The organism is Streptomyces sp. MP131-18 (assembly GCF_001984575.1).
Taxonomy (GTDB): Bacteria; Actinomycetota; Actinomycetes; order Streptomycetales; family Streptomycetaceae; genus Streptomyces; species Streptomyces johnsoniae.
Window position 1 is genome coordinate 5,903,198 of record NZ_LZNS01000001.1, and the last position, 57,671, is coordinate 5,960,868.

The 57,671-nt window shown below is 70.9% G+C and carries 51 protein-coding genes, 2 tRNA genes and 1 pseudogene (2 of these 54 running past the window's edge); 26 read left to right on the forward strand and 28 right to left on the reverse strand.

What is annotated here, in order from left to right; translation table 11 throughout:
• The 6 genes from STBA_RS26635 to STBA_RS26660 form a co-directional block, all read right to left on the reverse strand.
• On the reverse strand, positions 1-393 hold the 5' portion of the coding sequence (locus STBA_RS26635) for a bifunctional serine/threonine-protein kinase/ABC transporter substrate-binding protein (protein WP_077061634.1). Its footprint begins 1,815 nt before the window's first position; the window shows 393 of its 2,208 coding nt (coding positions 1-393); it begins with the start codon at positions 391-393; the stop codon falls past the left edge of the window.
• Positions 390-1,169 carry a hypothetical protein gene (locus STBA_RS26640; protein WP_079252189.1) on the reverse strand — a complete coding sequence of 260 codons (780 nt, stop codon included), beginning with the start codon at positions 1,167-1,169 and terminating at the stop codon, positions 390-392. The genes STBA_RS26635 and STBA_RS26640 overlap by 4 nt, the downstream gene beginning before the upstream one ends.
• A 109-nt stretch (positions 1,170-1,278) precedes the next feature.
• The gene (locus STBA_RS26645) at positions 1,279-1,869 is read right to left on the reverse strand and encodes a hypothetical protein (protein ID WP_077061635.1); all 591 of its coding nucleotides are present in this window, start codon (positions 1,867-1,869) and stop codon (positions 1,279-1,281) included.
• Between the two features lie 25 nt (positions 1,870-1,894).
• Positions 1,895-3,784, reverse strand: a complete 1,890-nt coding sequence (locus STBA_RS26650; protein ID WP_079252190.1) for a right-handed parallel beta-helix repeat-containing protein — start codon at positions 3,782-3,784, stop codon at positions 1,895-1,897.
• Positions 3,785-3,974: 190 nt separating this feature from the next.
• Positions 3,975-4,643: a response regulator transcription factor gene (locus STBA_RS26655; RefSeq protein WP_077061636.1), complete on the reverse strand. Its 669-nt coding sequence runs from the start codon at positions 4,641-4,643 to the stop codon at positions 3,975-3,977.
• Positions 4,640-5,785 (reverse strand): histidine kinase, encoded by a 1,146-nt coding sequence (locus STBA_RS26660; RefSeq protein ID WP_216355978.1) that lies wholly within the window; start codon positions 5,783-5,785, stop codon positions 4,640-4,642. Before STBA_RS26660 ends, STBA_RS26655 begins: the two co-directional genes overlap by 4 nt.
• 177 nt (positions 5,786-5,962) lie before the next feature.
• Between STBA_RS26660 and STBA_RS26665 the strand changes: the two genes are divergently transcribed.
• The 6 genes from STBA_RS26665 (at position 5,963) to STBA_RS26690 (ending at position 11,698) form a co-directional block, all read left to right on the forward strand.
• Positions 5,963-7,057, forward strand: a complete 1,095-nt coding sequence (locus STBA_RS26665; RefSeq protein WP_253195018.1) for an abortive phage infection protein — start codon at positions 5,963-5,965, stop codon at positions 7,055-7,057.
• Between the two features lie 149 nt (positions 7,058-7,206).
• Positions 7,207-7,476, forward strand: coding sequence for a hypothetical protein (locus tag STBA_RS26670; RefSeq protein WP_077061638.1), 270 nt, complete (start codon positions 7,207-7,209; stop codon positions 7,474-7,476).
• The gene (locus tag STBA_RS26675) at positions 7,469-8,107 is read left to right on the forward strand and encodes a DUF6879 family protein (protein ID WP_077061639.1); all 639 of its coding nucleotides are present in this window, start codon (positions 7,469-7,471) and stop codon (positions 8,105-8,107) included. Before STBA_RS26670 ends, STBA_RS26675 begins: the two co-directional genes overlap by 8 nt.
• 177 nt (positions 8,108-8,284) lie before the next feature.
• Complete coding sequence (locus tag STBA_RS26680) at positions 8,285-10,489, forward strand: tetratricopeptide repeat protein (protein ID WP_366510890.1); 2,205 nt, start codon at positions 8,285-8,287, stop codon at positions 10,487-10,489.
• A gap of 185 nt (positions 10,490-10,674) precedes the next feature.
• Positions 10,675-11,523, forward strand: coding sequence for a helix-turn-helix transcriptional regulator (locus STBA_RS26685; protein WP_077061640.1), 849 nt, complete (start codon positions 10,675-10,677; stop codon positions 11,521-11,523).
• Entirely contained in the window at positions 11,498-11,698 is a 201-nt protein-coding gene (locus tag STBA_RS26690) for a DUF397 domain-containing protein (RefSeq protein WP_077061641.1), read from the forward strand. The genes STBA_RS26685 and STBA_RS26690 overlap by 26 nt, the downstream gene beginning before the upstream one ends.
• A gap of 21 nt (positions 11,699-11,719) precedes the next feature.
• Here the strand turns inward: STBA_RS26690 and STBA_RS39030 are convergent.
• The 4 genes and pseudogenes from STBA_RS39030 to STBA_RS26715 form a co-directional block, all read right to left on the reverse strand.
• Positions 11,720-12,775: pseudogene (locus tag STBA_RS39030) on the reverse strand (hypothetical protein).
• 143 nt (positions 12,776-12,918) lie between these two features.
• A complete protein-coding gene (locus STBA_RS26705) occupies positions 12,919-13,596 on the reverse strand; it encodes a response regulator transcription factor (RefSeq protein WP_077061644.1) in 678 nt (225 codons plus the stop codon).
• Positions 13,593-14,756, reverse strand: coding sequence for a histidine kinase (locus STBA_RS26710; RefSeq protein WP_366510891.1), 1,164 nt, complete (start codon positions 14,754-14,756; stop codon positions 13,593-13,595). The genes STBA_RS26705 and STBA_RS26710 overlap by 4 nt, the downstream gene beginning before the upstream one ends.
• A 64-nt stretch (positions 14,757-14,820) precedes the next feature.
• Complete coding sequence (locus STBA_RS26715) at positions 14,821-17,064, reverse strand: MMPL family transporter (RefSeq protein ID WP_077061646.1); 2,244 nt, start codon at positions 17,062-17,064, stop codon at positions 14,821-14,823.
• 367 nt (positions 17,065-17,431) lie between these two features.
• On the opposite strand from STBA_RS26715, the gene STBA_RS26720 reads away from it, so the two are divergent.
• The gene (locus STBA_RS26720) at positions 17,432-18,211 is read left to right on the forward strand and encodes a GNAT family N-acetyltransferase (protein WP_253195020.1); all 780 of its coding nucleotides are present in this window, start codon (positions 17,432-17,434) and stop codon (positions 18,209-18,211) included.
• Between the two features lie 53 nt (positions 18,212-18,264).
• The gene (locus tag STBA_RS26725) at positions 18,265-18,930 is read left to right on the forward strand and encodes an ATP-dependent endonuclease (protein ID WP_077063631.1); all 666 of its coding nucleotides are present in this window, start codon (positions 18,265-18,267) and stop codon (positions 18,928-18,930) included.
• Between the two features lie 9 nt (positions 18,931-18,939).
• Here the strand turns inward: STBA_RS26725 and STBA_RS26730 are convergent, their stop codons facing one another.
• From STBA_RS26730 to STBA_RS26750, 5 genes are all read right to left on the reverse strand, one after another.
• Positions 18,940-19,836, reverse strand: a complete 897-nt coding sequence (locus tag STBA_RS26730) for an anchored repeat-type ABC transporter permease subunit (protein WP_216355979.1) — start codon at positions 19,834-19,836, stop codon at positions 18,940-18,942.
• A complete protein-coding gene (locus STBA_RS26735; protein WP_077061648.1) occupies positions 19,836-20,579 on the reverse strand; it encodes an anchored repeat-type ABC transporter ATP-binding subunit in 744 nt (247 codons plus the stop codon). Before STBA_RS26735 ends, STBA_RS26730 begins: the two co-directional genes overlap by 1 nt.
• Positions 20,576-21,649, reverse strand: a complete 1,074-nt coding sequence (locus STBA_RS26740) for a choice-of-anchor M domain-containing protein (protein WP_077061649.1) — start codon at positions 21,647-21,649, stop codon at positions 20,576-20,578. The genes STBA_RS26735 and STBA_RS26740 overlap by 4 nt, the downstream gene beginning before the upstream one ends.
• A gap of 97 nt (positions 21,650-21,746) precedes the next feature.
• Positions 21,747-23,372, reverse strand: coding sequence for an anchored repeat ABC transporter, substrate-binding protein (locus STBA_RS26745; protein WP_077061650.1), 1,626 nt, complete (start codon positions 23,370-23,372; stop codon positions 21,747-21,749).
• Between the two features lie 99 nt (positions 23,373-23,471).
• Complete coding sequence (locus tag STBA_RS26750; RefSeq protein WP_077061651.1) at positions 23,472-25,694, reverse strand: choice-of-anchor M domain-containing protein; 2,223 nt, start codon at positions 25,692-25,694, stop codon at positions 23,472-23,474.
• A 131-nt stretch (positions 25,695-25,825) separates the two neighbouring features.
• Here STBA_RS26750 and rpmG point away from each other — a divergent pair, with 131 nt between their 5' ends.
• Both rpmG and STBA_RS26760 read left to right on the forward strand, forming a co-directional pair.
• Positions 25,826-25,990 carry a 50S ribosomal protein L33 gene (gene rpmG, locus STBA_RS26755; RefSeq protein ID WP_077061652.1) on the forward strand — a complete coding sequence of 55 codons (165 nt, stop codon included), beginning with the start codon at positions 25,826-25,828 and terminating at the stop codon, positions 25,988-25,990.
• On the forward strand, positions 25,987-26,814 hold the full coding sequence (locus tag STBA_RS26760) for a class I SAM-dependent methyltransferase (protein ID WP_077061653.1): 828 nt from the start codon (positions 25,987-25,989) through the stop codon (positions 26,812-26,814). Before rpmG ends, STBA_RS26760 begins: the two co-directional genes overlap by 4 nt.
• A gap of 31 nt (positions 26,815-26,845) precedes the next feature.
• Here the strand turns inward: STBA_RS26760 and STBA_RS26765 are convergent, their stop codons facing one another.
• Entirely contained in the window at positions 26,846-27,826 is a 981-nt protein-coding gene (locus tag STBA_RS26765) for a membrane dipeptidase (RefSeq protein WP_253195021.1), read from the reverse strand.
• Positions 27,827-27,925: 99 nt separating this feature from the next.
• Positions 27,926-29,044 carry a serine hydrolase domain-containing protein gene (locus tag STBA_RS26770; RefSeq protein WP_077061655.1) on the reverse strand — a complete coding sequence of 373 codons (1,119 nt, stop codon included), beginning with the start codon at positions 29,042-29,044 and terminating at the stop codon, positions 27,926-27,928.
• A 123-nt stretch (positions 29,045-29,167) separates the two neighbouring features.
• Here STBA_RS26770 and STBA_RS26775 point away from each other — a divergent pair, with 123 nt between their 5' ends.
• Positions 29,168-29,818: a TetR/AcrR family transcriptional regulator gene (locus STBA_RS26775; protein ID WP_077061656.1), complete on the forward strand. Its 651-nt coding sequence runs from the start codon at positions 29,168-29,170 to the stop codon at positions 29,816-29,818.
• A gap of 204 nt (positions 29,819-30,022) precedes the next feature.
• Here the strand turns inward: STBA_RS26775 and STBA_RS26780 are convergent, their stop codons facing one another.
• A complete protein-coding gene (locus tag STBA_RS26780; protein ID WP_077061657.1) occupies positions 30,023-31,090 on the reverse strand; it encodes an SDR family oxidoreductase in 1,068 nt (355 codons plus the stop codon).
• A gap of 549 nt (positions 31,091-31,639) precedes the next feature.
• Here STBA_RS26780 and STBA_RS26785 point away from each other — a divergent pair.
• Complete coding sequence (locus STBA_RS26785) at positions 31,640-32,962, forward strand: helix-turn-helix domain-containing protein (RefSeq protein ID WP_077061658.1); 1,323 nt, start codon at positions 31,640-31,642, stop codon at positions 32,960-32,962.
• A 102-nt stretch (positions 32,963-33,064) separates the two neighbouring features.
• Here the strand turns inward: STBA_RS26785 and STBA_RS26790 are convergent, their stop codons facing one another.
• The 6 genes from STBA_RS26790 to STBA_RS26815 all read right to left on the reverse strand — a co-directional run bounded on the left by STBA_RS26790 (position 33,065) and on the right by STBA_RS26815 (position 38,836).
• Positions 33,065-33,526 carry a hypothetical protein gene (locus tag STBA_RS26790; RefSeq protein WP_253195023.1) on the reverse strand — a complete coding sequence of 154 codons (462 nt, stop codon included), beginning with the start codon at positions 33,524-33,526 and terminating at the stop codon, positions 33,065-33,067.
• Between the two features lie 172 nt (positions 33,527-33,698).
• Entirely contained in the window at positions 33,699-34,694 is a 996-nt protein-coding gene (locus tag STBA_RS26795) for a hypothetical protein (RefSeq protein ID WP_077063633.1), read from the reverse strand.
• A gap of 678 nt (positions 34,695-35,372) precedes the next feature.
• Positions 35,373-35,816, reverse strand: coding sequence for an SRPBCC family protein (locus tag STBA_RS26800; protein WP_077061660.1), 444 nt, complete (start codon positions 35,814-35,816; stop codon positions 35,373-35,375).
• Between the two features lie 54 nt (positions 35,817-35,870).
• The gene (locus STBA_RS26805; protein WP_253195025.1) at positions 35,871-36,995 is read right to left on the reverse strand and encodes an acyl-CoA dehydrogenase family protein; all 1,125 of its coding nucleotides are present in this window, start codon (positions 36,993-36,995) and stop codon (positions 35,871-35,873) included.
• A gap of 70 nt (positions 36,996-37,065) precedes the next feature.
• Positions 37,066-37,863, reverse strand: a complete 798-nt coding sequence (locus tag STBA_RS26810; protein ID WP_077061662.1) for an ABC transporter permease — start codon at positions 37,861-37,863, stop codon at positions 37,066-37,068.
• Positions 37,856-38,836, reverse strand: a complete 981-nt coding sequence (locus STBA_RS26815) for an ABC transporter ATP-binding protein (RefSeq protein ID WP_253195027.1) — start codon at positions 38,834-38,836, stop codon at positions 37,856-37,858. Before STBA_RS26815 ends, STBA_RS26810 begins: the two co-directional genes overlap by 8 nt.
• A gap of 136 nt (positions 38,837-38,972) precedes the next feature.
• Between STBA_RS26815 and STBA_RS26820 the strand changes: the two genes are divergently transcribed.
• The gene (locus tag STBA_RS26820; protein ID WP_077061664.1) at positions 38,973-40,253 is read left to right on the forward strand and encodes an aspartate aminotransferase family protein; all 1,281 of its coding nucleotides are present in this window, start codon (positions 38,973-38,975) and stop codon (positions 40,251-40,253) included.
• A 74-nt stretch (positions 40,254-40,327) separates the two neighbouring features.
• On the opposite strand, the gene STBA_RS26825 is transcribed toward STBA_RS26820, so the two are convergent.
• The 4 genes from STBA_RS26825 to STBA_RS26840 all read right to left on the reverse strand — a co-directional run bounded on the left by STBA_RS26825 (position 40,328) and on the right by STBA_RS26840 (position 43,606).
• Positions 40,328-41,206 carry a class I SAM-dependent methyltransferase gene (locus tag STBA_RS26825; RefSeq protein ID WP_077061665.1) on the reverse strand — a complete coding sequence of 293 codons (879 nt, stop codon included), beginning with the start codon at positions 41,204-41,206 and terminating at the stop codon, positions 40,328-40,330.
• Positions 41,203-41,967: a helix-turn-helix domain-containing protein gene (locus STBA_RS26830; protein ID WP_171987795.1), complete on the reverse strand. Its 765-nt coding sequence runs from the start codon at positions 41,965-41,967 to the stop codon at positions 41,203-41,205. The genes STBA_RS26825 and STBA_RS26830 overlap by 4 nt, the downstream gene beginning before the upstream one ends.
• A 1,293-nt stretch (positions 41,968-43,260) precedes the next feature.
• Positions 43,261-43,334 (reverse strand) — tRNA-Ile (locus tag STBA_RS26835).
• Positions 43,335-43,533: 199 nt separating this feature from the next.
• A tRNA-Asn gene (locus STBA_RS26840) sits at positions 43,534-43,606 on the reverse strand.
• Between the two features lie 169 nt (positions 43,607-43,775).
• Here STBA_RS26840 and STBA_RS26845 point away from each other — a divergent pair.
• The 13 genes from STBA_RS26845 to STBA_RS26910 form a co-directional block, all read left to right on the forward strand.
• The gene (locus STBA_RS26845; protein WP_077061667.1) at positions 43,776-44,051 is read left to right on the forward strand and encodes a hypothetical protein; all 276 of its coding nucleotides are present in this window, start codon (positions 43,776-43,778) and stop codon (positions 44,049-44,051) included.
• Positions 44,052-44,170: 119 nt separating this feature from the next.
• Positions 44,171-44,941, forward strand: coding sequence for an IclR family transcriptional regulator (locus STBA_RS26850; RefSeq protein ID WP_077061668.1), 771 nt, complete (start codon positions 44,171-44,173; stop codon positions 44,939-44,941).
• Positions 44,942-44,977: 36 nt separating this feature from the next.
• The gene (locus STBA_RS26855) at positions 44,978-45,832 is read left to right on the forward strand and encodes an SMP-30/gluconolactonase/LRE family protein (RefSeq protein WP_077061669.1); all 855 of its coding nucleotides are present in this window, start codon (positions 44,978-44,980) and stop codon (positions 45,830-45,832) included.
• Between the two features lie 572 nt (positions 45,833-46,404).
• Entirely contained in the window at positions 46,405-47,421 is a 1,017-nt protein-coding gene (locus tag STBA_RS26865; protein ID WP_077061671.1) for an NADP-dependent oxidoreductase, read from the forward strand.
• Between the two features lie 139 nt (positions 47,422-47,560).
• Positions 47,561-48,910 (forward strand): extracellular solute-binding protein, encoded by a 1,350-nt coding sequence (locus STBA_RS26870; RefSeq protein WP_077061672.1) that lies wholly within the window; start codon positions 47,561-47,563, stop codon positions 48,908-48,910.
• Complete coding sequence (locus tag STBA_RS26875) at positions 48,907-49,827, forward strand: sugar ABC transporter permease (RefSeq protein ID WP_077061673.1); 921 nt, start codon at positions 48,907-48,909, stop codon at positions 49,825-49,827. The genes STBA_RS26870 and STBA_RS26875 overlap by 4 nt, the downstream gene beginning before the upstream one ends.
• 8 nt (positions 49,828-49,835) lie before the next feature.
• Positions 49,836-50,729, forward strand: a complete 894-nt coding sequence (locus STBA_RS26880) for a carbohydrate ABC transporter permease (protein ID WP_107485121.1) — start codon at positions 49,836-49,838, stop codon at positions 50,727-50,729.
• A gap of 152 nt (positions 50,730-50,881) precedes the next feature.
• Complete coding sequence (locus tag STBA_RS26885; protein ID WP_077061675.1) at positions 50,882-52,234, forward strand: extracellular solute-binding protein; 1,353 nt, start codon at positions 50,882-50,884, stop codon at positions 52,232-52,234.
• On the forward strand, positions 52,231-53,178 hold the full coding sequence (locus STBA_RS26890; protein ID WP_077061676.1) for a sugar ABC transporter permease: 948 nt from the start codon (positions 52,231-52,233) through the stop codon (positions 53,176-53,178). The genes STBA_RS26885 and STBA_RS26890 overlap by 4 nt, the downstream gene beginning before the upstream one ends.
• Positions 53,175-54,026 (forward strand): carbohydrate ABC transporter permease, encoded by an 852-nt coding sequence (locus tag STBA_RS26895; protein WP_077061677.1) that lies wholly within the window; start codon positions 53,175-53,177, stop codon positions 54,024-54,026. Before STBA_RS26890 ends, STBA_RS26895 begins: the two co-directional genes overlap by 4 nt.
• Before the next feature lie 109 nt (positions 54,027-54,135).
• Positions 54,136-55,662 (forward strand): alpha-N-arabinofuranosidase, encoded by a 1,527-nt coding sequence (locus STBA_RS26900; RefSeq protein WP_077061678.1) that lies wholly within the window; start codon positions 54,136-54,138, stop codon positions 55,660-55,662.
• A 197-nt stretch (positions 55,663-55,859) separates the two neighbouring features.
• A complete protein-coding gene (locus STBA_RS26905; protein WP_077061679.1) occupies positions 55,860-57,572 on the forward strand; it encodes a PHP domain-containing protein in 1,713 nt (570 codons plus the stop codon).
• On the forward strand, positions 57,569-57,671 hold the start of the coding sequence (locus tag STBA_RS26910; RefSeq protein WP_253195029.1) for a hypothetical protein. It continues 467 nt past the right edge of the window; the window shows 103 of its 570 coding nt (coding positions 1-103); its start codon is at positions 57,569-57,571; its stop codon lies beyond the right edge, outside the window. Before STBA_RS26905 ends, STBA_RS26910 begins: the two co-directional genes overlap by 4 nt.

Sequence of the window (57,671 nt, forward strand, 5' to 3'; positions counted from 1 at the left end):
CGCGGCCAGCGCCTCGGCCAGCATTCCGCCCAGCGCCCGCACGCCGCGCACCGGCAACGGCCCGTGCGCGGCGAGCACTTCATCGAGGGAGGGCCCCGGTACGTAGGGCGAGGCGAACCACGGGGTGCCCGCCTCCTCGCCGTCCGCGACGACCGGCACGGCGAAGCGGCCGGCGACCCGGCGCGCGGCGGCGACCTCGCGGGCGAAACGGGAGCGGAAACCGGGCTCCTGCGCGTACTCGTCCCTGATCACCTTCAGGGCCACCGGCGAACCGCCGTCGGTCATGGCCAGGTACACCACGCCCATGCCGCCCTCGCCGAGGCGGCCGAGGAGGCGGTGACCGGCAATCTGCTCGGGGTCCTGCGGCGTCAGGGCGCCGACCGGCGATGTCATCTCAACTCCGCCTCGGCGTTGGATTCCAGCAGGGCGAGGGCCATGAAGCTCACCTCGGATAGCTGATCCTCGGTGACACCGGCGGCGCCCTTGGCCGACACCGCGACGGTGACCGGGCCGATCCGGGAGACCAGCCAGTAGTAGTCGTAGGGGCCGCCGTGGACCTCGCTGTGGAACTGCCCCGATTCGGCGATCTGGTCGTCCACCGACAATTGGTCGGGCGGCATGCTGCTCGACCCGAGCCCTGTCACGTACTCATCGGCGCGCAACTGCTGCTGCGGGCAGCGCAGCACCTCCTCGACGATGCCGGCCATCCGTGCGTCCGCCGCCTCGATACTGTCGTGCACGGTGACGGACGACATCGCCTGCAACGGGCCGCCGCCCTGCTGCTGGGCGGGCAGTTCGGCGTTGCGCGTCACGTTGGCCAGCACACCGTCCGGTAACGGCTCGCGCTGCCAGACGCACGCCTCGTCGAGCACGGCCACGGTGGCAGGGTCGGCCTCGGCCAGGTCCGCGGCGACGAAGCCGGGGCCGTAGTCCCCGGGCTCGATGGCCACGGCACGGGCCAGCGCCCGCGCGTCATCGGGTGTGCCCGGTCCGCCGGTGATCCCGGTGCCCGTCCGTGCCGCATCCGCGCCGGACCCGTCCCGCTCTTCTTCCGTGGGTTCCGCGGGCGCGTCGTCCTCCCCGCCGCCGCCACTGCACGCCGCGGCGCCCCACAGCAGTCCCGTCGCCGCCACCGCGACGACGCCGCGCACCAACTTGCCCTGCCGCACAGCAGGTCACCCCCCTGCCCTCGTCCGACAAACGCTGGTCAGCTTAACTCCGGTGCGCTACAAGGGAATACGGTGCGTGTCACGGTCCTGGAACGCCGCAGGCGCCGGGTCAGCGGGCCTGCATCGCGTCAAGGGCGACCGCCTGGGCGATGACCAGCCGCCGGTCCAGGCGGGGTTCGTGGATCTCCACCAGGTAGCGGTCGCGCAGGGTGCGTTTCCGCGAGACGGACAGGGCGAGTTCCCCGTCGAGGCGGAAGTCGAAGTGGTAGGCCCAGCCGACCGGCAGTTCGTCGACCACCGGGATGAACTGCCAGATCCGGCGGATCACCGCCACGCGGCCGCTGCGTTCCGTCCCGGTCAGCACGCCGAGTCCGGGCTGCTCAAGGTGCCAGGTGGAGCGGAACAGGGACTTTTTGAAGTCCTTGCGGAAGCCGCCCACCGTCGCCCCGTCGGCGTCCGTGACGTCGAACGCGCCGGCGACGTTCAGGGTGTCGCGCTCCGCGAAGCCGCCGAAGACCCTTTCCCGCGAGTCGTCCGTCCAGAACGTCACCCGTTCCTTGATCGCCAGGCGCTTCTGCTGGGCGAAGGCGATCAACTCACCGTCCTCTCCCTCGGTGCGTACCTCGTACTGGTTCACGGCGAGCCTGACCCGCTGGGTGACGGTCATCCGGCGCACGGCCTGAAGCCGGTCGGTCTCCATCGTCGTCTCCTGAAGTCGGTCCACGTCAGCGCGGGGTGAGCAGGCCGGCGGTCCCGAGCACGGCCGCGCACGCCGCGTCGGCGCGGCAGGACTCCTCGGGCGCGAGCGGGGAGAGTTCGGTGTTGCCGGAGATCTCCACCTGCTCGCCGGTGCCCTCCCACCAGTAGGTGTCGGTGTCGTCCCAGAAGTTGCCCGTGAAGCGCATCCGGCCGGGCGCCACGCCGCCGAAGTTGTTCTGGTTGCCGAGGAGCACGTTGCCGCGGATGGTGACGTGCTGACCGCCGTCGTCCGGGTACACGGCGTAGGGCGGGTACTCGGTGCCCGTCGCCGCCGGGCCGTCGACGTGGTGGACGACGTTGCCCTCGATCAGCGCGCCCGCCTCGAACGAGGGGCCCTGCGTGCCGTTCCCGTAGATGCCGCCGCCGTCGATCAGGGCCGAGTTGGTGTGGTGCACCAGGTTGTTCACGATCCGGGTGCCGCCGGTGGTGGTGCCGTCCCCGGCGACGTTCAGGTGGACGATGCCGGAGTAGGGGATGTGGTCCACCTGGTTGTGCGCGACGGTCGAGCCGAAGGGCCGGTTGAGCATGATGCCCCAGGAGCCGCGGTAGTCACGGCCGACGTGGTGCACCCAGTTGTCCTCGATGAGCAGGTCGCGCGGCGAGGCGGCCGGGTCTTCCTCGTCGAGGCTCTGCACGTGGATGCCGCCGCCGGAGGTGTCGTCGACCGTGTTGCCGCGGACGGTGATGTCCCGGCTGTGGTCGGCGAGTTCGAGGGCGGTGGTGCCCAGTCGCGTGAAGCGGTTCCCCTCCAGGACCAGCCCGGTCGAGCCGCGGAAGGAGACCGCGGACGGGATGGCGGCCGCCTCCTGGGCCACCGGGTCGTCGCCGGTGTAGTACCAGGTGCCGATGATGTGCGGGAAGCCCGCGGGCTCGTCGGGGCCGAGCCAGGTGGTGTGGGAGAACGTGAGGCCGCGCAGCGTCACGTCGCGCAGCGGTGCCCCGGCGTCGCCCCGCCCGGTGACGACCTGCTCCAGCACGGGGGCGACGACGTCCGTCGGCCTGCCGTGGTAGTAGAGCGTGTGGTGGCCCGGCCGCGAACGGTCGAGGTACCAACTCCCCGGCCGTTCGCGGAGGAAGGTCGCGCTGTTCTCGACCGCGGTCGGTGCGATGAGCCCGACGTCCTCGCCGTACAGCTCCGTGTACAGCTCGGTGGCGCGGCGGAAACAGGGCTGCTCCATGGTGACTTCGGTGCCGCTCGCGTCCCCGCGCACCCCCGCCACCCCGCAGCGCGCCTCCGAGTAGGAGTCCGCGAAGGTGTGCACGAACTCGATGTCCTCGGGCCGTTCCCAGCTCTGCGGGGCGGTGCTCTCGGTGATGAACCCGGTTTCGGTCGGGAACATGGCGGGCGGTTCGCCGGCCAGCGCCGCCCGTTCGGCGCGCTCGCCGTTCACGAAGAGCTGCCGGGTGTCGAGGCTGCCGACGTCCGCGCGCCAGATGTCGCCCTCGGCGTGGCTCCAGCCGGTGATCTCGCGGCCGCCGCTGAACGTGACGCGTTCCTGGTCCGCGGTGCCGTACCCGTGCGCCTGGTAGATCACGCGGTGACCGCCGGTGCCGGAGTCGCCCTCCGCGGCGGAGAGGGCCAGCGGCTCGGCGAGTGGGTAGGTGCCGCCGCGCAGACTGACGACGATGTCGCCGGTCATGCCGTCCGTCAGTTCGCGCACCGCCTGCTGGGCCGCGGCGGGGGTGGCGAGGGGACGTTCCTCGGTGCCGGGCCAGGAGTCGTCGCCCCAGGGCGCGACGTGGAGCCGGTGCTCCCGGCCCTCGGATGCGGCGTGGCCCTGGTCCGCGACGGCCGGGGTGGCCAGCAGCGGGAGGGCGAGCAGGGCGGCGCACACGGCGCGCGGGCTCGGCGGCATGGTGGGGTCCGTTCTCGTGGTGGTCGCCCGCCGGGCCGCGCGGTCGTTCGCGGGGCGGGCACGTCGGTCGCCGACGCTACGGACCGGGCGTCGGTGGCCACATCGTGCGCACGGGCCACGCGCGGCTTCGACTTTCGGCGAAGCCACCGACGTGCGCTCCGCCTCTGGACGGAGCGCGCGCCGCGTTCGTTCAGGCGGGCCGGGGCCTGACCAGGCGGAGGTCGTAGGCGAGGACGACCACCTGCACGCGGTCGCGCAGGCCCAGCTTGCGCAGTACGCCCGAGACGTGGGCCTTGACCGTCGCCTCCGTGAGGCCGAGCCGTTCGGCGATCTCGGCATTGGACAGCGCCTGCGCGACCAGGTAGAGCACCTCGTACTCGCGCCGGCTCAGCGCGCGGAGCGCCGCCGGTGTGACAGGCGGGGCGGGGGCGGGCAGCGCGGGCGCGAAGCGCTCCAGCAGCCGGCGGGTCACGGAGGGCGCGAGCAGCGCGTCGCCGCGCGCCACCACGCGGATCGCCTCGGCCAGGTCGGTGGGGCGCACATCCTTGAGCAGGAAGCCGCACGCCCCGGCGCGCAACGCGGCGTGCACGGCGTCGTCGACGTCGTACGTGGTGAGCACGACGATGCGCGCCGGGTTGCCCGAGGCCACGATGCGTTCGATGGCGCCGATGCCGTCGAGACGCGGCATCCGCACGTCCATGAGCACGACGTCTGGCCGCAGTTCGGCGGCGAGGGCCACGGCCTCCTCGCCGTCGGCGGCCTCGCCCACGACGTCCAGGTCCGGCTTGGCGTCGATGATCATGCGGAAGCCGACGCGGACGAGCGCCTGGTCGTCGGCCACCAGCACGCGAACGGTCACGGACGACCTCCCTCGGACGGCGTGGGCGCGCGCAGCGGCAGCCGGGCGTGCACGCGGAAGCCCGCGCCCCCGGGGCGCGGCCCAGCCGCCACGGTGCCACCGAGCACGGCGGCGCGTTCCCGCATACCCGCCAGGCCGAACCCGCCGCGCGCGCCCGCGTGCACGCCGGTTCCCGCACCGGTTCCCGCGCTGGAGCCCATGCCGTCGTCCGTCACCTCGACCTCCAGCACGTCACCGTCCGCGCGCGCGCTGACTTCCACACGCCGGGCGCGGGCGTGGCGCAGCACGTTCGTCAGGGCCTCCTGCACGATGCGGTAGGCGGACACCTCGACCCCGGCCGGCAGTGGCCCGGGAACGCGCACCGTGAGCGACACCGGCAGCCCGGCGGCGCGCAGCGGCTCGGCCAGCTCGCCGAGCCGGTCGAGGCCCGGCTGCGGCGACCGTTCGTCCGGCTCGGGCCGCACCACGGCCAGCAGCCGGCGCAGCTCGGCCAGGGTGGCCCGCCCCGACGACTCGATCGCCCGCAGGGCGGAACGCGCCTGGTCGGGCCGTTCGTCGAACACGTCGTCCGCCGCCGCGGCCTGCACCACGACGACGGACACGCTGTGCGCGATCACGTCGTGCAACTCGCGGGCGATGCGGGCCTGTTCCTCCGTGACCGCCCGGCGGGACGCCTCGGCGACGGCCGCCCTGCGGTTGCGCACCGCCTCCGCGAGCGCCCACACCACCACGGGCACGGCCATCGCGAACTGCGCCTCCTCCGAAGGCGCGGTACGGAAGTTGAGCGAGGTCAGGGCGAGCAGCGCGGCGAGCGCGGGCAGCGAGACCCTTGGCGAGCGCGTCGAAGCCAGCGAGCCGAGGACCACCAGACCGGCCCACGGGAAGATGCCGTCGGGCGCGATCAGCTGGATCACCAGGCCGCCGACCAGGCAGACGGCCAGCACCGGCACCGGATGGGAACGCCGCCGATACAGCGCCGCCCCCTGCACGACGCCCGCCAGCGAGCCCAGCAGCACCACGGCGCCCGGCGTCCCCGCACCGGCCTCGGCGGGCACGAGCACCGCCAGCCACAGCGCCATCGGCACCGGCACCGCCAGCCGCCTCGCCGCCCGGGAGGTGCGGCTGCGGAACGAATGGGACACACGCGGATTATGCCGCACCCGTCCGGCCCGGCCCGGCGGCTTGCGACGAAAGTCGAACGCCCGGGACCGCGTTCATTCTCCGGTCGCAGACCCCGGTCGGCCCCCGGGCCGATGCCGCGCCCCGCCCGGCCCCGGCAGGCTGACCGCGGCCGAACGGACAGCGGGAAGGTGAGAACGGTGGGCGAAGGAATGAGCCGGGCGCGGTTCCTGGCCGGGGCGGCGGTGCTGGGCCTGGCCCCGGCCGCCGCGACGGCCGGAACAGCCGCGGCGCGAAGCGGCGGTGGGCTCACGTACCGGGGCGTGGACTACGAGGTCACGGACGGGGAGACACCGGCGACCGGCTGGAACGCCGCGCGGATGCGCGCCGACCTGCGGGCCATCGCCGAGGACCTGCACGCCAACTCGGTCATGGTCTATGGCACCGGCGTCGAACGGCTGGCGGCCACCGCCCGCGAGGCGGCGGAACGCGGGCTGCACGTCTGGCTCCAGCCGCGCCTGGCGGACGTCGCCGAGGAGGACATCCTGGACCACCTCGCGGAGACCGGCCGCGCGGCCGAGCGGCTGCGCCGCGAGGGCGCCCGGGTGAACCTGGCCGTGGGCTGCGAGTTCTGGTTGTTCGTGCCGGGCATCGTGCCCGGCGACCACGCCCTCGAACGCGTCGAGAACATGCTCGCGGGCACCTACGACGTCGACCGCATGCGGCGGCTGCTGGCCGCGTTCACCGCACGGGCCGCCGGGGTCGGCAGATCCGTCTTCCGGGGCCCCCTGACCTACGGCGCCGCCCACGACCCCGTAGTCGACCGGGTCGACTGGAGCCTGTTCGACATCGTCGGCCTCGACTACTACGCGCTGCACCCCGACGCGGCCGGCCACGCCCGCGAACTGGCGGAGTACCGGCGCTGGGGCAAACCACTGGCGATTCTGGAGTGCGGCACCTGCGCCTACACCGGCGCGCCGGAGGCGGGCGGTATGGCGTGGCGGTTCACGGACCTGTCCGAACTGGAGCGCAGCGAAGAGGTCCAGGCCGCGTACGTGGGGCAGATGATCGACGCGTTCACCTCCCTCAATCTCCACACCGCACTGATTCACCAGTTCGTCACCCGGGACGCCCCCCACCGCGCCGACCCGTCCCGCGACGAGGACAAGGCCGCCTACGGCCTCGTAAAGACCATCTGGCACAACGACACCGACCCGGCCGCCGGCCACCACTGGGAACCCAAACAGGCATTCCACACAGCAGCCAACCACTTCGCCACCGCCACGACCCACTGACCACGGCACCGGCCGGACCTGCTACTCCGTGCCCTCGCATCCCGGGCAGCAAGGGTGCTTCCTTCGGGCCATATCGCCGACCGCCCGTTGTCTGGACGCGATTCGGCTGAGTACAGTCCGTTACGGGCCCGCGTCACGTGGAGGTAGCGATGTCTCGTCCTTGGGAAGCTGATCCCTCGGCCTCGTTCACTCACCGCCTGGGGAAGTCGGCCGAGGAGCTTGGCAATACCGACGGCAAGACGGGCTGCCCCGACATCTGGCAGCTCGACAACGGCGATGTGGCCGTCATCGGACGCGATCTCACGGTCGCGTACACGTCCCGGCTCCCGGAGGGCGTCACCCTCGCCGCGGACGAGCGGCTCGTGATCCTCCCCGGCAATATGCTCAGCGCGGCGAAAGCGGACATCCCCGATGCCTGACCTCCAGTCTCCCCGCCCTCCCCTCCTCGACCCCGCCAGGGGGAAGCAGCTCGCCCTCCACGCGTACGAGGCGGATTTCTGGCAGCGCTACACGCAGATCCACGGGCGCGACTCCTGGAAGCTGGAGCGGGGCCAGCACTTCGTGGAGCAGAACAGCCCCGGCCGGGAAGCGCTCGGGCGCGGCGACTGGGAGAGCGCCATCCGGCTTCTCGATGTCCGGCGCGAAAGCCTGCGGGAAGATGGTGAGCAGGACCGCAGACAGTGCACCGTTTTCCATCGCGTGCGCGTGGTCGAGCAGCCCTTCACTCCGTACATTCAGTGGGAGTTGCACTCGCTGCGGCTGAACGCCGAGTACGGGGAAGCCATCCGGATCATCGACGCTGGCCAGGTCGCAGGTCCGGAGGCGGACGGCCCGCTGCCCGAGCTGGTCGTGATCGGTGGCCAGACGCTCTACCAGGTGATCTACACCGATGAGGGCGTGCTGGACGGTGGCGTCCGTTTCACGGAGCCCGAGCTGGTGACGGGCTGGGAGGACGCCATCCGGACACTGTTCGAGGAGGGCGAAGACCTCGCCTCATACTTCGAGCGGGAAGTGGCGCCCCTTCCCCCGCCGCGGCTGACGAAGGAGTAGCCGATCAACGAGCCCCAGCGAGATGAACAGCGCTCCGGCGGCACGCGTTCCGAGCTGTCGGGGTCCTCCCGCGACGTGGTCCAGGCAGGCGCCGTCAGTGGCGGGGTCCACTTCCACGGCCCCGGCGGTGCTCCGCCGCTGCTCCCCCGCCAGCTACCGGGTGACCTACGAGGCTTCGTGAACAGGTCGGAGGAACTGACGCGTCTGAACGCGCTCCTCCCCGGCACCGCAGGCACCCCTCTGGTCGTCACGGTCTGCGTGATAGCCGGGACGGCCGGGGCGGGCAAGACCTCCCTCGCACTGCGCTGGGCCCATCAGGTACGGGGCCGCTTTCCTGACGGCCAGCTGTACATCAATCTCCGCGGCTACGACCCGGGGCGGCCGGTCACCCCGTCGGAAGCTCTGCACCGGTTCCTGACCGCCCTCGGGACCTCCGCCGACTCGGTTCCTGCCGATCCGGACGCCGCCGCCGCGCTCTACCGGTCACTCCTCGCCGAGCGCGCGATGCTCATCGTCCTGGACAATGCCGCCACCGCCGCGCAGGTCCGCCCGCTGCTGCCGGGCAACGCCCGCTGCCTTGCCGTCGTCACCAGCCGCAGCCGCCTGTCCGGCCTGGCCATCCGTGATGGCGCCCACCGTCTGACGCTCGGCACCCTGCCGGAACCCGAAGCCGTGGCCCTGATCCGTGCCGTCACCGCCGGGTACCGTCCCGAGGACGACGCGGAGAAGCTCGCCCAACTCGCGCGCCAGTGCGCGCATCTGCCGCTGGCTCTGCGTATCGCGGCCGAAAGGGCCGCCACGCACCCCCACCTGGGCATCGACGACCTGATTGCCGATCTCCGCGACGAATCCGGCCTGTGGGACGCCCTCAGTGCGGGAGAGGACGACGAAGCCGAGGCGGTCCGGTCCGTCTTCACGTGGTCCTACCGGGCGCTGCCCGCGGATGCCGCACGCCTCTTCCGTCTTCTCGGCCTGCACCCCGGCCCCGAGTTCGGCCTGCACGCCGCCGCGGCCGTCGCCGGGACGCACGTCAACCGCGCCCGTCAGCTCCTCGACACTCTCGTCGGCGCCCACCTCCTGGAGCAGACCTCCCCCGACCGGTACGAGTTCCATGATCTCCTGCGAGCCTATGCCGCCGACCAGGCCCGCAGCGAGGAACCTTCCGACCGGCGCACGGCCGCCCTGCGCCGCGTTCTCGACTGGTACCTGCACACCGCCGACACCGCACAGATCTGGCTCGAACCGGAAGAGGCGCGCCTCTCCATCGATCCGCCGGACGAGGCGGTGATGCCCCTGTCGTTCTCCGACTACGACACCGCCGCGAACTGGTCCGAGCGTGAGCACGCCAATGTCCTTGCCGCGACGCGCGCGGCGCAGACCGCCGGTCTCGACACCTACGCCTGGCAGTTGCCTGCCGTCCTCTACCCTGCGCAGGCGCCCTCCGCCTCCGCGCTGGACTGGCTCGATGCGGGACTGATCGGCTTGGCGGCGGCCCGCCGCCTCGGCGAGCGGGAGGGGGAGGCCACGCTGCTGGAAGACCTCGGCATGACCCATGCCCGGCTCAACGACCTGAGCGCCGCAGAGAAATGCCACCGAGGCGCTCTGGCCATCCGGCGCGAACTGGGGGACCGGTATGGCGAGGCCAATTCGCTGAATCTGCTCGGCCTCACCCACCTCAACCGCAGACAACTGAGCGCGGCCGGTGACCACTTCGAGCAGGCCATTGCACTCTTCCGGGACATCGAGGCCCGGCACTTCGAAGCGGTGGCACGGGCCAACCTCGCTCTGACGCGCTATCGGGCCGGGCGACTGGTGGCAGCCGAGGAGATCAGCCTTGATGTCCTTTCCTACCAGCGGGCAACCGGGAACCGGCTGAGCGAGGGGAACACCCTGTGGACGCTGAGCGACATCCAATGCGAACGCGGCGATGCGGAGGCGGCGTTGCGCAGTGCTCAGGACGCCGTGGAGATCGCCCTCTCCCTCCGCAATCAGTTCGCCGAGGCCATCTGGCTCATCAGCCTCGGCAACGCCCAACAGGCCCTCGGCCAGTACGCCGAGGCCCTGGCCTCGTACCAACGCTCCGCCTCCCTGCACCGGCGGCTCCGCAACCGCAGCCGTGAAGCCCTCGCCTGGCTCGGAACGGGCGAGACCTACCGTTGGCTGGAACGCCACAGGGAAGCCGCCGACTTCCACCGCCGAGCCGCCGCCACCTTCCATGAGCTCGGCGACGCCTGGCACGAAGCCGTCGCCCTCGACGCCCTGGCCAAGGCACTCGCCAGCGATGACGCCGACCAGGCCCGTCGGTGCCGGACGCGTGCGCTGGCCCTCATCGCGGGCTACGAGGACCTCAGGGCCACCCGACTGCGGGCGGACATCGAGTGACAACCGGTAGAGCGCGTTGCGAGTTGGCTCGGTGAGGTGAATGATGAGCATCAACTCCCTGTGACTGTGCTGTGACGCTGGCGGAAGGCTCATCTCTGTCATCGACGCCGAAGCTCACAAGGAAACCCTTCTTCATGTGCCCGATATCGCGAAGGGCACGCGGGGAACGGGACGGAGGGTGGATCATGGAACTGAACCCTGACGACGATCGGATGACCTACCGCATCGTGCTGTCCCGCCAACTGGCGCGGCACCGCAAGAACGCCAAGCTGTCGATCCGGGATCTCGCGGCGCAACTGTGTTTCCCCTACGGGTACCTCGGCCGGGTGGAACGAGGCGAGCAACTGCCGTCCGAGAACCTCGCCAGGGCGATGGACACGTTTTTCGGTGTCCCGTCCCTGTTCGCCGATCTCCTGAAAGCGGCGGAGGACGCGGCGATCCCGGACTACGGCCGCATGCTGCTGCGGAAGGAGAAGAAGGCCAAGCGCATCCAGAAGATGACCAGCACGATCATGCCCGGTCTGCTGCAAACGGAAGACTATGCGCGCGAGCTGATCCGCGTCGGTCACGGGTGGGACTCTGAGGAGCAGTTGGAGCAGTGGGTTACCCTTCGCATGCGCCGCAAGGAGCTGTTCGAGCGTGAGGTGCCCCCGCAATACTGGGTTCTTCTGGACGAAGCAGTCCTCAAGCGCCCCATTGGTGGGCCCGATTGCATGAGCCGACAACTCCGGCACCTGCTGGACATGACGCAGAGCGTCTACAACACAGTCCAGGTACTGCCCTTCACGGCCGGAGCACACTCCGTACCAGGCGGCAGTGTTACGCTCATGAACCTGGACGATGGGACGTTGATCGGTTACGTCGAGGGCCCCATGGTGGGGGAACCTGTTCTCACCTCGGATAGGTTGATCAAGCTGTCACGCAAGTTCGATCTGGCCCGTTCCAAGGCTCTTCCCGTTGATGATTCGCTCAGTCTGATCCGGCGATACCTCAAGGAGTGCGAACGCGATGACCGAACAACTCGGGGCTGCTGAATTCGCGTCGTGGCGCAAGTCGAGCTACAGCAACGAGGAAGGCGGCAACTGTATCGAGGTGGCCGACGGGCTTCCCGGCGCCGTCCCCGTCCGTGACAGCAAGAATCCGGCCGGTCCGGCGCTGGTGGTTTCCGCCGCCGCCTGGCAGGCGTTCGTGACGCAGGCGGCGGGCTGAACTGCGGCCGGGCAGGCGTGGTCATCGTCCGCCCCTCACCTGCCCGGCCACGAACGCCAGGTGCTGTGTGTGCCCTTGCTTCACCCATGTCTCCGCATTGCCCGAACCGGTGCCGTCCTGGCCGGCGGCGAGGGCCGACAGCCATCGCTCGGCCTCGGTGGCGTCGTCGCGGAACTCCGCGTCGGCGACGATGGTTTCGGCCAAAGGTCGCATCAGGCTGGGGTCTTTCGACCCCCACCGCCTGCCCTTCCCCACCAGGAAATATTCGGCCGTCGTGTACCGGGACTTCTCATAGATCCTTGGCGGCGGAACGGGATTGGCCGGCTCGTCGCACGTGCGCGGGTGGAGGGCCGAATAGTCGCCGAAGGCGAAGTGCGGGCCGTCACCGTTCCCGGCCGCCTCGTTCAGCTCGCTCCAGGCCATCCATTCCACTCGCAGCAGGGGCGTCACCTCGCGCTGTTTCAAGCCGTCCGCGCTTCATGGGAACGAGCCGCCGAGCAGAACGGTGCGGCGCCAGTTTGCCGCCCCGCGCACCGCCTCCCAGACGCGGAGCGCCGACGTCATCGCCTCCCGTACGACGGTCACCTCGCCCAGGTCCACCAGCAGGTCGACGTCCGAGGCCGCGGGGCTCACTCGTGCGAGTAGTTCGGACAACAGCCGCGGCATTTGCGCCTCGTCGAGGTCCTGTGCTCGCACCCGGACACCGAGTCCGCCGCCCGCGTCGGCGGCGAGTCCGGCGGCGGCCAACTGCTGTGCGGGGGCGCGTTCCGGGCCGGTCACCGGGCGGAGGGCGGGGCCCAGTAGGGGCGCGGAGAGCTGCGGCCACACCTGCTCGGCCACCAGGTCGGGGGTGGCCTCGACGTGGCGAGTGTCGAGCCAGCCGGGGTGCAGGCCGTTCGCGCCGTTGAGGTCCATTGCGCTTTTCCGCAAGTATGCGGGCAGCGCTTCCGGGGCGTTTGTGGGCGGCACGACCCACAGTGGCTGCGTCTGTTCGTCGATGACCGGTTTCACTGTCCGGAATGCGCTCAGCGACCCGCGCCGCACCGGCAGCGCGGGCACGTAACGTAACCCCTCCATGACAAGACATTGCCAGCGAGGCAAAAGAACCGGAAGAGGGCGTCAGGCCCGCTGCTTTGCTTCACGGCATAGCCGGCGCCGCTTCTGCGCTCGGCCGGGCATGGCGGCTTGACGAGGGCGCGCCCGCCGCGCGGTGGGCCGCCTCAGGTCCCGTTCGGGGTGGCTCGGACCAGGCCCGACTGGTAGGCGATGACTACGAGTTGCGCCCGGTCGCGGGCCGCCAGTTTGGCCATCGCGCGGTGCACGTGCGTTCGTACCGTGAAGGGGCTCAGGACCAGCCGGGCGGCGATGTCCTCGTTGGACAGGCCGGTCGCGACGAGGGCCACCATTTCGCGTTCGCGCGCCGTGAGCAGGCTCAGCCGTTCGGGCGTGCCTGCCGGAACGCCGTCCGGTGCGGCCAGGAAGCGGGTGATCAGGGCGCGGGTGGCGGTGGGGGAGAGGAGCGCCTCGCCGCCGGCCACCGTGCGGACGGCGGCCAGCAGATCGTCGACGGCGATGCCCTTGCCGATGAAGCCACTTGCTCCGGCGCGCAGCGCCTGGGCCACGTACACCTCGTTCTCGAACGTCGTCAGGATCAGGATGCGGCTGCCGGCCAGGTCCTGGTCGGCGCAGATCTCCGCCGTGGCGGCGAGACCGTCCATCTCCGGCATCCGGATGTCCATGATGACCACGTGCGGGCGCAGTTCCCGGGTGAGCCGCAGGGCCTCCAGGCCGTCGGCCGCCTCGCCGACGACCGCCATGTCGTCGGCGGAGTCGATGATCAGCCGGAAGGCCCGGCGCAGCAGCGCCTGGTCCTCGGCGAGCAGCACCCTGATCGTCACGGCACCGTCCCCGTTCCCGCGTCCGTTCCCGCGTCCTTCCGGGCCGGGGGGAGGGGCAGTTCGGCGGCGACGCGGAAGCCGCCCTCCGGGCGCGGCCCGGCGGACAGCCGGCCGCCGGCCGCCGTGGCCCTCTCCCGCATACCGATCAGGCCGTGGCCGGGCGGGCGCTCGCCCGCCGCGGCCACGCGCCGGCCGTCGTCGGTGACGGTGATGGTCAGGCGGTCGTGGCCGTAGGCGAGGTCCACCCGGGCGGCGCCGGTCCCGGCGTGCTTGGTCACGTTGGTCAGCGCCTCCTGCACGATGCGGTGCGCGGTGAGGTCCGCGCCGGGCGACAGCGGCCTGGCCCGGCCACTCCTGTGCACCGACACGGCCAGCCCGGCGTGCCGGAACGAGTCGGCGAGCGCGGGCAGTTCGGCCAGCCCGGGGGGCGGGGCGAGGGGCGCGCCGCGGTCCCCCGACTCGCGCAGCAGGCCGACGGTGGCCCGCAGTTCGTCGAGTGCGCTGCTGGTGTTCTCGGTGAGCTGGCCTAGCGACGCGCGGGCTTCATCGGGGCGGGAGTCGAAGAAGAGGGCGGCGACCGAAGCCTGCGCGTGGACCAGGGTGATGTGGTGGGCGACGACGTCGTGCAGGTCGCGGGCGATGCGCACCCGTTCCTCGGCCACGCGCCGCCTGGCCTCGCTCTCCCGGCTCTCCTCGGCGCGCCTGGCCCGTTCCTCCACGGCCGCCAGGTAGGCCCGCCGGTTCCGCGCGGCGGTGCCGAACGCCCCGGCCAGCAGCGGGAAGAACACGGTGGACGCCGTGCCGGACTCCAGCCACGAGCCGGCCCCGAACAGCAGCGAGGAGGCGGCCGGCGGGACCGCGGAGGCGGCGATGGCCGCGGCCACCTCGCGCGTTTCCCGGCGCGCGGCGAACGAGAAGACGGCGACCATGGCCGGCACCATCAGGAGCGGGTTGAAGTCGAGCCCGAGTGGCGGGGCCAGCACCCCGCACCCCGCCGTCACCGCCACCGCGGTCCGCGGCAGGCGGTGCCGCGGCGGCAGCACCGCACAGGACAGCGCGGCGAGCAGGAACGCGGGGGCGGGCGGCGGCGCCGCGGTACCGCCGTCGGGGTCGATCGCCCCGCCGACCAGGTACATCGTCAGCGCCACCGCCGTGATCACGCCCTCCCACAACCACGCGTGACGCGGCCGGTCACCGTTGATGCCGGGCGTCCACATCGCGGGATCAGCTTCCGCCGGCCCTGGACGGGGACACGGGCCGGGGTGCCTCGGCGGCAGGCCCGTTCACGGGCGCGGGGTGCGTCCGGCCCAGGGCTTCGCCCTCGACGTCGACGTTCGGCAGCATGCGGTCCAGGCTACGCGGCAGCCACCAGGCGCGGCGGCCGAGCAGGGCCATCACCGCGGGCCCCATGGCCATTCGGACGACGAACGCGTCGAAGACGATGGCGGCGGCCAGGCCGATGCCCAGGGTCTTGATGATGGGGTCGGTCATTCCGACGAACCCGGCGAAGACGCTGATCATGATGAACGCCGCGGCGGCCACCACGCGCCCGCTGTGCCGGAAGCCGTCCGTGATCGCCTCGCGCGGGTTCGCGCCGTGGACGTGCGCCTCGCGCATGCGGGTGAGGAGGAAGACCTCGTAGTCCATGGCCAGGCCGAACACCACGCCGATCAGCAAGATCGGCATGAGCGACATGACGGGCGCCGTCTGTCCGACGCCGAACGCGTCCGCCGCCCAGCCCCACTGGACGACCGCGACGACGGTTCCCAGGGCCGCGCCCACCGAAAGCAGGAAGCCGAGCGTGGCCTTGAGAGGAACGAGGACCGAGCGGAAGACGACCATGAGCAGGAGGACGGCGAGGCCGACGACGATCGCCAGATAGGGGATCAGCGCGTCGCCGAGGGCCTGGGAGACGTCGATGTTCAGCGCGGTGGTGCCGGTCACCAGCACCTCGGCGCCGGTATCCGCGCCGGCTCCGCCGACCGCGTCGCGGATGGTGTGGACCAGGTCCGCGGTCTCGGCGGTGTTGGGCGCGGTCGCGGGGACGGCGGTGAGCACGGCGGTGTCCCCGGCCTCGTTGAACGCGGGGGCACCGACCGACACGACGCCGTCCACGCCGGTAACGGTGTCGGCGACCAGGTCCGCGGCGCCTTGCGGGTCGGCGGCATCCCCGGTGTCCACGACCACCGTCAGCGGGCCGTTGAAGCCGGGGCCGAAGCCCGCCGACAGCAGGTCGTAGGCGCGCCGCTGGGTGGTGTCGGTGGACAGGGACTCATCGCCCGGCAGGCTCAGTTCGAGGCTCAGCGCGGGCGTCGCCACGATGCCGAGGCCGGCCACCGCGGTCAGCAGTACGGCGGCCGGCCGGCGCAGCACGAACCGCGCCCAGCGGACGCCGAGTCCGGAACGGCCGGTGCCGGTGCCGGTGCCGTTGTCGGTCGCGTTCGCCTTGCGCTGGGCGCGGGGGAGCAGCCGGCGCCCGGCGAAACCGAGCAGCGGGGGAACCAGCGTCAGCGCCACCAGGACGGCCAGCGCAACGGTGCCCGCCGCGGCAAGTCCCATCTTCGTCAGGATGGGAATGCCGACGACCGCGAGACCGGACAGGGCGATGATCACGGTCAGCCCGGCGAAGACGACGGCGGTCCCGGCCGTGCCGACCGCGCGCCCCGCGGCCTCTTCCGGGTCGCGGCCGCCGGCCCGCTCGGAACGGTAGCGGGAGACGATGAACAGCGCGTAGTCGATGCCGACCGCGGTACCCAGCATGATCGCCAGGATGGATGTGGTGGAGGAGAGGCCCAGGGGGTCGGCGAGCGCCGCGATGAGGCAGAAGCCGACGGCCACGCCGATGAGCGCGGTCAGCAGCGGCAGCCCTGCCGCGACCAGCGACCCGAAGGTGATCACGAGCACCAGGGCCGCCACGGCCAGCCCGATCAGCTCGGTGACGCCCCCGAGTTCCTCCTCGGCCTCCAGCGCCGAGCCGCCGATCTCCACGGTAAGACCGGCGTCCCGCGCCTGGCCGGCGGCGTCCTCGAGCGCGGCGGTCGTCGCCTCGGTCAGGCCGGTCGCCCGTTCGGTGTAGGTGAGGGTGGCGTAGGCGACGGCACCGTCCTCGCTGACGGCGCCGGTGGCGAACGGGTCGGTGGCCGAGGCGACCTGGTCGCCCCCGGCCAGGGCGCCCAGCGCGTCCTCGACGGCCGCCCGGTGCGGCCCGGCCGTGACCCGCTGCCCGTCCGGGGCCTGGAACACGAGACGGGCCTCGGCGCCCTGCGCGTCACCGCCGGGGAAGCGCTCGTTCAGCAGGTCGAACGCCTCCTGCGCCTCTGTGCCCGGCATGGAGAACTCGTCCTCAGGACCCGACTCGGCCGTCGCCGCGGCCACCCCGACAAGCACCAGCGCGGCCAGCCAGAGCGAGCCCACGAGCCGCCGCCGCCGGAAGGTCCATCGTCCGATGCGGTAAAGAAAAGTTGCCACCACGACTCCCGTCGGATGTCGGCAAAAGGAAGAAAGGCTGCGCGCGCCCTCAGAGAATCCCCGCCGACGCCCCCGCCGGTCATCGTCCCCACGCAGCAACCGGCGCCTGGTACGTATGCAGTACGCGGTGGTCCGGTCGTTCCGCGGTGGCTCGGTGCCAACTCCTCAGCTGCCGCCACGGCATGCCCGGCCGTGGGCGTGCGGCGGCGGGCGGCGCGGCTGCGGACCAGCCCGCCGATGAGCGCGTGCCGCGGCCGCCTGTTGCTCCTCAAAGCCGTGGCGCCGCGGGCGGACACGGGCCGGTGATTCGCCGTCGATGAGTGCCGGGTCACAGCGCGGGTGCGGGAACGCCTGCTAAGCACGGTGCGTGGCAGAAGCGGAAGAAGTGGAAGAACTGGTGCGGCTCGGCGACATCCACCGGGCCGCGGACGGGTGCGGAGCTCTGATCTGGGCCGCCCAGGGGCGGGGCGACGGCAGTCCTGGCCCTGGGGTACGGGCCTGGCGGCACGGGGCGGCGCTGGCCGTGGCGAGTCCGAACCCGCAGCAGGACCGGCTCGTGGTCGGTGGCGACGGCGCCGACGCGGGCGTTCTGCTGCGGCGCGTCCTGGACCGGGTCGGTCCCTCCTACCGGCTCCTGGGAGAGGCCGCCCTGATCGGTGACCTGATGCGGCAGCTGCCCGGACTGGTGCCGGTCCACCACTTCCTGTGGATGGAGACCATGTCCCCGACCGGCGCCGGCGCCGCGGGCGTTCGGTGGCTGGACGCCCGTGGAGAGCGGCAGGCGGCGGCACTGTTCGATCGCTTCTTCCCCGACTCCTATGCGCAGCCGGGACGCGAGGGCGTGCGCCGCTGGGCCGGGGTCCTCGATGAGGTGAACGGCGGCGCGGCGGCGGAACCGCTGGTGGTCGCGGCGGACGCATGGTCGGCGGCCGGGTGCGGGTTCATGGGCGGGGTGGTCACCCACCCCGCCGCCCGGGGGCGCGGGCTCGCGCGAGCCGTGTGCGGCTTCGTCGTGGACGCCCTCGTCGCCCGGTACGGCCGCACCGCGCTCATGGTGCTCACCGGCAACGCCCCGGCCATCGCCACCTACGAACGCCTCGGCATGACCAAGCGCCTCTTCCGCGCGGCCCACCTCCCGGCCAGGTGACGCCGGACCCCGCCGCGGACGCCGCCGCGGACGTGGCTGAGAAACTGGGGTCTGTGGACGCGATAGGACAGTTCCGCCTGGCGGTCATCGAGTGGGCGGCCGGCGGTGCGGGGGCCCCGGCCGCCGCCGCGGCGGCGCGCGAAGTGGCGGCCGGTACCGCTTTGCGCATGGCCGTGCTCGTGGAAGGGGTCAGCGACCAGGTCGCGCTCGAAGCGCTGGCCGCGCGGCACGGCCGCGCCCTCGGCGCGGAGGGCATCGCCGTCATTCCGCTCGGCGGCGCGACCAGCATCGGCAGATTCCTGAGCCTGCTGGGCCCGCAGGGTCTCGACGTCGGGCTGGCGGGCCTGTGCGACGCCGGAGAGGAAGGCCACTTCTCGCGCGCCCTGGAACGAGCGGGTCTCGGCCGCGGCCTCGCGCGCGCCGACATGGAGCCGCTCGGTTTCTACGTGTGCGTCGCCGACCTGGAGGAGGAGCTGATCCGTTCGCTCGGTGCCGCCTCCGTGCAGCGGGTCGTCGACGCCCGGGGCGACCTGCGGGCGTTCCGCATCTTCCAGAAGCAGCCCGCCCAGCGGGAGCGGAACGTCGAGCAGCAGCTGCGGCGCTTCATGGGCACCATCAGCGGCCGGAAGAGCCGGTACGCACGATCGCTCGTCGACGATCTGGACCTCACCCGCGTACCACGTCCGCTCGATCGGCTGCTCGCGCATCTGTCCTCGTGAGCCGCCCCCTCACCGCGGGTGGCCCGCGTGGTGAACGTGCACGGCGGCCCGCCGCAGCTGCCACAGGCGGCTCAGCAGACCGTGGCGGGGCGCGAAGGTCCAGGCGAGGAGGAAGAGCGCCGTGGCCGCCAGGACGATGGTGCCGCCGGTCGGGAGGTCCAGGCTCCAGGACAGGTACACGCCGGTCAGCGCGGAGAAGCCGCCGATCAGCGGTGCGAGCAGCATCATCACACCGAGGCGGTCGGTGAGCAGCCGCGCGGTGGCGGCCGGAGTGACGAGCAGCGCGAGGACCAGGATGTTGCCGATGGTCTGCACGGAGATCACGATGGCGACCGAGACCATGATGTAGAGCGCCAGGTCGAGGGCGAAGACGGGCAGTCCGAGTGCGCGCGCCGACTCGCGGTCCAGGGTGACCGCGACGAACTCCTTGTGGAGCAGGAAGGTCAGGACGAGCAGCGCGGCGCTCGAAATGGCGACGACGTAGAGGTCCTCGTCCGGGATGCCGGTGATGGAGCCGAAGAGAAACTGCTGGAGCGACCCCGCGTAGCCGGGGGAGCGGCTGATGATGACGATGCCCAGGGCGAAGGCGGCGACGAAGAAGACGCCGATGACGCTGTCCTCGCGCAGCCTGCGGTTCTGGGAGAAGACCGCGACCGCGACGGCGGTGAGCACGCCGGCGACCGCGCCGCCGAGGACCAGGTTGCCCTGAACGACGAAGGCGACGGCCAGGCCGGGGAAGACGGCGTGGGCGACGGCGTCGCCGATGAACGCCATGCCGCGCAGCACCACGTAGCAGCCGATGACGCCGCAGACGGCCGAGGACATCAGCGCGACGAACAGGGCCTTCGGCAGGAAGGAGAGCGCGGGGTTGAAGAGGTCGGTGACGAATTCCTGCGGGGACAGCATCAGCTCACCCCCAGCGCCGCGAGCAGCGGGCTCCCGGGCCGGATGCCGAAGGCGGTGCGCCACAGTTCCGCGTCGCGCAGCGCGTCGGGCGTTCCGGTGGCGACGACCGTCCGGTTGACCAGGCAGAGCGTGCCGCAGGTGTGCATGGCCGCGGCCAGGTCGTGGGTGGTCATCAGGACCGCTTGGCCCTCCTGGCTCAGCTCGGTGAAGAGGTCGGTCAGCAGCTCCTGGGTGGGCACGTCGAGACCGGTGAACGGTTCGTCCAGCAGGAGCACGCTGGGCCGCAGCGCCAAGGCCCGGGCCACCAGGACCCGTTGGCGCTGCCCGCCGGACAGCTGGCCGACGGGGCGGTCGCGCAGCGCCGTCATGCCGACCCGCGCCAGGGCCTCGTTGACGGCCCGGTAGTCCGCGACTCCGGCGCGGCGTACCCAGCCGACGCGCCGCACCCGCCCGGAGAGTACGGCGTCGGCGACGTTGATGGGGAAGTCCCAGGCGAACTCGTGGCGTTGGGGGACGTAGCCGACGCGCTGCCGCATCTTCGAGATCGGCGCGCCCGCCACCTCGATCGTGCCGGATGAGCGTCTGACCAGGCCGAGTGCGGAGCGGAGCAGGGTGGTCTTGCCTGCGCCGTTGGGCCCTATCAGCCCCATGAAGTCCCCGGCCTCAAGCTTGAGGTCGACGTCCTGGAGCACCAGCCGGCCGCCGAGTACGACGTTCAGCCCCTGGACGGACAACGCGGTCATGATGCGCTCCGGCCGTGCCCGGTGCCGGTGCCGGTGCCGGTGTCCGCGGCGTCGGTGGCGTCGGTGGCCGCCGCGATCCTGCGGGCCCGCCGGCTGCGGGCGGTGACCACCACGACCGCGGCCAGCAGGGCGAGGGCCACGGCGCCCACGGCGATCAGCACCACGTTCAGTGACGCGTCCTCCTCGTCCGAGGCCGTGTCCCCGCCCTCCGGGTCCTCGGCCGGCGGGCCGGTGGCGCTCGACTCCTGAGTCCGTTCCTCCTCTTCGGCGGCCGGACCGCCGCCTGCGTCGAACGCCTCCCGCACGTCGGTCTCCTCGCCGACGGCGAAGCGCAGCGGGGCGCGGGCGGAGACGTGCTCGCCGGTGATGAGATCGGCGGAGACCTCGAAGTCCACGACGTAGACGCCGGGTTCGGTGAAGACCCAGTTGGCGTGGGTGTGCGTGTTGAGGTCGACCCACAGCTCCTGCGGACCCTCCTCGTCGCCGTCCCACAGCACGTCCGGGGCGCCGAGGTCGCCGTTCTGGAGGAAGACGGCGAAGTGCCCGGGGCCCTCGACGCCGTGCATGGTGAGGGTCACCCCGCGGTTCACCCGTTCCATCACCTCGGGGTCCTGGGTGTTCCAGCCGAGCCAGATGACCTCGGGCGCCTGCGTCTGCGGGATCACGAACAGGTCGCTTCCCGGCTCGGCGTCGAGGAACCCGAAGTCCGGGTCGTCCGGCGCCTGTTGCCGTGAGGCATCGACCACCTGTGTCACCACGTCGGTCAACGGCCGCCAGACCGGCGGCGACTGGGAGTCGTCGCGGCCGTGGATGTGCCATTCACCGTCGACGAAGCGGGGGCCGATGTCCACGTGGCCGACATTGAGCACCGCTTCACCGGCGATGTTGTCCTCTTCCGGAGCGACGGTCTGCTCCAGGCCACCGCCGCCGTCACCGCCGTCGCCGCCGCCGTCCTGGGCGTGCCCGGCGGGGGATGCCGTGCCGAGCAGGACGGCCGCGGCGCCCAGGGCGACCGAGGCATTGCGGGCCCGTCGGCGGAGTCCGGCCGGGGGCGGAGGGAGGGAGAGCATCGGGTTTCCTGTTCTTCGCGGGGAGCGGGACGAGCGGGACGAGTGGGCCGGGGCAGAGGGCACACGCGGGGGCAGAGGGCAGAGGGCAGAGGGCCCCTCAACCGAGGCAGTCGCGCAGCGAGTCGGCATTGGCGCGCATCATCTCGACGTAGTCGGTGACCTCTTCGTCGAACGCGTCGCCGTAGATGGTGCAGACCTCGACGCCCTGTTCCTCGGCGACCTGGACGAGGGTGCTGGAGCGGCTGCGGAGGTTCGGCTCCAGGAAGACGGCGGGCACGGAGAGGTTGGCGATGGTCTCGCCCAGCCGACGGCGTTCCGCGAGGCTCGGCTCGGTGGCCGGATTCGGGGTGACGAAGCCGGCGATGGACACGTCGTAGGCTTCGCCGAGGTAGCCGAAGGCGTCGTGGGTGGTGACCAGATGGCGCCGTGACTCGGGTATCCCGGCGATGGTTTCGGTCACGTAGCGGTCGAGTTCCTCCAGTTCCGACAGGTAGGAAGAGGCGTTGGCCCGGTAGTCGGCGGCGTGCTCGGGGTCGATGTCGATCAGCACATCGCGGATGATCTTGACGTAGGCCATCGCGTTGCGGACGTTCTGCCACAGGTGGGGGTCGATCTCCCCGTGCACATGGCGGCCGAGGACCGCTTGGGGCAGCTGGTGAATGTCGTCGCCCGCGCGGCCCAGCATCCGGAACCTGGGGTCCCCCGGCACCTCGGTGACGGCCTTGTTGGGTACCTCGATCACGGTCTCGGAAGCGGCGTGCACCTCCTGCCGCGCGGCACCGCCGCCCTCGGGATCGGCGTAGAGATAGAGGCCCCCGTCCGCACCGTCCGCCCTGTCCGCCCCGCTCGCGGCGCCGTCCAGGTCCACCGTCACATCGGCGTGACCGCTGTGCAGCACGGCGGCGCCCGCCATGCCGGGGACCGAGTGGGGGTCGACCCCGACGGCGAAGGTGATGACGCTCCGCCCCAGCGGAACGGGGCGGCTTTGCGGAGTGGGCACGGCCTCGGCCGCCATCTGGAGCCGGTAGACGCCCGGTTCGGTGAACGCCCAGCTCATGTGCGTGTGCGCGTCAGGGGGCAGGAGGGCGGTGTCGTCCTCGTAACCGTCCCCGGCGTCGAAGCCGTCCGACGAGTCGAAGAAGACCGCGGGTTCGCCGAACGTCTCGGTCAGATAGCCGACCAGCTCGCCGGGGCCTTCCAGACCGGTGGCCTTCAGCCGCACCTCGGACGAGCGGGTGGCGCCCAGCTCCTCGCCGGTGCCACGGACGCGGAGCCCCAGCCAGATGGTGTCGAGGTTGACGTTCTCCACCAGCGGGATGATCTCGGCGGCGTACCGCACCGCGCGTTCGGCCAGGGAGACGTTCGGCACCCCGGCGGGCAGGTTGGCGTCCAGCGCGCGGATGAGGTTCTGCTCCTCCAGCATGAGGTAGTTGCTGAACGCGGCGTCGGCGTAGACGACATCGCGAATGTCGCGCAGGGAGGGCTCATGGCTGTGCGGGTCGCCGCCCTCGGGGACGAGGGACTCGACGTCCACCAGGTCCCCGCCGACGTGACGGGCCAGGTCGGCAAGGATGCCGGTGGTCGTGACGACGCTCACCCGGCCGTCGTCCGCGGGGCTGGTGATGCCACCGCACCCGCCGGCCGACATCGCCAGCGCGGCGGCCAGGACAACCCCTCGGACCGCGCTCGTCGGGCGGCGTCTCGTGCCGCTCTTCCCGGTCATCGACTGGGTGGCCTCTCTTCTTCTAAGTGGTCACGGGGCCGTCGGCGACCGGGTGTGGGAGGGGCGCCCGGCCCCTCCCACACCCGGTCGCCGTGCGCCTCAGGCGTGCGCCGCCGGACGACGCCGGTTGATCGCGAAGGCGGCGGCTCCGCCTGCCATCAGGGCCGCGCTGATCCAGATGAGCAGCGGCGGCAGATTGCTGCCGGTGCCGGCGAGGTTGCCGCCGGCCACCTGGTCGTCGGACAGTTCGCAGTCCTCGCCGTCCGCCGTCCTGCCCACCGTGACCATCTCGGTCGTGGTGCCACCCTGCGTCTCAAGGTCGCCGGGAGCGTCCCCGACCGCGAAGGTGTAGGTCTCGGTATCGCTGGTGACCGACTCGCCCGTGTCCGGGTCGGTGGCGGTGGCCCGGACGGTCAGCGTGTACTGGCCCGCCTCGGCGAACGTCCACTGCGCGTGGGTGTGTGCGGGGCTCTCCTCCCGCACGCTGCCCGGCAGTTCGTGGCCGCCCTCCGTCAGCAGCGAGACCACGCCGCCGAAGGTGTTGGTCGTGTACAGGTAGACCGAGCCGGGGCCTTCCACCGCGCTGACGGCGATCTCCACGTCGGTGTAGCCACTGCCCGCGACCCCGTTGGTATCCCAGCCGGGCCAGATCAGGTTCGGGTCCTGGGTGAGCGGCAGCAGGTAGCCGGCGGGGCTGCCCGGGTACTCGGCCGGGATGTCCTCGGCGAGCGCATCGGGCTTGACGTGCAGGATCACGTCTTCCGGGGCGTGCCGCACATGGCTGCCGGTCACGTCCTCCTTGAGGTCCAGGACGAGGTCGTCGCCCTCGGCGGTGACGTTGAACGCGTCGACGTGCCCGTGGTCGAGCACCAGCGCCCGGCCGGGCTCCACGGGCACCTCATGCTCCTCCTCGACGGGGAAGCACGAGGGCTCTCCGCCGCCGGTGGCCCCGCCGCTGCCCGAACCGCCGTTGCCCGACCCGCCCTCGGTGGCCCCGCCGCCGGTGGGGCTCCCGACGGCCGCGCCGCCGTTGCCCCCCGAGCCGCTGCCGGTCGTGTCGCCTGGGGCGTCGTCCGCGGTCACCCGGATGGTGACCGGCTCGGACGCTGCGACGGCCTCGTGGTCGTGGTCGTAGAGGCGGGCCTGCACCTGGAGACCGTCCGCCTCCTCGGCCACCTCGAACGTGTAGTCGGCCCCGGTTCCGGCGTCGCCGGCCAGTGCCCACTCGGCCTCGGCAGAGCCGCGGGTGAACCAGTGGTAGTGGTCCAGCTCCGTCCCCGGGGTCTGGACCGCGGTCAACTCGGCCGTGTCGCCTGGCCGGTAGCGCTCCGCCGTCCCCTCCACGGTGAGCGTGGTGGCGCCGGGGTCCTCGCCCTGGTGATCGTCGATGTGCACGGTCACGGGCGCGGACTCGGCGACGACCTCGTGGTCGGCGTCCAGCAGCTCGGCCTTGATCTGCCGGCCGTCGATCTCCGCGGTGCCGGTGTAACGGTCTCCGTCACCGCCCTCGGCCGCCTCCCAGTCCCCGGCGGCCGAGTCCCTGGTGTACCAGTGGTAGTGGTCCAGGTCCGTCGCGGCGTTGGGCACCGCGGTCAGCTCCACGGCGTCGCCGGTGTGGTAATGGTCGGCCAGCCCTTCGATCGACAGGCTGCTGGGAACGGGCGGCGGTGCCTCCCGGTCCCCCACGGAGAAGGCGTAGGCCGCGGTGTTGCTGGTGATCGACTCGCCGGTGCCGGGGTTGGTGGCGGTGGCGCGGGCGGTGAGGGTGTACTCGCCCGGCTCGGTGAACGTCCACTGCGCGTGGGTGTGTGCGGGGCTCTCCTCCCGCAGGGTGCCCGGGAGTTCGTAGTCGCCCTCTTCCAGCAGCGGGGTCACGGTGCCGAAGCCGCTGAGCGTGTACAGGTAGACCGGGCCTGGGCCGTCCACCGCGGAGATGTCGATCTCCACGTCGGTGTAGCCGCTTCCCGCGACCCCGCCCGTGTCCCAGCCGGGCCAGATGAGGTTCTGGTCCTGCGTCAGCGGCAGCACGTAACCCGCCGGGGCCCCGGGGTACCCCTCGGGGATGCCGTCGATCCAGGCATCCTCCTTCACGTGCAACAGCACGTCCTCGGGGGCGTGCGGGACGTGGGAGCCGGTGACGTCCTCCTTGAGGTCGAGGACGAGTTCACCGTCCACGACGGAGACGTTGAACGCATCGATGTGGCCGTGGTCCAGGACGAGCGGGTCGGCCGCGTGCGCGGTGCCCAGGGCGCCGGCCGCCATGGCCGCGGCCAGGAAGCCCGTGATGGCGTTCCGCCATCTCGGGCGTGATCGGGTGGTCATGTCAGTGAACTGCTCCTTCTCCTGGCGGCTTCGGCCTGCGCGGTGCGTTCCCCTAAGGGGAGAATATAAAACGAAAATCGTTCCCATCAAGAGGCTATTGGAAACGATTGTCGTTTGTGTAGGGTGGCCGCATGGCCCGTGACGACATCCGCCCGGTGATCAAGCTCCGCTCCACGGCCGGCACCGGCTACACGTACGTGACCCGCAAAAACCGCAGGAACGACCCCGATCGGCTCCAACTCCGCAAGTACGACCCCGTCGTGCGCCGCCACGTGACCTTTCGCGAGGAACGATGACCCACACCCGCCCGTCCCTCGGCGCCGTCCAGGAGACGCTGCTGATACCGCTCTACGGCCGCGCCGCGGAGCACCGCAAGCCGGAGCCGGCGCTGCGCGACCCGCGAGCCGTGGAGCTGGTCGGGGCGATCGACTACGACTTCTCGCGTTTCGACGAGCTGCCGAGCCTGACCGGATCGGTCCTGCGGACCCTCCTGTTCGACTTCTGGACGCGCGACTTCCTCAGCCGTCACCCCGCCGGAACGGTGGTGGAGATCGGCACCGGTCTCAACACCCGCTACGAACGGGTGGACAACGAGCGGGCGCACTGGTTCGACCTCGATCTGCCGGACGTCATCGAGCTGCGCCGCGCCTTCTTCCGCGACACCCCGCGCAGACGGATGCTCGCCGCCTCCGTGACCGAGGAAAGCTGGCTGCGCGTCGTCGGCGAACAGTCCGGTGGTCCCTGCTTCTTCTCGGCGGAGGCCGTCCTGCCCTTCCTCGACGAGGCCGACGTCCGGCGGCTGGTCGAGCGCATCGCCGCCGCCTTCCCCGGCAGTTGGCTGGCCCTGGACAGCAACCTTCCCCGGCTGATCGAGGCCCAGGACGAGCACGACGCACTCAGCAAGGTCGAGGCCCGACTCCGTTGGGGCTGCGCCGACATAGGAGTCGTCGCCGAGTGGGTCCCCGGCAGCCGCGTCGCCGGCTCCCACACCATGACGACACTGCCGTCGGACGTGCGCGACGCGCTGCCGCCCCCGTCCCGCCGGATGCTGGAGGAGCTGGCACGCCGGCAGCTGCCCCAGGTGGAGGGGTACCAAATGCATCTGATCCAACTGCCCTGACCGGCAGGCGTTCCGGCGCCGCGAGGCGGGGCTACCGCCACACCTGCGCGGCGACGCGGCGGAAGTTGCCGCCCAGGATCGCGGTCACCGCGTCGTCGGGGTACCCCCGGGCGAGAAGCGCGTCCTCGACGGTCAGCAGCCCTTCCGGGGGTATGAAGGCGATCGGCCCCCAGCGGGTGTAGCAGTCGGGGAACAGCTCCGGGCTCTCCTCGATCAGCGCGTTGAAGTCCTCGTGGTCGAACGGGTAGTCGGTCGACACCCCGACGTGTGCCGGGCCGACGAGGTCGACGGCGTAGTCGATGTGCCGTACCAGCGCGTCGATCGAGGCGTCGTTCGGGCCGAGGAAGATCCCGACGCCGGTGATGCCGATGACCCCGCCGGTGGCGGCACACGCCTTGGCCTGCTCATCGGTGATGTTGCGAGGGTGGTCCCACACCGAACGCATGCAGGAGTGGCTGTAGATCACCGGCTGCTCGGAGACCTCGCACATGTCAAGACCGGTGCGGGCACCGCAGTGCGATCCGTCCGCCACCATGCCGACCGCGTTCATCTCCCGTATCAGGGCTCGCCCGTAGGCGGTGAGCCCTTCGTCGAGACCGTCCAGGCAGCCGCCGCCGGCCGCGTTGCGGTTGTTGTAGCTCGGCAGCATCGTGCGGACACCGAGCTCGTAGAACTGGCGCACCCGGTCCAACTGTCCTTCGAGCGGCCCGGAATCCTCCAGGTCGAATGCCACCGCCACCTCGTCCGCACGCCCGGCGGCGTCGACGTCGTCGACGCCCACGGCCGGCCGCAAACGGTCGTCCGCGGCGATCCGCTCCCGCCAGCTCGCGATGAGACCGGTGACGTCATCGGTGCGGTGGGGAACGTAGCCCACGTTCACCGAGACGAAGCTGCCTCCCGGCCTGCGGTAGCGGGCCAGTTCGCCGATGTCCGCGTGCTTCTTCAACGGCAGGCAGCAGTGTTGCTCCCACAGCAGGGACGGGCGGCGCGGTCCTGAAGGTCCGTTCGGCACGGTACATATCATGCCAGTGCCCGTTCTTCGCGTCGTGCCGAACGTGCCGCGGTCGTTCCTGCCGCCGCCTCGGCCCTCCCGTCTCGGTATACCTGCCGGTCAGCCGGACATCGCCGCGCGGTAGAGAGCCGCAAGCGCGTCGTCGATGGGGTGGGGCTGCGGCTTGCCCGAGGAGTCGAGCCTGTTCCACCTCTGAAGGTTCACCGCGACGGCCAGCTGCCGCTTGCCGTCGGCGGAGGTCATGGCCAGCGCTCCAGCACCCCAGACCGTGCCGCCGTGACCCCAGAAGGTGCCCTGACCGGGAGCCTCCATCGGGTGCAGGCCGAGGCCGTAGTCGATCGTCTTTCCTTCGTGGGAGACGACCGGGACGGTGCGTCGCATCTGCGCCAGCGACGATGTGCTGACGATCTCGCCGGCCAGCAGCATGCCGAAGAAGCGATTGAGGTCCGTGACAGTCGATATCAGCGAGGCCGCCGGCCCCACCCACGACATGTCGTAGACGCTGTAGTCGCGCGGCGGGTCGATCATGCCGAACCACGCCTCGTACATCTGTGAGTGCGGCCCGTCGACGTACGGTTCGGCGGGGAGTTCGGTGTCGCGGAGCCCCGCGCGTTCGATGACGTTCCGAGTGACGTACCGCTCGGCCGAAGTGCCGGTTACCGCTGCCAGGAGTTCGCCGAGGAGCAGGTAGTTGGTGTTGGAGTACACCCCCGGCGTGCGGCCCGGGACGCCGACGGCAGGTGCGGTGACTCCCATCTCGATCAGTTCGGTGGGATGAAACCGCGTGAGCCGGTGGTCGTCAAGACTCTCGGGCCCGGTGTCCGCGAGGGCGGGAAACGCTTTGAGGGACGGGTAGGCATAAGGGAGGTACTCGGCGAGGCCGCTGGTGTGGTTGATCAACATCCGCACCGTGATCGCGTCACCGCGTGCTCCGGGAACCAGCCTCGGAAGGTACCGGCCGATCGGGGTGTCGAGGCCGATCTGACCGCTCTCGACCTGGTGCAGAACCGCGGCGGCGGTGAAGGTCTTGGTGATGCTGCCGACGCGGTGCCGCATGTCGGCCGTGATGGGGCGGCCGGTGGCGACATCGGCGACTCCGGCGGCGCCGCGCCAGACCTGGTCGCCGTCACGCACCTCGGCGAACAGGCCCGGCACCCCGGCGCGGTGGACGTGTCCCAGGGCGGCGTTCAGCTTCGCGGGGTCCAGCGGGTTCCTCACGACATGCGTCCTTTCGTATGTCCCGGGGTGGGCATCACGTCGTACGTTCACGTCCTCATTATGCACGCGGTGCGTGCAACGCCAAGTGCATAGGTTAGGCTGAGTCCCGGCGAGAGGGGTGAGATGGCGGGCCGAAGGCGCTGGTCTACCGAGGAGATCCTGGATGCGGCGGCGGAGCTGCTGCGCACGAGCGACGCCGAGTCGTTCAGCGTGCGCAAGCTCGCCGCGGTGCTCGGCACCGATTCCTCCAGCCTCTACCGGCACTTCCGCAGCAAGACGGAGCTGATGCGGGCGGTCGCCGACCGGATACTCCTGGCCGCCATGGACGGCTACCGCCCCGAGGGCGACTGGAAGCAGCGCATCACCGCCCTGGCCCTGCGCGTGAGAGAAGCCTTCGGTCAGCAGCCCCAACTCGCCGCGGTCTGGGGACGCTACGCGTCAGGCGGCACCGGTTCCCGGCTGGTCATGGAGGAGCTGCTCCAGGCCCTGCGCGCGTCGGGACTGCCCGACCAGGAGATCCCGACGCGCTACCACAGGATCGCTGTCCTCATCGCCGCGTTGATCGCCTCCGAAGCCGGAGTCAGCACCATCACTCCCAAGGAGTCCGAACAGGGCATGGAACTGTTCCGCGTCGCGGTGTTCGGCGCCGACCCCGCACGCTTCCCCGCCCTCGCCCGCTTCGCCCGTGACGTCCGCCCCCTCGGGGCAGACCGCCGCGCCGCGTTCGAAGAGATCCTCGCCGCCCAACTCGCCGACATCGAGGCCGCGATCTGACCGAGCTGGGCGGGCAGCCGGCGCTGATGGTGATGTCCGCCGCAAACCGCGAGGGCGGTGCCGGAAGGCACGCCCAGGCCGCGTCCTCTGGAGGACGCGGCCTGGGGCCGGCGCTCGACCGCAGTCTCCAGGGTCAGTTGAAGCTGTTCTCGGAGGTGAGGGTGGCGGTGGCGGTGACGTGCCCGCTGGGCGGCGCGGTCACCCTCACGCGTCCTTTGAGGAGTCGGTGTCGGCGCTTGTGCCGGCGCTCTTGCTGGTCCACGGCTTCGGGACCCGGGCGGCGGCGTGCACATGCCGGTCCGCCCAGTGGAGGACGGAGCGGTACAGCGCCTCGGAAGGGTCCGCGACCGGGTCGGTGACGTCGATCGGGTGCGAACGGTTGAAGTACGGGCGGAACCTGCCGTACGACTCGACCGCCCCGAGTTGCGACCTGGACAGATGCTTGCGGGCCATCGGTAGGTAAAACCGGTCCCAGGCACGGGGTTTGACGTATGGCGGCGGCTCGATCGGGGCGACGCCGCGCCGGGCCCGCCACTCGTTGAGCCCGTCGATGATGACCTTGTGCGTGCCGTCCACGCTCAGCGCCGCGGTGCCGCCCCCGACGACCGCCACCCTCGCGTGTCCTGACGTGCGGCCGGCGGGGCCTGACATGACGATCCTGGTGATGATCCCGGCCGCGTCGTCGGTTGACGCGATGTCGACGTAACCGCCGGGGTCTCCGACGACCACCGGGAGCGCTCCGGAGCACAACCCGCGCATCAGGGCGAACACTCCGCCGAAGCGGTCGATGAACCCGTCGTCGCGGCGGCCGCATATCAGCGGCAGCCGGACGATGTCCGCCCCGGGGTGTTCCCGGGCCACCCATACCTCGGCGCGTGCCTTCGCCCACTCGTACGTGTTATGGAAGTCCTCCGGGTTTTGCTGTCCGTGCTCCAGAGCGGCTCCGCGGCCCTCTACGGCGATCGTCGAGAGTTGCACGACATGCGTATCCGGGCCCGCCAGCGCGAAAAACGCTGCCGTGGAGGCCGTGTTGGCCGTGTACGCCTCCTCGGCCGGGAGCCCCCACCGGGTGTCGGCGGCGGCGTTGACCATGACGTCCCAGGAACGCCGTACCGTACGCGGCGCCTCCTCCGCGCCGATCCGCCAGGCCACGTCGCGCGCGCCGGGGCCGCCCGAGCGGCTGATCCGCCAGGTGGTCGCCCCGGATCGTTCCAGGCGGCGGCAGAGCTCCCCGCCGACCGCCCCCGACGCGCCCGCCACGAGTACGTCCACTGGCCACCACCCGCCCGTTCCGCCGTTCGTCGCCTCCGGTATGCGGCGTCCGATGTCCGGCGAGAGTAGGACGAGGCGGGGCATGCGCCGGTGACTGTTCCGTCTGGCAGAACACCGCGGCCCGGAATGCCGGGGCTACGTAACCTGCCCCGTATGCCAAGAGTGACGCACCCCTATGCGCATGACACTGCGATCCGGACCGGTCGCCGGGGCCCGGTCGCGAGGAAATCGGGGGGGTCGTCCTTCTCCTGCGATCCGTCGATCGCCCATGTCACCGGGGCGCCATCCCCGGTCTGTCCACGTTCGCCAGGTTCGCCCAGCGGCACACCCACAAGCGCCTTATGCGGGAACGGCTTACCGCGGACGTCGCCGACTCGGTCGAGTAGGCGACGGGGTCGGTCGACGCGGCCGTGCGTGCCAGGGGCGAGCACCTCCGCATGACGATCAGGGGAGTCCGCGCGCCCGCTGACAGCCGGCACTGCGCGGTGTGTTCCGAGATGACCCGCGCATGGTCGACTAGCTGACCAGATGAAACCGGAGCAGTCGCGAATGGAGCTCAACACAACCCCCACGCGGTCGTTCGGGTCCGCCTTGAGGGCCGCACGACGGGACCGGGGACTCTCACTCGGACAGCTGGCCCAGCTGGTCAACTACAGCAAGGGCCACCTCAGCAGGGTGGAGTCCGAGGGCAAGGCGCCGACCGACATGCTCGCCCGGCGGTGCGACGAGGTACTGCGCACCGGTGGCCTACTGACTGGTCTCGTCGACGCCGCCAGGTCCGGCCGCCGCGGCCCGTCGCTCAACCAACTGCCCAGGGCGGCGCCCGGCCTGGTCGGGCGGGCAGCGACCATGTCCGCATTGGACCGCACTCTTCACCTGCCGGGTGCGCGACGCGACCCGGCAGAGTGCACCGTCGTCGTCGTCGACGGGCAGGCTGGAATCGGCAAGACCACCACAGCGCTCAACTGGGCCCACGGGGTGGCGCGCCAGTTCCCCGACGGCATCCTGTTCGCCGATCTGGGCGGCTTCGGCCCCGGCGTGCCGGCCGATGAGACCGATGTCCTGCGCCACTTCATGGCGTCCCTCGGCGGACAGGTGGACGCGGAGGTGCCTGCCGAACACCTCGCGGCCCGGTACCGCAGCCTGATGACCGGCAAGCGGGCGCTGATCATGCTGGACAACGCGGCCGGCGCGGGACAGGTCAGGCCACTGCTGCCGGCGGCCGGTGGGTGCCACGTGCTGGTGACGAGCCGCGACCGGCTGTCCGGACTGGTCGTACGGGACGGCGCGGAGCGGGTCACGGTGCCACCGATGACCGAGGAGGAGGCATTACGGCTGCTCGAAGCCACAGCCGGACCGTGGTTCGACCGATCAGCCGCGCCAGAAATCGCGCACTCCTGTGGTTATGTCCCGCTGGCTCTGCGGGTCGCCGCCGAGAACATGGCCGGGTGGCATCGGTCGCCATTCGACGGCCTCGGCGGCGGGGCGGATGAGGCGACCACATTGCGGACTGTTCTGTCGTGGTCCTACCGCAAGTTGGCGCCTGCTGCGGCGAATGCGTTGCAACGCCTCGCGGTCACCCGCGGTGAGACCGTCTCACCGGCGACCGCGGCCGGCCTGCTCGGCACCGGGGTGAACGAAGCCCACGTGCTGATGGACGCGCTGGCGGAGATACATCTGCTGCACCAGGTCGCGCCCGGCGCCTATCGTCTCGACCAGCTCACCGCGGCCTTCTCCACCGAGCTGAACGAGACCCGACCGCTCCCGTCGGCACCCGACGACTTCCACGCCCAGGTGCGCCGCCTGCCGGACTCCCGTGCGCCGCAACCGCCTGTGCGCAACGAGGACGGGGTCCTCGGCGGCAGCGCCTGACCTTCCGCCATGGCGGCCGCACATACTGTTCCTCGCTCAGGACATGGACACGTCCGCCGTGCGAGCCGGTCACCAGAGTGGGCCAGACCCTTTTCAGGCTTTCTACACTGGCTGTGTCCATTCGCTCGGAATCAGGGCTGGAAGGCCAAGACGGTCGACTGTTTCCGTCCATCCTCTGACCAACCTGAGCCCTCCGAACATCCCTTGAGGTGAACGTAGCTCGGGTAGATGCTCGCCGAGGCCAAGACCTTCCTGCACGGCAGTCACCCACTCCTCGAGTCGCGTCAGCCATGGCTCGGCCTCTGAGGGGTTACTCGCAAGTTCATTCGCCTCATGAATAAGTTTGAGGCCCTGGGTGCGGAGCGGCTCCGGCGCATATGTGATTTGGTCGAGGGCCCCGCCGTTCTCTTGCCAGTACGGCTCTCCGCCATACTCAAGACCGCTCACCTGTAGGCTCGCGAAAACCAGATTGCGAGTTTGTGCAGCCACCATCCGCCACTGGCCGGCGCGTACTCCGCCGCCAATGTCTTCCAGTGCTCCCTGAACGACCAGCAGCGTTATCACGGAACCGTGGCCGATACTGGATACGTAAGACTGCAATCCCCTAGTGCTTCGAACGCTCACACAGCACCTCTTCAGTGAAATAGGATCAGGTATGACGGCCGGACGGGCCGGACCGTCGCGCTGACAGCAATACAGGGATCAGTCGACCCCCTCGTCGCATACGGAACACGAATTATCGTTCTGCCCGCTGTACGCCGAGCCAGAGCATGTCCTCGCTGAAAAGCGCCTCGACATCCGGGTCCCACTTCTCCGACAGGGAGTAAGTCCAGGTGCTGGGCTCACCGACGTTGCTTTTTGCTGACACCACTGCTGCCCGCAACCCCCACCGGGATACTAGGTGTTCCTTACCGAATGACTCCCAAGTGGTACCGACGGTCGGCTGTAGGCTCAGCCGCCAGGAGCTGGTGTCGACATCGCCGAGGTAGGAGTGGAGTGAGCTTTCTATGCGCTCCATGTAGTGAGGTACATCGAGTGCGGAAAGCGGTGGGCTTATCGCTTGCTCGTACGCCGACAGAGCCTTCGAATCTCCCAGGCGTTCCAGCTTTTCCCCTAGCCATTTCCATTTGAAGTATGATTCTCCACGAGCTGCCGCGTGGCGTTCGAGTGCCGCCATGAGCGCTTCGCCTGCTCGGATTCCTGCCACCAGAGGCTTATGGGTGAGCAAGGCCTTGGCTGCTGCTTGCATGCGGTATGCCTCCACGGCATGCCAGTCTTTTAACCACTCACCTACTTCGGCCTCCAAGTGCTGTTGCCAAGCGATCCATTGATCTGTGCCGGAAAGTGGAAGACCCAGACCGTACCTGGTGATGACGTCGATCGCCTTGCGTTTCGCTCCGATGTCTCCTGGCCTTATCTCTTGCGGGGGCCAAGTGCTCGAACTCATTTCGCGGCGTCTGTCCAAGAGTTGTTGGGAGCCGCAGGTGATCGCGTCAATCCGTGCGCCGTTCGGATATGACATCAGCGGAAGCGTGCTGGCAACGTCATCTTCTACGACGGTGTACAGGTCCAAGTCGCTGGTGTCGTTACCGAATCCGGAAATGACTGACCCGGCGGCGACGACCAGAAGCGGCTCTCCGAATGACCTGTCAATCTGATCCAGTATCTGTCGCTCCGTGAGATCATGCCGTTTGATATAGCCTTGATATCTGCCGAGCCTGGCATCATCCATCAATCGGTCCATTCCGATTCAGTGCGTGTATGAGCATGGTGTCGTTTGGCTCATTGCAAGTTACTTGCGACTGCGGTCATTGGATGCGGTGAATCTGGGTTTCGGCTCCAGGCAGACCTGCCGGCGCAGGTTGGAGCGGTTGCACGCATTCGTCCTCGGCTACTGATCGGCGATAGCAAGTGTGCAGTCTTTGCGGTGCCGTTCGGGAGATGTTGTCCGTTGTCTGTTCAGCGGGATATTTTGGCAACGGGCAGTGTGCGTGCGCAGACGGCCGGGCGTGCGCAACGATACGCGGTCCGGAGCGGCGGCTATCCGGCGCGGTGCGCCGCACACGTGGAGCGCCGGTGGGGACGAACGGCGTCCCGCTGTTCGACATCGGGAACTCACGGGTGGTCAGCCCAGCGGCCCGACGACATGCTGTGGCTGTCGGCAGTGGCTTGACGAGCAGGAAGATCACTGATCTGCCCGGCCCTGATCCGCCCGGCCGGCCCTCCACTCCCATGGGGCGGGCCCGGCCGCTGCTCCACTGCCGAGGACATTCGCACGGGCATGGGGCTGATCAAGGGGCTGGCGGAGCTGGGACTTCCGCATGGTTCTCCCGAGTGCTGGCCTCGTAGAAGATCGCGCAGGGAATCGGGCGAGGAATCCGCCGGGGAACGGTCTCCTGCCCACGTGCCCTCAGGCCCGTGCCACCCGGGAATCGATGGCCGCCAGCATCTGCCGGCAGTTCTCCTCCAGCGCCCGGCCCGCCACCGGGTCCAGCATGTCGGCCAGCAGGGGGATACCGATCTCGAAGTCGATGGTGACCCGGACCGCGGAGGTCGCGGAGTCGATCTCCAGCACCCGCCAGTCACCGGTGAAGCGCTCCAAGTCGCCCTCCACCTGGTGGAACGTCATGATCCGGGTCTCGTCGTCGGTCCTGTCCTCCTCCGTCCACTCCAGGAGCGAGCCCTTGAGCATCACCGACCAGTCGCTGAGCCGGGCTCCGGCCGTGCCGGTCTCGTGGACGACCACGCTCTGCACGTTGGTCATGAACTTCGGGTACTCCGCCAGATCCGTCACCGCCGTCCAGGTGTCCGACGCGGGGGCGTTGATCGTCATTTCGACAGTGACCGTGGGCACGCTGGGCTCCTTGGGTGTTCCGGTGTTCCGGTGTTCCGACAGGTACGGGACGAATCAGGCGGGGTCGAAGGAGATGGGCTGCCCGGTGCAGTACGCGCCGACGGCGTCGTCGCAGACGAGGAGCGACGGCGGGTGGTGGTGTACGGCGAGGGAGTCGAGCAGCAGGGCCGCCGCCGGATGCCCCTCGGTGTACGCGCGCCCCCCGATGACCGGGGTGAGCGCGCCGGCGAACCGCTCCCGCACATCGGACAGGGAGGCCCGCAGGCCCATCGCGGCGGCCAGCGCGGTATGGCCGGTCAGCGCCTCGTGCTCCCAGTCGGCGGCGAGGGCGCGGGTGGCGGCGCCCAGCGCGTACAACTCCCGCGCGGCCCGGCCGATCAGCGCCGAACGCGAGCGTGACGTGGTGCCCGCGCACTGCTCCGCCGTCCTGTCGAGCAGCGTCGAGAGCACCCCGTGGTAGGTGGCCGAGACAAGGACCGCGAACCAGACGACCCCGGCGATGAGGATGTCGTCCACAGCACCCGCCGGGCCCCGGTAGAAGACGAGCCGCCGGTCGATCTCGACATCGGTGAGGCGGACCCGGCCGGTGTCGGAGAGCCGCATGCCCAGCGAGGGCCAGTCGCCCTCGTGGGTGATGCCCGGGGAGTTGGCCGGGACGAGCGCGATCAACGTCTCGTCGGTGTCGCGCACCTGGGCGGTGACGCACATCAGGGTGGCCGTGGTGGAGAGCGAACAGGGGTACTTCGTACCGGAGATACGGAAGTCCTTGCCGTCCGGGACGGCCACCGAGCGGCTGCTGAGGAAGTTGCCGTTGCCACCCGGCTCGGCGAAGGCGGAGGCCACCAGCGCGTGGGTCTCCGCGATGCTCTCCAGCAGCATCCAGGAGGTGTCGCGGTGGCGTCGCCAGTAGTCGACCATCAGGCCCACGGTCATGGAGTGCATGTTCAGCGCGATGGCCGGTCCTGGGTCGAGGCGGCCGAGCGCGCGCTGCGCGCCGGCGACCGCGACGAGCCCGGCCCCGCCGCCGCCGAACTCCTCCGGGACGGGCAGCGTCGCGTAGTCGGTTGCCGCGATGGCCCTGATCCGGTCAGCGGCCGTGGCCTCACCAGAGGGCGGGTCCTGGGGCAGTTCTTCGAGGAACGACGGAGTTGCCCACCCGGCATCCAGAAGCCGCCTCACCTGCTGTTCCACGTTGCCGCCTGCCTTCCGTCAACTTGTCGATCCGCCGGGGTCGTCGGCCTGGCTGCCGTCACGACCACGGCACCTTGACCTGCTCGGGCCGGAATACGCACCACGCGGCCAGCGCGAAGACGGCCGCGAGCCCGAGCAGCACCGCCACGGGCAGCAGGACGCCGCCGACGCCCGCGCCGCCGAGTACCGCCTCGTTGAAGCCGCGCATCGCCCAGTACGTAGGGGTGACCTTGCCGAGCGCCTGGGCCCAGAGAGGCAGGGTCGCGTACGGCACGATGCCGCCCCCGCATCCGGCGAACAGCAGCCCGGTGAGGTACGCGAGGGCGTTGAGCTGCATCATGCTCCGGCAGAACGCGATCAGCGCGAACCCGAAGCACACCATGGACGCCGCCAGCGCCACGGCCACCACCGCCAGCGCCGCGACCGAACCGCGGACGTGGAGGCCGAACAGCGCGCCGCCCACGGCAAACAGCACCGTCTGCTGGGTGAGAGCGAGCAGCAGCGTCGACGTGACCCGCCCGCCGATCAGCTCGGCGGCGCGCAGCGGGCTCGCCCGCAGCCGGTTCCAGGTGCGCCAGCCGTGCTCGCGGAAGATGGTCTGCCCGACGTAACTGACGAGGAAGAAACAGAACATCGCGGCGATCCCCGGAACCGCCTGCTCCGCGCCGGTGACCGCTATACCGCCGGGCGCGGGCCCGTACCGCTCGGTCAGGTCGGCCTCGAAGGCGGAGGAGAGGAACCCCATGATCAGCAGCGGCATGAGCGTCAGCACGATCAGCGGGGCCGGATCGGCGCGTACGTGCTCGGCGTCCTTGAGCGTGACGGCCGCCGCCCGCCGCCAGGAGAGGTCAGGCATCGCTCGCCACCCCGTCCGGCTCGTTCGACGCCGCTGACTCTGCCGATGCGTTCAGCTCGTCCGACGTCTCCGACGTCTCCGACGCGGTGACGTTCAAGAAGACCGATTCCAAACTGGCCGGTCTGATCTCCACCGACTGGAGCCGCTGTGCCGCCTCGCCCAGCTCGTTGATCGCGCGTACGGCCGTGATCTGCGGGCTGTCGGTCACGATCCGTACCGTGCGCTCCTCGCGCCGGGTCGGCCACGGCAGCGCGATGTCCGGCGCCGGCCCGGTGAAGGTCAGGTCGACGCGGCTCTCGCCGTGGTCGCGCAGGAGTTCCCGTACGGTGCCACGGGCGACGACCCGGCCCCGGTCGAGGATCACGGTGGGGCCGCCCAACTCCTCGACCTCGGCGAGGTAGTGGCTCGAATAGCAGACCGCCACGCCCGCGTCCGCCAGCCCGCGCACCAGCTCCACCAGGGCGATCCGGCTGACCACGTCCATCCCGACGGTCGGTTCGTCGAGCAGGACGACGGGGGGCTCCGGAACCAGCGCGATCGCCACATGCAGGCGGCGTTGCTCGCCGCCGGACAGGGCACGGGCCGGCCGGTCCAGCAGCGGGGCGAGCCCCAGCGGTCCGGCGACCTGGTCGATACGGCGCTTCGCCCGCGCGCCCCACAACCCGGCGAGCCGGGCGAAGAAGCGCAGGTTCTCGGCGACGGTCAGGGTGGGGTACACACCGAGGTCCTGGGGCGCGAAGCCGACCGGGCCGCCGGCCGTGCACGTACCGCCGTCGGGGCGGGTCAGCCCGGCCACGATCGACAGCAGAGTGGACTTCCCGGCGCCGTTCGTGCCGAGCAGGGCCACCACCTCGCCGGCCGGGACGTCCAGGTCGACGCCGCGCAGCGCGACGACGTCCCGGTACGCCTTGCTGACCTGGCTCACCCGCAGCATCGAGGACCCGTCACCGTCACCTCTCACCGGCTCGCTCACCGGCTCAGGATGGCGGCGGAACCGGCCCGTGCGGGGCGGGTTCCGTCAGATGGAACGGTGCGGAGCAGAGGGGTCTACGGCCGTTAGAGTGCTGCTCCTTCTTTGTGGACCTGTGGTCCTTGTGGAGGTGTGGTCGATGACCGAGCCGGCTACGACGGCAACGGCTACGGCTCTCAAGGCGATACGCAGACACCTTTCCCCCCGGCTCGCCCTGCTGCTCGGTATGAACGGGCAGGACAGCCTCGAAGTGCGGGCGAGCGGCGCGGAGGTGACCCTGTCGGACGGGCGGTCCGCGCTCGACTTCGGCAGTTACGGGGTGGCCTTGCTCGGCCACCGGCACCCCCGGGTGGTCGCTGCGGTGACCGAGCAGTTGGGGCGCATGCCCTCCTCCACCCGGGTGCTGGCCAACGAGACGCTGCCCCGGTTCGCCTCCGAGGTCGTGTCATTCGTCGGACTGGCGGGGCTGACCAGGGTCTGGACCGGGCTCAACGGCACGGACGCGGTGGAGACCGTTCTGAAGCTGGCGCGGGCGGCCGGCGGGCGGAGCCGGGTGATCGCGGTCGAGGGCGGCTTCCACGGTAAGTCGCACGGCGCGCTCGCGGTGACGTCGAGCCCGCGCTTCCGGGAGCCGCTGGCCGCCGTTCTGCCGCCCGTCACGCATGTGCCCGCGACGGCGGACGCGGCCGCCCTGGACGCGGCGTTCGCCGGGGGTGATGTGGCGGCGGTGATCGTGGAGCCGGTGCAGGGCGAGGGCGGTGTACGTCCGCTCGGCGCAAGCCTGTTGCACGAGCTGCGGCGGCGCGCCCGGGATGCCGGGGCGTTCCTGGTGAGCGACGAGATCCAGTGTGGGCTGCGCCGGTGCGGGCCTCCGACGCTCGCGGGCGAGCTGGGGCTCGAACCCGACGCGGTGCTGCTGGGGAAGGGGCTCGGCGGCGGGGTGATGCCGCTGTCGGCCGTGGTTGCGAGCGAGGAGCTGTACGCGCCGCTGCGCGACGATCCGTTCCTGCACACCGCGACGTTCGCCGGGCATCCGCTGAGCGCCGCCGCCGGTATCGCGGCGGTGCGGGCCGTGGCGGAGCACGCCGCCGACGGGGAGCGGGTGGCCCAGCGGATGGAGGCGGGGCTCGCCACCCTGCGGGAGCGGTGGCCCGAGCACATCGCGGCGGTGCGGGGGCGTGGACTGCTCTGGGGGCTGGAGTTTGCCTCGACCGCCCTCGCGGGCAAGGTCTTCGCCGACCTGGGCCCGGCCGGGCTGCTCGTCTCGCCGTGCCTGGGGCGGCCCGAGGTGGTGCGGCTGTTCCCGCCGATGATCGCCACCGACGGGGAGGTCGACCGGGCTCTCGGGATCCTGGACACGACGGTACGCGGGGCGGCGGCGCAGGCCGCCGTTCAGGTCCCGTTTCGCGCGGAGAGCTGAGGCAGGACCGGGCGGCCGGTACGGGGCGGACCCGGGATGCGTCAGCGACGCATCCCGGGTCCGCCCCGGGGCCCTCAAGGCCGTACGGCCGTGACCAGAGCCGGGCACAGCCGGCCCATCGCGTATTCCTCCCTGGCGGTGGCCAAGGTACGGACCACCAGATCGACTTCTTCCGTGCCGAGCATGGCCTCCGCCGAGCCGCGGAAGAGCCGCAGGGCCTTCAGCCGGGCGGCGAGCAGGTCGGTGGCCCAGGGGGCGAGGTCGGTCAGCTCGATGCGGGTGAGTCCGGCGGCGCGCAGTTGCTCACGGCGGGTGGTGACGGGGGTGGTGTGGAAAACGCCGGCGGGGTGGAGCTCGCGAAAGGTTTCCGCCGGGCCGGCGCCGTCGGGAGCGAGGCTGACCTCCTCGGTGCAGAGCAGCGCGCCCCCGGGCCGCAGCAGCCGGGCGGCCTCCTGGAACACCCGGTCGGGGCGGGGAAAGTGGGGCAGCGAGCCGGTGATGACCACCGCGTCGAGCGAGGCATCGGGCAGGGGGACGGATTCGGCGGAGGAACAGAAGATGGTGATGTCTTCGCGCCCCTGGGATTCATTGATCGTCCGGCTGAGTTCGCAGTGCTCGGGGACCAGTTCCACCCCGTACGCCTGTTCCACCGGGGTGCCGCGTTCCGTGAGGCGGTCGAGAATGTACCGCAAGGCCCCGCCGAATCCGCTGCCCATTTCCGCCAGTCGCGCCGGCGCGGCCAGTCTCTCGACGACGAGATCGCAGCCGTTCGGGCCGAAGTGGCCCATCTGATCCAGGGACATGAGTCCGGCGGCTCCGGTGCCACCGGTGAACCGAGTGATACGGCGCTCGGCCGCCTGCCAGTCGAAGAGGCCACCGAAGAGCCGCCGGTGGTAAGCGAGTTGAAGGTCCGTCGCGCCGTGATTCTTCATCGTGCCGAAAGCCTTCGTCATGCAGTTTTCTCGGTGGCTGAGTGGACACTGACGCTGGATAACGCCTCGCGCGCGCCCATGAGTTCGCGGACCACGGCGGTCCGGTGCGCTCCGCCGGGCGGAATGGCTACCGACAGCGCGCCCAGTATGGAACCGTACGGATCGCTGATCGGAACGGCCACCGCCACCGTTCTCCCCGTACGCGTCATCGCATAGCCCTGGTGGACGATTTTCGACAGTCCTGCTTCGCCTCGGTACGGAAGGGATGCCACGCGTTCACGCCTCCTGCTGTCCTGCCTGATGCCGTCCGGCCGTACCCAGGTGCGGAAGGCGGTGATGACCTTGGCCGCCGCGGAGACACACACGGCCAAGGGGGCCCCGAAGGCCACATCGTCCTCCTGGACACGCCGTCCCTCGCGTGCCTCGAAGTGTAAGGACCGGCCGTTGGACAGGAGGGTGAAGAACGCCGGACACTCCCGCCGGGCGATGAACAGCGGTGTGTGCGGCAGGATTCTATGAATGAGCCGCGTCGGCTCGGGAACGCGGTCGGAGAGGATCGCCACGCGTCGGCCGAGGCAGAGATCCTTGCCGTCCCGGTCGAGTAGCCCCCAGACGAGGAGTTCCATGATCAGACGGTGGACGGTGGCCTTCGCAAGGCCGGTCCTGCGGGAAATCTCGGAAAGCGTGAGGCTGCTTTCTCCGGGCGTGAAGCATTCCAGGATGCTGAGCCCCCGGGACAGCATGGAAAGGCGCCCCGCCGCCGCTCCAGGAATGACTGACATCCTCATTTGGCTGTGTGGCATCGGCATACCTCGAAAGTGCGAATGGTACCTGTTCGCGGACGACATACGTGACGACATACATAGCGGCACATGTAACGACATGCGTGATGGAGAAGGACCCATGGCGCACAACTCACGTCGAGGCCGGCCGTCGCGGCCGTACCAGGTCCGCCGCCCCCGTGCTGCCACAAGCAGCCGACTGGCTGGCGCGCACCGGACGACACGCTGCTGGCGGAAGCAGCGCGCTGCGCAGTACGTCCGGTCCACACGCGCACGGCTGGACCGGGCAGTTGCCACCGCGGATTCCCTGTCCGGCGACGGCTGGACAACCGTGAGGTGTCGGTCCTCGGAACGCAGAACCAATAGTTGCACACGCGGCGAGTTTCCGCAGCCCGCCTCTGACTTCTGAGGGAAACGGTCACTGAACGGGCAGGATAATTGGGATTCCGGTCATTCGGGACGCCCGATATCACGGGCCACGGCGGGTGTATTGTGCCGAACGATTGCGTCGGGGGTGCCCTGCTTGTGCCCGGATGGCAGCTGTCTCGAATAAGTGTCTACGGGTGTGGTCTTCTGTGCGAACCTGGCGGAATGCCGGTCCCTGCGGCTGGTGAACATCGACGCGAACGCTTCGCCCCCATGACCGGCGGTGTGGGTCTGTGTGTTCGAATCTCTTCCCGCGAGCAGACTTCCGACTGCAACGGCGGACCGCACGCCTGCCGGAGTGGGCCGCGAGGGCCGGACGCAAGGCCGTCCGGATCGGATCCGGGCTCGCGTCCGGAATGACTGGCGTGGACCACCGCGTCCTCGGCGGCGAAGACAAGGAACCTGCCCCGCCTTCGCCTGCCGCCTCCTCGGTGTCCGGAAGCAGAGGAAGTCGGTGCGTCGCGGCTCTCCGGTGCTGGGGCGGGACTTGTCCTCCCACGCGATCTTTCGGAGCCGCGCCCTCCGGTCTCCTCAGTACCGTCTCGAAGGACCGTTCCTCCGATGCGGCGACGCGGATTGCGGATCGGGTCATCGGCGGATGTCCGGTCTCGTCGGGCGGGACCCAAGAAGGCGGACGGCATCAGCAGAAGCCCGGCGGCGGGCTCGGGGCAGGCGACGGCGGGGCGAGCCGGCTACCCGGCCGCTCCCGCGCACGACCTACCGAAAGCCGGCCGACTCCGCACTGCGCTCCGGGCCGACTGCGGGCCGGCAAAGGATCTTGGGCTTCGGGAAGAGGCCGGGCCGGGCCGGGCCCGACGTACGAGGAGGGTCGCGCAGAGCAGGCGCTCCGGCCTGGAGGGCGCGGAGTGGGGCGGGTGGGACTCGAACCCACGGCCGACGGATTATGAGTCCGTTGCTCTAACCGGCTGAGCTACCGCCCCGTAACGGCGTGCCGCGTACATCTGTGCGCGCCGTCTGCCGCAGCATAGCTGCTCATACGATCTGCCGCCCGGGCCGGGGGCTGTCGTACGCAGGCAAGGACTGCGGGCATGGGGTGATCGGTTCCCGGCACGGTGCCAGTGATGCACGGAGAACAACAAAGGGCCCCGGACGGGGCCCTTTGCGTGATGAGGACTGCTGCTCCCCCGACTGGACTCGAACCAGTAACCTGCCGGTTAACAGCCGGCTGCTCTGCCAATTGAGCTACAGGGGACTGCTCCGCCCGGGTCCGCACCCCCGAGCCGGGGCGCGTGTCCGTGCCGCGGCCCATACATTAGCGCATGTGAGGGGGTGCTTCGAAATCGGTATCCGGGGCATCCCGGTTACCTGCGGCGCGATGTGCCACGAGAAGATCGGTCATCGGGAGAGAGAGGAAGCATCCCATGCGCAAGCTCATCTTCATCGCCGGTGTGGCGGTGGGCTACGTGCTCGGCGCGAAGGCCGGGCGGGAGCGGTACGACCAGTTGCGGGAGGCGGCGGAGCGGGTGCGGAGCAATCCCGCGGTGCGCAATGCCGTCGACTCCGCGACGCAGTCCGGGCGGGAGGCCGCGGCGCGCGCGGCCGGCGTGGTCGCGGACCGGGCGGGGGACCGGTTGCCGGGCGCGGTGACCGAGCGGCTGCGCGCGGTCGGCAGCCACGACGAACGGGGTGCGGCGTAGGGGCGCGCAAAAGCGGACGTCCGGCCCATTGCCCGCGGTGACCACTGCTGGTTAGCGTATGTTCGGCATTCCGGCGTGCGATCGGGATGCCGAACACTTGAGTGGCGGAGGCATCGGGCATGGGGCGTCGCGTACCGGCGGTGAGCCGGGCGTTGGACATATTGGAGCTGTTCCTCGACGGGGACGGGACGCTGTCCGCTCCCGAGATCACCCGCAGGCTTCAGCTGCCGCGGACCACGGTGCACGAGCTGGTGACCACGCTGGCCGCCCGTTCCTACCTGGTGCCGGTGCCCGAGCAGCCGGGCAGGTACCGGCTGGGGGTGCGGACCTACCAGCTCGGCAGCAGGTATGCCGAGCAGCTCGACCTCGCGGCCGAGGGCCAGCAGGTGGCCAGGGCGGTCGCCGAGACCTGCGGCGAGACGGTGCACGTGGCGGTCCTGGAGGACGCGGACGTCATCTACATCGCGAAGGTGGACAGCACGCACGCGGTGCGCATGGTCTCCGCCGCGGGCCGCCGGCTGCCGGCGCACTGCACGGCGGTGGGCAAGATGCTGCTGGCCTCGCTGCCGCCGCAGGAGCTGGACGAACGGCTGCCGGCCGGGGACGAGCTGCCCGCCATGACGCCGAACTCGATCACCTCGGCCGAGACCCTGCGCGCGATCCTCGATGAGGTCAGGGAGCGCCAACTGGCCTCGGAGCAGCGGGAGTCCAACCCGGACGTCAGCTGCGTGGCCGCGCCCGTGCGGGACCGGGCGGGGCGGGTCGTCGCGGCGCTGAGCATTTCGGTGCCGATGATCCGCTGGAGCGCGGAGCGGCAGGACGAACTCGCGGCGCTCGCGGTCAAGGGCGCGGCGCAGCTGTCGGAGCGGCTCGGCCACCACGCGGGCTGAGCGCGGCAGGGGAAGCACGAGAGCACGAGGAGAGCGGTGGCAGACGGGCTTGAGATCGCGATACGTGGCCGTGCGGAGCTGGGGGAGGGCCCGACCTGGGACCCGGCAACGGAACGGCTGATCTGGGTGGACATCCTGTCCTCCCGGGTGCACCTCTTCGACCCGGCGACCGGCCGCAGGACCGTGCTGCCCACCGAGCAGCACGTCGGGGCCGCGAAGCCGCGGGCGGGCGGCGGGTTCGTGGTGAATCTGCGGGACGGCGTCGGCCTGTACGAGGCGTCGGGCACGTTCCGCTGGCTGCGGCACGAGCCGGTGCCCGGGCGCCGCGGCAACGACGCGGCGGTGGCGCCGGACGGCTCGCTGTGGGCCGGGACGATGCGCTACGACGAGCGGCAGGGCGGCGGCACGCTGGAGCGGCTGACGGGCGAAGGGGAGGTGCGGCGGGTGCTGCCGGACGTCACCGTCAGCAATGGCCTGGGCTGGAGCCCCGACGGGTCGGTCCTGTACTACATCGACACCCCGACGCGGCGCGTGGACGCCTTCCGCGTCACCGGGGACGGCGGGGTGGCGGACCGGCGGACGGTGGTGGACACCGCCGATCTGCCCGGCTTCCCGGACGGTCTGACGGTGGACGCGGACGGCTGTCCGTGGGTCGCCTTCTGGGAGGGCGGCGCGGTGTGCCGCTTCACGCCGGAGGGGAAGCGGGACCGCATCGTCCCGGTGCCGGTGTCGCGGCCCACGGCCTGCGCGTTCGGCGGCCCCGGCCTGGCGGACCTGTACATCACCACCGCGGCCACCGGCACGGACCCGGGCACCGAGCCGCTGGCCGGCTCGGTGTTCGTGCTCCCCGGCGCGGGCCGCGGCCTCCCTCAGCCGGCGTTCGCCGGCTAGGCCCTGTCCGGCCGATCTTGCCGGGCCCGCGACGCCAGCTACGGCACCTCGCTGCGTTACCGAATCGCGCGAATACGGACAGGTATGAGCTGCGATCCGGCGCCTTGCGATGCACCGCATCTGACGCCGCGGGCTTATCCGACAAGATCGACAGGACAGGACCTAGGGCCGGCCTGGGGGACCGGGGCGGGGCCGATCGGACCCGGCGTCGCGGCGCCCATGCGCAGGCAGGCGAACGCGTGGACGCCGTCGGAGAGGTCGGAGAGGCCGGGGTCCGCGGGGAATGGGCACGACGGGTCGTCCCACTCCTGGAGCCGCGCCGTCTCGTGCCGGCCGAAGTCCTCCGACCAGCCGGGCCACCCCTGCCGGCCGAGGTCTCCTCCGGACGTCTCCCCGGACGGGCTTGTGCTTCCGGCGGCGGGGGCGTTTCCGGGGCCGCGGGGAGCGAGCTGCAACCGGTGGTCAGCAGCAGACCGGCGAGCAGGGTGACGGTCGCGGACCGGTGAGACATGGCAGCAGCCTGCGCCGGGGCATGATGGGGGCAATGCCGGTTTCCTTCAGGGAGGTTTTCCGTGGACGTGCCCGCTGTCGGCCGCGAATGGCATCTGGTGTCGAGGCCCAGGGGGTGGCCGGTTCCGGAGGACTTCGCGCTGCGCCAGGCGCCGGTGCCGAGACCGGGCGACGGGGAGCTGGTGGTGCGGAACCTGCACCTGTCGGTCGACCCGTACATGCGCGGACGGATGAACGACGTGAAGTCCTACACCCCGCCGTTCGCCCTGGACCGGCCCATGGAGGGGGCGGCGGTCGGGGAGGTGCTGGTCTCCGAGGCGCCCGGGTTCGCGCCGGGTGACCACGTGCTGCATCCGCTGGGCTGGCGGGAGTTCACCGTCGTGCCGGCCGGGCGGGCGACGAAGGTGTCCGCGGACCTGGCGCCGCTGACCGCCTATCTCGGGGTGCTCGGCATGACCGGGCTGACCGCGTATGCGGGTCTGACCGAGATCGCGCGCCTGCGCGAGGGCGATGTGGTCTTCGTGTCGGGTGCGGCCGGTGCCGTGGGCGGCCAGGCGGGGCAGATCGCGCGGCTGAAGGGCGCCTCGCGGGTCATCGGCAGCGCGGGTTCTGACGAGAAAGTGCGGCTGGTGACGGAGGAGTACGGTTTCGACGCGGCGTTCAACTACCGCAGCGGCCCGGTCGGGGAGCAGCTGGCCGCCGCCGCGCCGGACGGCATCGACGTCTACTTCGACAACGTGGGCGGCGATCATCTGGAGGCCGCCCTCGACGCGTTCAACGTGCACGGCCGCGCCGTCATCTGCGGCATGATCGCGCAGTACAACGCGACGGAGCCGCCCGTGGCGCCGCGCAACCTGTTCCTGACCATCGGCAAGCGGCTGCGGCTCCAGGGCATGCTGGTGCGTGACCACCACTCCCTCCAGCCGCAGTTCATCGAGGAGGTCTCGGCCTGGATTCGCTCCGGTGAGCTGACGTACCGGGAGACCGTGGCCGAGGGCATCGAGAACGCGGTGGACGCGTTCCTCGGCATGCTGCGCGGCCTCAACACGGGGAAGATGATCGTCACCCTGGACGGCTGACGGGGCTGACGAAGCTGACGAGGCGGCTGAAAGTTTCTCGGACCGCCGCAGGGGCGTTGACGGTGACGTGCGCCGCTCCTACGTTCTCGTCCGTATATCCGATCCATGTTCGATATCACGGATACGAGGGCGGGAACGCATGTACCCACCACCCCTGCCGCACTCCCGGCCGAGCCGTCGGCGCGTGCTCGGCTCCTTGGCCGGGCTCGGCGCGCTCGGCACCGCGGGCGCCGCCGGGTGCGCGGCGCCGAGCGGCACCGGCGGCGGCCGGACGCGGCTGCGCTACTGGCACCTCTTCGGCGGCGGCGACGGCGTCACCATGGACGCGATGCTGGCGGAGTTCCGGCGCGGCCATCCGGAGATCGACCTCCAGTCGTCCACCCTCATGTGGGGCGCGCCCTACTACACCAAACTCGGCATGGCCGGGGCCGGCGGGCGGGCGCCCGAGGTCGCCGCGCTGCATCTGGCGCGGCTCGCCGGGTTCGCGCCCGGCCGGCTGCTCAACCCGTTCGACCTGGACCTGCTCGCCGAACACGGCGTGACACCGGCCGACTTCCCCGAGGACCTGTGGCGCCGCGGCGCGGTGGACGGCGAGCAGTACGCGATCCCCCTCGACACCCACCCGATGGTGCTCTATTACCAGACGGATATCTGCGAACGGGCCGGGCTGCTCGACGGGGACGGCAGGCTGCGGCCGATACGCGGCCGGGACGCGTTCACCGCGGCGGTGCGCGCGGCCGGGGAGGTCACCGGCAGGCCGGGCCTCGTCGTGGAGACGCTGGGCGCCGACACGATCGGCCCGTGGCGGATCTTCGCCACGTTCTACGCGCAGACGGGCGGTGCGCTGCTCAGCGAGGACGGCACCCGCATCGCCCTCGACGACGCCAAGGCCCTGGAAGTCCTGGAGTACATGCGGACGCTGACGGACGAGGGGCTGATCTCGCCGCGCGTCGACTACCAGGGCTCGGTCGGCCTGTTCAGCGCCGGGGAGACCGGCTTCTTCCTCAACGGGGAGTGGGAGGTCGCGACGTTCACGAACACCGGGATGCCGTTCTCCATGACCCGGGTGCCCAGCCTCTTCGGCAGCGGCGCGGCCCAGGCCGACTGTCACTCCTTCGTGCTGCCCAACCAGAACGACCGCGGCGGCGCCGCCAACGAGGCCGCGCACGCCTTCGTCGCCTGGATGCTGCGGCACTCCGTCGACTGGGCGGCCGGCGGGCACGTTCCGGCCTATCTGCCGGCGCTGTCGGAGCCCGAATACCTCGCCATGCGGCCGCAGTCGGAGTACCGCTCGGTGATCGACGAGGTGGCGCTCGACCCGCCGGTGTGGTTCGCCGGCTCGGCGTCGTCCCTGTGGCTCGAACTCGGCGCGGTCTTCTCCGGTGTGCTGACCGGCAGCCGGACGCCGCGCGACGCCCTGGCGGAGGCCAGGGACCGGCTGGCGGACCTGCTCGGCACGCCGAGCCCGTTCGGGGAGACGACGTCATGACGACCACGGCACCGCCGTCCGCGCCGCGCGGCATACGCCGCCACTGGAGCGAGCACGGGCTCGCGTTCACCCTGCCCTTCCTGCTCGTCTACGCCGCCTTCCTGGTCTTCCCGCTGCTGTGGGGGGTGCGGATGAGCCTGGGGAACGACGACATCGCCGGCACCCAGTCGGAGTTCGTCGGCCTGGACAACTACGTCGAGGCCGTGCGGGACCCGGACGTGTGGTCCTCGCTGTGGAACACCGTCTGGTTCACCGTCCTGTCCACCGTGCCGCTCGTCGTCGTCGGCCTGGTGCTCGCGCTGCTGGCCCACCACCTGCGCTTCGTGAACTGGCTGTGGCGGCTGAGCTGGTTCGCGCCGTTCCTGCTGCCCTCGGGCGTCGTGTGCCTGCTGTGGCTGTGGGTGATCTACCCGTCCGACTTCGGCTTCGCCGACCAGCTGCTGAACGCCTTCGGCCTCCAGCCCGGCATCGGCTGGCTGACGGACGCCAGGTACGCGATGCTCTCCATCGTGCTGACCACCGTCTGGTGGACCGTCGGCTTCAACTTCCTGCTCTACCTGGCCGCGCTCCAGGCCATCCCGCAGCACCTGTACGAGGCCGCGGAGCTCGACGGCGCCGGGCCGTGGCAGCGGCTGCGCACGATCACGCTGCCGCTGCTCAACCGGACCACCGGGGTGGTGCTCGTGCTCCAGCTGCTGGCTTCCCTGAAGATCTTCGATCAGGTGTACATCATGACCGGCGGCGGCCCCGACGAGTCCACGCGGCCGATCCTCCAGTACGTCTTCCAGGCCGGGTTCACCGGCTACCGCATCGGCTATGCCTCGGCGATCTCGTACATCTTCTTCGCGCTGATCGTCCTCGTCTCGCTGATCCACCTGCGGCTGACCCGCAGGTCCCGTGAGGAGAACGCCGCATGAGTGCCGCCATGACCGCCGCGCGCAAGGCGCGGGACGCCGTCAGGACCGGGGCGGGGGAGGAGGCGCAGGGACGCAGGCCGCGCTGGACGCGGGGGCGCGTCGGGCTGCTGGCGTGCGCGCTGGTGCTCGCCGTGCTGTGGGTGCTGCCGCTGGCCTGGGCCCTGGCCACGTCGCTGAAGCCGGAGGACGAGACGACCGACACCGGGCTGAACTGGATCGGCTCGCGGATCACGTTCGACGCCTACCGGCAGGTGTGGGAGTCGGGCGACCTCACCCGCTGGATGCTCAACACGGCCTACATCGCGTCCATGACGACTCTGCTGACCGTCGTGCTCACCGCGATGGCCGCCTACGGGTTCAGCCGCACCGAGTTCCGCGGCCGGAGGGTGCTGTACGGGCTGGTGCTCGCGGGGATCATGGTGCCGCCGCAGGTGCTGATCGCGCCGCTGTTCGCGGAGATGGTCGCGCTGAATCTCGTGGACACCTACTGGGGCGTGATCCTGCCGCAGGTGGCGGTGCCCGCGATGGTGTTCATCCTGGTGAAGTTCTTCGAGGGCCTGCCGCGCGAGCTGGAGGAGGCCGCGTACGTGGACGGGGCCGGCCGCTGGCGGGTGTTCTGGCAGATCGTCGTGCCGCTGTCCCGTCCGGTGCTCGCGGCGGTCGCGATCTTCACGTTCATCCAGACGTGGAACAACTTCCTGTGGCCGTTCCTCGTCACGACCGACCCGAACGCCATGACGCTGCCGGTCGGTCTGGTGAACGTCCAGTCCACGTACGGCGTCAGGTACGCGCAGGTGATGGCGTCGGTGATCATCGGCGGGCTGCCGCTGCTGATCGTCTTCGTCTTCTTCCAGCGGCAGATCGTGCGCGGCGTCGCCCATACGGGGCTCGCCGGCCAGTAGCCGTCCGCACCGCGTGTGACCGCCCGGCGACACTCCCTGAAACTTTCGGGGAGTGTTGTCGTAACGGTTGACCTTCGACAGATTCGACTTCTACCTTCCGTTCGGACACCCGATCGGGATTCGAAATGTCGAACGAGCGAAGGGTTTTCGGGATGACTCATGCCTCCCTGCGGTCCCTGCCGCCGCCCCTCGGACGGCCGAGCCGCCGCGGGCTGCTGCGCGGCGCGGCAGGACTCGGGGCGGCCGTGGCCCTCGGCGGCTCAGCCGCCTGCGGCTCCGCCGCTTCCCTGGCCGGCGGTGACCGCCGGATTCAGTTCTGGAACCTCTTCAGCGGCGGCGACGGCGCCAACATGAGAGGGATGCTCGACCGGTTCCGCGCCGAATTTCCCGGCATCGAGGTCGAGGACACCACGCTGGCCTGGGGGGACCGCTACTACACCAAGCTCGCCATGGCGGGCGCCGGCGGGCGGGCCCCCGACGTCGGCATCCTGCACCTCGGCCGGCTCGCCGGCTTCGCGCCCGGCCGGCTGCTCGACCCCATCGACACCGGCCTGCTGGCCGAAGCCGGCGTGCGCCGCGAGGACTTCAACGCCACGCTGTGGGACCGGGCCACGATCGGCGGCGAACTGTACGGGCTGCCGCTGGACATCCACCCCTCGACGATGTTCTACAACCGTGCCGCCTGCGAGCCCGCGGGGCTGCTCGACGCCGAGGGCCGCCTGACCGAACTGAACGGCACCGAGCAGTTCCTCGACGCGCTCGACGCCGTGCGCGAGGTCATCGGCCAGTCCCCGCTGGGCTGGAACGCGCTGATGCCCGGCGAGTGCTGGTGGACGTTCGTCGGCCTGTACGCGCAGACCGGCGGCAGCATCCTCAGCGAGGACGGCACCGAACTCGCCCTCGACGACGACCGGGCCGAGGAGGTGCTGGCGTTCATGGCCCGCCTGGTCGCGGACGAGTACGCCATACCCGGCCAGGACCTGGTCGGTTACTTCGTCAACGGCGGCGGCTTCGTCCTCTTCGGCAACTGGCTGCTTGTCGACTTCCGGACGGCGGGACTCGACTTCGGCGCCCGGCCCTACCCCACGCTCTTCGGCACGCCCGCCACCCAGGCGGAGTCCCACATCCTCGTCCTGCCCCACCAGGAGGGCCGCAGCGGCGCCGCCGACGAGGCCGCGCACACGCTGATCGCCTGGCTCGTGCGGAACAGCCTCTCCTGGGCCGAGGCCAGCCACGTGCCCGCCTACCTGCCGATCCTCGAACACCCCGACTACCTCGCCATGGAACCGCAGTCCGAGTACCGCGGTGCCATGGACATCGCCGCGTTCGACCCGCCCGCCTGGTTCTGCGGCACCTCCTCGCGCGTCCAGGCCGACGTCGGCGTACACCTCTCGGCCGCCGCCATGGGCTCCGTCACCCCCGCCGAGGCCGTGCGCGACATCCGCGCCACGCTGCGCTCCCTCCTCGACACCCGCAACCCGTTCGGCGAAGGGACCGCGTCGTGACCGCCCTGGCCCCCGCCCCCGCCCCGCCCGGCGCCCCTGAGACCGCCCCCGCGCGGCGCCCGGGCCGCTCCCGTCTCGGGCGGATCATGCAGCACGGCGGCTGGTTCGTCGCCCCGTTCCTCGTCTTCTACGGCGTCTTCCTCGTGTGGCCGCTGGTATCCGGGCTGTGGTACAGCCTCAACGAGACCAACCTGGCGGGCATCAACACCGAGTTCATCGGCCTGGACAACTACCGCGAGGCCCTGAACGACGACCAGCTGTGGGACTCGCTGGGCAACACCCTCACGTTCACCGCGATGCTCACCCCGCTGATCGTCGCCGTCGCCTTCGGCCTCGCGCTGCTCGCCCACAACATCAAGCACGGCAAGTGGTTCTGGCGGCTGGCCTTCTTCGCGCCGTTCCTGCTGCCCTCCGCCGTGCTGGCCGACCTGTGGCGGTGGCTGTACGAGCCGGACTACGGCCTGTTCAACAACGCCCTGAACGAGCGCGTCCCGTGGCTGCTCGAAGGCGACTGGGCCATGTTCTCCATGGTGCTCGCCACCCTCTGGTGGACCGTCGGCTTCAGCTTCCTGCTGTACCTGGCCGCGCTCCAGGCCATCCCCGACCACCTCTACGAGGCGGCCGCGCTGGACGGCGCCGGACCGTGGCAGCGGATGTGGCACATCACCGTCCCCATGGTCCGCAACATCACCGGACTCATCGTGGTCCTCCAGATCCTGGCCTCGCTCCAGGTCTTCGACCAGATCTTCCTGATCAACGAGGGCGGCCCGAACAACGAGACCCGTCCGGTGGTGCAGTACATCATCCAGCAGGGCTTCACCGGCTACCGCATCGGCTATGCCTCGGCCCTGTCCTACATCGTCTTCGTCCTGATCGTCGCCGTCACGCTGGTCCGGCTGTGGCTGGTGCGCAAGCGCACGGACGAGAAGGGGGAAACGCGATGAGCGAGCGGACTTTCGCCGTGAAGGTGCGGCGCAACGCGGGGCAGATCGTGCTGACCACCCTCGGCGCGCTGCTGGCCGCGCTGTGGCTGGTGCCGTTCGGGTGGGCGCTGTCCACCTCGTTGAAACCGGAGGGCGACACGCAGCTGCTGCCCCTGAAGTGGATTCAGTCGAACATGAACCTGGACGCCTACCGCAGCGTCCTGGACACGGGCGACATCCCCAAGTGGCTGGTGAACTCCGTGATCGTCTCCACGGGCGTCACCGCGCTGACCCTGGCGGTCTCGGCGCTCGCCGCCTACGGTTTCGCCCGCACGCACTTCCGTTTCCGCAAGGCGCTGTTCGGGCTCACGCTGGCCGGGATCATGGTGCCGGGCACCGTCATCACCGCGCCGCTGTTCGCCAATGTGCGCACGATGGGCCTGGTCGACACCTACTGGGGCGTCATCCTGCCGCAGGTGTCCGCGCCGGCGATGGTGTTCATCCTCTACAAGTTCTTCCAGGGCGTCCCCAGGGAGCTGGAGGAGGCCGCGCGCATCGACGGCGCGGGCCGGTGGCGGATCTTTCTGGGGATCGTGCTGCCGCTGTCCCGTCCCGTGCTCGCGGCGGTCGGCATCTTCACCTTCATCGGGTCGTGGAACAACTTCATGTGGCCCTATCTGGTCACCACCGACCCCGATCTGGCCACGCTGCCGGTCGGCCTGGCCACGGTGCAGTCCTCGTTCGGCATCCGCTGGGCGCAGCTGATGGCGGGGGCGCTGCTGGCCGCGCTGCCGCTGCTGATCGTGTTCGTGTTCTTCCAGCGGCAGATCGTCCGCGGTGTCGCCCACACCGGCATCGCCGGTCAGTGATCGGGGGAGGAACGAGCGGAGGCGTTGACTGTGCGGCGCGTGCGATCTAAGTTCTGAATTGTTCGAAGTAGCGATCGACGAACGAAATATCGAACGACCAGGGACCCGCATGAGCGACGCACCGCACACCGCCCGTTTCACCCTCGACCCCGCCTTCACCGTCTCCGCGGTGGACCCGCGCCTGTTCGGCTCCTTCGTGGAGCACCTGGGCCGGTGCGTCTACACGGGCATCTACGAGCCAGGACACGCGACCGCCGACGAGGCGGGGCTGCGCCGGGACGTTCTCGACCTGATCAGGGAGCTGGGGGTCACGGCCCTGCGCTACCCGGGCGGGAACTTCGTGTCGGGCTACAAGTGGGAGGACGGCGTCGGCCCGCGGGACGAGCGGCCCCGGCGGCTCGACCTGGCCTGGCGGTCCACCGAGAGCAACCGCTTCGGCCTGAGCGAGTTCGTCGACTTCGTCCGCAAGGTCGGCGGCGAGCCGATGCTGGCGCTCAACCTCGGCACGCGCGGTGTCGCGGAGGCGATCGAGCTCCAGGAGTACGCCAACCACGCGGGCGGCACCGAGCTGTCCGAACGGCGCATCGCGCACGGCGACAAGGAGCCGTTCGGTATCCGGCTGTGGTGCCTGGGCAACGAGATGGACGGCCCCTGGCAGACCGGCCACAAGACCGCGGAGGAGTACGGGCGGCTCGCCGCGGAAACCGCCCGCGCCATGCGGCAGATCGACCCGGACGTGGAGCTGGTCGCCTGCGGCAGTTCGAGCCAGGGCATGGCCACCTTCGCCGCCTGGGAGTCGACCGTCCTGGAGCACTCCTACGAGCTGGTCGACCACATCTCGCTGCACGCCTACTACTACGAGCGCAACGGCGACCGCGACTCCTTCCTCGCCTCGGCGGTGGACACCGAGTCGTTCATCGAGAACGTCGTGGCCACCGCCGACCACGTCGGCGCCCGCCTGAAGTCGAAGAAGAAGATCAACCTCTCCTTCGACGAGTGGAACGTCTGGTACCAGGACGGCAGCGCCCCCACCCTCTCCGACGAGGGGCGCGGCGACGACTGGGCGGAGGCGCCGCGGCTGCTGGAGGACAACTACAGCGTCACCGACGCCGTCGTCTTCGGCACCCTGCTCATCGCCCTGCTGCGGCACGCGGACCGCGTGAAGGTCGCCTGCCTGGCCCAGCTGGTCAACGTCATCGCCCCGATCGCCACCGAGCCCGGCGGCAAGGCGTGGAAGCAGACCACGTTCTTCCCGTTCGCCCAGGCGTCGCGGTACGGCCGCGGCACGGTCCTCGACGTGCGCGTCGCCGGGCCGACGCACACCACCGAACAGTACGGCGAGGTCGGCCTCCTGCACGCCACGGCCGTCCGCGACGAGGACACCGGCGCGGTCACCGTCTTCGCCGTCAACCGCGACCAGACGCGGTCGCTTCCCCTTGAGGTGACGCTGCACGGTCTGGGGCTGACGCAGGTCGCGGAGCACAGCGTGCTCGCCGACGCCGACCCCGACGCCCGCAACACCGCCGCCGAGCCGGACCGCGTGACCCCGCACGCCGCCACCGGCACGGCGCTGGCGGACGGCGTGCTGACCGCCGGCCTGGAGCCGCTCTCCTGGAACGTCATCCGGTTGGCCTGACGACAGGCCGGCCCCGCGAGACCGGGGCCCCGCGAGACCGGGACCGCCGCCGCCCGTGACACGAACCGGGCGCCGGCGGTCCCGCCGTTCCGCGCCTCGGCGGACGAACGACCCCTCCGCAACACCCCACGTTCACCTGGTCCTCCAAGAGTGCCTGCGGCAGCTGTACAGCCATGAACCATCTGGGGAGCGACGCCATGGGCCACAGCCACGGACACGGACACCACCACCATCACGATCACGACCACGCGGCGGAGGCCGGACCGCTGCCCGCGGCCATGGACCCGGCGGTGCCCGACACCGAGTTGAGCCCCGACCAGCTGACCCGCCGCACCATGCTGCGCCGCGCCGGCCTGCTGGGCGCCGGTGCCGCGGGGGCGAGTGTTCTGGGCGCCGCCGTGCCGGCCGCGGCCGCCTCCCAGCAGGCCGCACCGGCGGGCCGCGGCGGCAACGGCCGCGGGCGGCTGCACTGGCTGGCCGGCGACCACCACATCCACACCCAGTACAGCCCGGACGCCATGTACCGGGTGGTCGACCAGGTCGGCAACGGTGCGAGATACGGCCTGGACTGGATGGTCATCACCGACCACGGCAACGTCAACCACTCCCGCATCGGCGTCGAACGCGTCAACCCCGACATCCGGCACGCGCGGGAGGTGTACGAGGACACGCTCGTCTTCCAGGGCCTGGAGTGGAACATCCCGGCCGCGGAACACGCCACCGTCTTCGTCCACCCGGGCCGCCACGAGGTCTCGGTGCTCAAGCAGTTCGAGACCGACTACGACGGTGGCGTCAACGACGCCACCGACAGCACCCCGCGCAACGAGGCCCTGGCCATCTCCGGCCTGGACTTCCTCGCCGAGCAGGTGCGGCGGCGCAAGGTCAAGGACGCCCTGATGCTCGCCAACCACCCCTCGCGCAAGGGCATCGACTCCCCGCACGAGATCCGCGGCTGGCGCGACGCGCAGCCGCGGATCGCCGTCGGCTTCGAGGGCGCCCCCGGCCACCAGGCCGCCGGCATTCCCGCGCCGCACGGCTCGGGCAGCGGGCGCGGCTTCTACACCTCCAGCCCCGACGCCAACTCGTTCCCCGGTTACCCGGCGGAGAGCTACCGCACCTGGGGCGGCTTCGACTGGATGACCGCGACCGTCGGCGGGCTGTGGGACAGCCTGCTCGCCGAGGGCAAGCCGTGGTGGATCACCGCCAACTCCGACTCGCACAGCAACTACGGCGACACCTCCGCCCGGCCGGAGGGCTCCGACTACGACGCGAACGGCTACCACGACGACCCGGTGTACGGGGGCTCCGGACTCAACCTGACAGCCGGCGACTTCTGGCCGGGCCAGTACAGCCGCACGCACGTCGGCGCCCGCGACTTCTCCTACGCCGCCGTCATGGAGGGCATCCGCGAAGGCCGGATCTGGGTCGACCACGGCGGGCTGATCTCCGGCCTGGACGCGCAGCTGCGCGGCGGCAACCGCTCGGCGACGCTGGGTGGTTCGCTGCACGTCAGGCGCGGTACCGACGTCGAGCTCGTGCTGGAGATCTCGCTGGCGAACGGGCCCAACTGGGCGCAGTTCGTGCCGCGGCTGGCCCGGGTGGACGTCATCAGGGGCGCGGTCACCGGCCGCATCGACGACCAGGACGCCATGTCCGCGCCGGAGACGAAGGTCGTGAAGTCCTTCGAGGTGAACGAGTCCACCGGCACCGTCCGGCTGACCTACCGGCTCGGCCGGGTCGAGCGCCCCGCCTACGTCCGCGTCCGCGGCACCGACGGCAACCGCAGCCAGCCCGGCCTGAACGGCTCGGACGTGGACCCGGCAGGACCCGCGCTCGACGTGCTGGGCGACGCCGACCCGTGGGAGGACCTGTGGTTCTACTCCAACCCGATCTGGGTGCTGCCCGAGTGACCGTGATCGGTCTCGACGGCGGCGCGCGGACCGCGCGGGAGGCCGACCACCTGCTGCACCGGCTCGCGGAACGGCTGCCGCTGCCGGAGAGCACCCACG

Bases quoted from the DNA above. Each gene is read 5' to 3' on its own strand.
- STBA_RS26885 (WP_077061675.1), top strand. From the start codon at position 50,882: ATGACTCATGCCTCCCTGCGGTCCCTGCCGCCGCCCCTCGGACGGCCG.
- STBA_RS26795 (WP_077063633.1), bottom strand. From the start codon at position 34,694: ATGGATGATGCCAGGCTCGGCAGATATCAAGGCTATATCAAACGGCAT.
- STBA_RS26670 (WP_077061638.1), top strand. From the start codon at position 7,207: ATGTCTCGTCCTTGGGAAGCTGATCCCTCGGCCTCGTTCACTCACCGC.
- STBA_RS26895 (WP_077061677.1), top strand. From the start codon at position 53,175: ATGAGCGAGCGGACTTTCGCCGTGAAGGTGCGGCGCAACGCGGGGCAG.
- STBA_RS26760 (WP_077061653.1), top strand. From the start codon at position 25,987: ATGACCCACACCCGCCCGTCCCTCGGCGCCGTCCAGGAGACGCTGCTG.
- STBA_RS26870 (WP_077061672.1), top strand. From the start codon at position 47,561: ATGTACCCACCACCCCTGCCGCACTCCCGGCCGAGCCGTCGGCGCGTG.
- STBA_RS26875 (WP_077061673.1), top strand. From the start codon at position 48,907: ATGACGACCACGGCACCGCCGTCCGCGCCGCGCGGCATACGCCGCCAC.
- STBA_RS26650 (WP_079252190.1), bottom strand. From the start codon at position 3,784: ATGCCGCCGAGCCCGCGCGCCGTGTGCGCCGCCCTGCTCGCCCTCCCG.
- STBA_RS26735 (WP_077061648.1), bottom strand. From the start codon at position 20,579: ATGACCGCGTTGTCCGTCCAGGGGCTGAACGTCGTACTCGGCGGCCGG.
- STBA_RS26685 (WP_077061640.1), top strand. From the start codon at position 10,675: ATGGAACTGAACCCTGACGACGATCGGATGACCTACCGCATCGTGCTG.
- STBA_RS26825 (WP_077061665.1), bottom strand. From the start codon at position 41,206: ATGACGAAGGCTTTCGGCACGATGAAGAATCACGGCGCGACGGACCTT.
- STBA_RS26740 (WP_077061649.1), bottom strand. From the start codon at position 21,649: ATGCTCTCCCTCCCTCCGCCCCCGGCCGGACTCCGCCGACGGGCCCGC.
- STBA_RS26900 (WP_077061678.1), top strand. From the start codon at position 54,136: ATGAGCGACGCACCGCACACCGCCCGTTTCACCCTCGACCCCGCCTTC.
- STBA_RS26745 (WP_077061650.1), bottom strand. From the start codon at position 23,372: ATGACCGGGAAGAGCGGCACGAGACGCCGCCCGACGAGCGCGGTCCGA.
- STBA_RS26645 (WP_077061635.1), bottom strand. From the start codon at position 1,869: ATGGAGACCGACCGGCTTCAGGCCGTGCGCCGGATGACCGTCACCCAG.
- STBA_RS26845 (WP_077061667.1), top strand. From the start codon at position 43,776: ATGCGCAAGCTCATCTTCATCGCCGGTGTGGCGGTGGGCTACGTGCTC.
- STBA_RS26750 (WP_077061651.1), bottom strand. From the start codon at position 25,694: ATGACCACCCGATCACGCCCGAGATGGCGGAACGCCATCACGGGCTTC.
- STBA_RS26905 (WP_077061679.1), top strand. From the start codon at position 55,860: ATGGGCCACAGCCACGGACACGGACACCACCACCATCACGATCACGAC.
- rpmG (WP_077061652.1), top strand. From the start codon at position 25,826: ATGGCCCGTGACGACATCCGCCCGGTGATCAAGCTCCGCTCCACGGCC.
- STBA_RS26850 (WP_077061668.1), top strand. From the start codon at position 44,171: ATGGGGCGTCGCGTACCGGCGGTGAGCCGGGCGTTGGACATATTGGAG.
- STBA_RS26675 (WP_077061639.1), top strand. From the start codon at position 7,469: ATGCCTGACCTCCAGTCTCCCCGCCCTCCCCTCCTCGACCCCGCCAGG.
- STBA_RS26730 (WP_216355979.1), bottom strand. From the start codon at position 19,836: ATGCTGTCCCCGCAGGAATTCGTCACCGACCTCTTCAACCCCGCGCTC.
- STBA_RS26810 (WP_077061662.1), bottom strand. From the start codon at position 37,863: ATGCCTGACCTCTCCTGGCGGCGGGCGGCGGCCGTCACGCTCAAGGAC.
- STBA_RS26880 (WP_107485121.1), top strand. From the start codon at position 49,836: ATGACCGCCGCGCGCAAGGCGCGGGACGCCGTCAGGACCGGGGCGGGG.
- STBA_RS26690 (WP_077061641.1), top strand. From the start codon at position 11,498: ATGACCGAACAACTCGGGGCTGCTGAATTCGCGTCGTGGCGCAAGTCG.
- STBA_RS26830 (WP_171987795.1), bottom strand. From the start codon at position 41,967: ATGTCAGTCATTCCTGGAGCGGCGGCGGGGCGCCTTTCCATGCTGTCC.
- STBA_RS26820 (WP_077061664.1), top strand. From the start codon at position 38,973: ATGACCGAGCCGGCTACGACGGCAACGGCTACGGCTCTCAAGGCGATA.
- STBA_RS26785 (WP_077061658.1), top strand. From the start codon at position 31,640: ATGGAGCTCAACACAACCCCCACGCGGTCGTTCGGGTCCGCCTTGAGG.
- STBA_RS26775 (WP_077061656.1), top strand. From the start codon at position 29,168: ATGGCGGGCCGAAGGCGCTGGTCTACCGAGGAGATCCTGGATGCGGCG.